We start from the raw sequence: 54,911 nt of genomic DNA, 5'->3' as shown, positions 1-54,911 counted from the left end.
TACGCTGCGCGCAGGGCTGATCCTCGCCCGTTCGCGCCAGCTTGCGATCCAGGCCGACAGCGGGATGACGGCAAAGGCGATCGAGAATGTCGAGCCGCGGACCTGCCAGGCGCTGACGATGAAGGCGCCGACCAGCAAGGCGCCGACGAGGCTGTCCTGGCGGCGCCATGGTCCGCGCAGGCGAAGCGCCATCAGCGCGATCGCCACCAGCGGCGTGACATAGCGCGCCGCCAGCGAGGCCGGCTCGCTGGCAGCAATACTGAACAGCGACTGCGCCTCGTCAATGTGATCGAGCCACAATTCCTTGAGGCGCGGATCGAGGTTTGCGTAGGGAGCCGCAAGGCATTGCGGAAACAGCGCCGCGACAACGGCGCCCAGCACAAGCGCGAGCAGGCCGAGCGAAATCAGGCGGCGGCTGGCCGTGCCATTGGACACCGTGAGCGACGTCACGGCGGCAAGCCCCAGTCCGGCGATTGCCGCGACGACGAATTGCACGGCCGAGAAGGCATCGCACTGCGGCTGGCCCATGGCCGATGGCGGGATGGTGGTGACGAAGACGAGGGCTGAAACCCCGGCAAAGCCGAGACCGAAATCCCTGGCGATCCGGCGTTCGCCGCCGGGATCGACGACGAACAGCAAAGCGATGCAGGCGCCGATGGTGGCGACATAGGGCGCGGTTTCCATGCCGACGGCCAGCGTCAGGGCCGCACACAGCCCGGAAATCAGCGCCGCCCAGCGACGCGCCGGCGCCTCGAGCAGCAGGCTGAGGCTGGCCATGGTCAGCGTCAGCTGGACATTGTGATGATCGAGCGCACCCGGCAAGAAAATGCCGATGAAATGCAGCGCCGCCGCGCCGATGACGATAGCGGGCAGCACGGCGCCGACGCCGGCGAAGCTGCGTGCCGCACGGGCTGTAAAAAACACCGCCAGGCAAAACAGCAGCGACGGCCACAGCACCTGTGCGATCGCTTCGGCCATGGCCATGCTGCCGGTCAGCGCCGAGGCGGCGAGGATGATGACGGCGAGCGGTGCGTCGACCAGCCGCGACCAGTGCATGACGAAACCGCCTTCCGGCCCCATCCTGTACTGATGCAGGTCGAACCAGCCCTGGCCGGCCAGCATGTCGCGAACCTCGACCAGCCGCAGCAGGCTGTCATTGTCGCCGCCGGCATTGCTCAATTCGCGAAAGCCCGTGGCGGCATTGACCGCCAGCACCACCAGCATGGCAAGCAGCGCCAGCGTCATATCGGACTTCCAGGAGGAAGCACCCGCCTTGACTGCGTTCATCATCATGACCTTCGTCGGAAAGACTGCGGCCTTAAACCTAGCCTTAACAGCTTCAATAAATAGTAAAGTCGCCTGAGCGAGTCCGCATATGGGCGCGGCCGGAGGCTCCGCCGGGTGTCGGGAGACGGAAATGCCGCACGAAGTCCGCCACGAGCCGGCCATTGCCGTGCTCCTGCCTTGCTACAATGAGGAACTGACCATCGCCGAGGTGGTGCGGCGCTTTCGCGAGACGCTGCCGACGGCCGAGATCTATGTCTATGACAACAATTCCAGGGATTTGACCGCGCTCAAGGCGCGCGCAGCGGGCGCCATCGTCGTCCGCGAGCCGCGCCAGGGCAAGGGCAATGTCGTGCGGCGCATGTTCGCCGACATCGATGCGGACATCTATCTGATGGCCGATGGCGACGGCACCTATGCGCCGGAAGATGCCTCGCTGCTGATCAACATCCTGCAGACCGAGCGCTGCGACATGGTGGTTGGCACCAGGCGCGGCGTCACCGACGATGCCGGCCGTTCCGGCCATGCCTTCGGCAACCGCATCTTCAACAGCCTCTACAAGCGGCTGTTCGGCGCCGACTTCACCGACATCTTCTCCGGCTACCGCGTCTTCTCGAGGCGTTTCGTCAAGAGCTTTCCCGCGGTTTCCGGCGGCTTCGAGATCGAGACCGAAATGTCGGTGCATGCCTCGCAGCTCAAACTGCCGGTGAGCGAGATCGCGCTCGATTATGGCCGCCGGCCTGAGGGATCGTCGTCGAAGCTGTCGACCTATCGCGACGGCGCCAGGATCCTGTGGATGTTCGCCATGCTGATGAAGGAAACGCAGCCGCTGCGCTTCTTCGGCGCCTTCGCGATTTTCTTCCTGGCGTCGAGCCTTGCCCTGATGACGCCGGTGCTGATCGAATTCGCCCAGACCGGCCTCGTGCCGCGCATGCCGACCTGGGTGCTGTCGGTCGGCCTGCTGCTCTTGTCGATGCTTGCGATGGTGACCGGACTGATCCTCGATTCGGTATCGCGCGGACGCGCCGAGCAGAAGCGCATTTTTTATCTCTCGGTGCCGTCGGGCCGGGTCGAACGGCGCGAACGCACTGGTGAAATCCCGAAGGCCGAACCGGGCAAGACGCCCCGGGCCGCCTGAGGCCGTGAGCCGGCTCGCCCGCTTCGTCCTGGCCGGCGGCGTTGGTTTCGTCGCCGATGCCGCGGTGCTCTGGCTGCTCTTGGCGGTGACGCCGCTCGGTCCCTTCGTCGCCCGTGTCCTGTCGATCGGCTTTGCGCTGTGCGTCACCTGGCAGATCAACCGGCACCTGACCTTTTCGCCGTCGAGCCGCGGCGTGGCGCAGGAGGGCGCGCGCTATGGCGGCGTCGGCATCGTCACCAGCATTGTCAACTATCTCGTCTACTGCGCCATCCTGTTCGCGCTGCCGGCAATGCCGCCGCTGGCGGCACTTGCCGTCGCCTCGCTGGTCGCCATGGCGCTGTCCTTCCTCGGTTACTCCCGGCTGGTCTTCGACCGGTAAAGGTCTGGGCCAAGCAAGCGCGATTGGCAGAAGCCGCCAAGTTCCGTATATCGGCGACAGAGCCCGCTGGAGACCAGAAGATGCCCCTGAAGATCGCCGTCCAGATGGACCATGTCTCCACCGTCTCGATCGCCGGCGACACGTCCTTTGCGCTGTCGCTGGAGGCGCAGCGGCGCGGCCACCAATTGTTCCACTACACGCCCGACCGGCTGTCGATGCTGGGCGGCAAGGTGTTTGCCCGCATCGAAGAGATGAAGCTCCGCGATGAGAAGGGCAATCATTATACGCTGGGCGACAAGGTGCGCACCGACCTGTCGGAGATGGATGTGATCCTGCTGCGCCAGGATCCGCCCTTCGACATGAATTACATCACCACCACGCACATTCTGGAGCGCATTCACCCGAAGACGTTGGTCGTCAACGACCCGGCCTGGGTGCGCAACAGCCCGGAAAAGATCTTCGTCACCGAATTCCCCGATCTGATGCCCGAAACGCTGATCACCAAGGATCCCCAGGAGGTCGCGGCCTTCCGCAAGGAATTCGGCGACATCATCGTCAAGCCGCTCTACGGCAATGGCGGCGCCGGCATCTTCCATCTCAAGGAGGGCGACCGCAACCTCGCCTCACTGCTCGAAATGTTCGCCCAACTGTCGCGCGAGCCCTATATCGTCCAGCGCTATCTCAAGGACGTGCGCAAGGGCGACAAGCGCATCATCCTGATCGACGGCGAAGCGGTCGGCGCCATCAACCGGGTACCGGCCGACCATGATTCGCGCTCCAACATGCATGTCGGCGGCCGTGCCGAAAAGACCGAGCTGACGACACGCGAACGCGAGATCTGCGCCCGCATCGGGCCGTCCCTGAAAGCACGCGGCTTCATCCTCGTCGGCATCGACGTTATCGGCGACTACATGACCGAGATCAACGTGACCTCGCCGACCGGCGTGCGCGAAGTGCAACGTTTTGGTGGCGCGGATATCGCCAACCTGTTCTGGGACGCGGTGGAGGCGAAGCGGCGCAATTCGGCCGCGTAGTGTGCGTTGCTACGGAGGACTTTGGTGGGTCCAGAGAAGCATCGAAAGATGCTCTTTATCGGGTAAGACTGCCGAGCAAGCGGCTCATCAAATCAAACTATGTCCCGGAAGCGCCGAGGCCTCAGTTTCGGAGGAAGGAGACCGATAAGTCTGGTCTGCAATTTTAGCTGTGGTGTTGCCCAGTCTTTCAGCAGAAAACCCGCATCGGCGTTCTTTTCCAGCAATGCAAAAGCCGCAGACAGTCCGATCAGGTCGACCAAGGTCCTGCGCATTGAGTGGCGGGAGATTAAATGCTCCAGTCCCGGCGCCACTTCGCACCAACGATTGGCCAGTGCCCGCCGTATCGCTATTTCAGTATCAGGCGACATCCTGCCGAGGCCAACTCCGGTACCCAGGATGCGCCCGTCCGCCCAGCCATTGCCGCCGTGAAGCCGATAACTGCCAAGAGCCCGCCCAATCCTCACGGTTCCGCCGATCATATGGGCGGCACGAGCCATATAACCATCGGCACATATCTTTATTTCGTCCGGATCGGATGGACGCATGATTTCAAGCGGAGCTCGACGAAACATCATCCCCGATGTGGTTGACCAAAACCAACCCACGGTGCCCCGATCAATAAATAATAATGTCGGGTCAGCTTCGGTGTCGACATGCAGGTAGCCGCTCATTTTCGGCATCGATCGCGGGTCATTCAGGTGGAATACGGGATGACCGCCCGCAAGCAGTTTGCCGGCCGTATCTATCACCACCTCATCGGAGCTCGACATCGCCGCGATACGGGTGTGGCTGAGATGCGCTCTCACATGGCATTCTATGAAGTCAGGGTGCCAAGCATCGTCACCGTCAACAAACGAGATCAGGGGCCCGGCTGTCGCGTCAAGCCCGGTCATCATTGTTGCCATCTGCCCGCCATTTTGCAGTCGGGGCAGAAAGCGGAAACGACTGTCACCAAGCTGGGACAGACACTCTTCAATCCTTCGGCGGGAAGCGTCGGTCGAAAAATCATCGACCACCACGCACTCGAACGCAGTGTATGTCTGCGCCGCCACGGATCGGATCGCAGTGTCGATGAATGCCTCTTGATTGAAACAGCCTACGCAAACGGATACGGTTGGTAGCGCGATGTGAGAACCAGCCCCGCTTGGGACGATGTTTTCTTTCAAGAGGCGCTTCTCCGTACACCAGATTTGATCGCCTGAGATATTCCGTCGATCAACTGGCGATGTTTCTTTGCCAAATTTCTCTCTGTCGAAGCGAGTTTTGCCCCGCACTCAAGATCGCAATTGCCGCATGTTGACCCTACAGCACGGGTATCGCCCTCCTACCAAATTCGAGATTGTCAGAGCCATGCTGCGTCATGGCCACAAACTCAGAAAAGGGCACCCTTCCGCGAAGTCGCAACCTGCTCTTCAGGCCAGTTTGCTGTCTGACGATCCGTTCATATCCTATTCGGGAATGTCCGGTACGCCGCTCGGATTAGCAAGTCATATGCCTTTCCTTCCACGCGGCCACCGCGCCTGGTTTCTCATCTCGCCAACCTGGTCCATCGAAAACAGTGCTAGCGTCAAAACCATCCGGACCTATGCCGTTCTGCATAGACTCAAGAACCCCCGTCACTCGCTAATCTTCCTATCCAACACTCAGGCCGAGGCTGATCTGTTGAATCAGTCCGGCGAGGCCGCCGTCCTGCACAACAAGACGTCAACAACCTCCGAACACATATTCAGGCCTCTCGATGACGTCCCTGTAGAATTTGATGCAATCTACAATGCGCAACTGGCTCCGTGGAAGCGCCATGACTTGTCGCTTGGCATCCAGCGTTGCGCATTTGTCTTCTATCGAGATTCAAGCGGGTCCTCCACGACGGAGTCGGAAAGAGCGCGAATAAATCGGCATAGGGAGCTCGCGCCGCATCACGTCTTTATCAACGAGTTTGACGGCACCGGCAAGCCGGTCCGATTGGCACCGGCTCAGGTGAACACGCATCTAAATCGTGCAGCCGTGGGAATCTGTCTCTCTCACCTGGAAGGACCAATGTTCGCCAGCACGGAATATCTTCTCGCGGGCCTTCCAGTGGTCACGACGCCGAACCATGGCGGCCGAGACCTTTATCTCGATGACGGCTATTCGCTTACAGTTCCACCCGATCCTCGATCCATCGCGGAGGCTGTCTTAGCGCTGAAGGAGCGACGAATTCCCCGGGATTACATTCGTTCGCAAACTTTGAAACGAATCGAACGAGACCGCGGGCGGTTCATAGACCTTGTAAACGAGATTTTTCTGGAGAGCGACTCTTCGCGCCGGATCGCCCTGCCTTGGCCTTTCAGATATCCTGTCATGGAGTGGCTTCCACCGCAGGTCGCGATCGATCGATCGCTTTCAGGTTCGGTCGATGCCTTCATCCCCGCTTAGAAGCAACACCCTCAGATTGCCGAAGGGCCTAGTCGCCCTTTGTTAAACGCGGTCGAGGAGGCGGAGCAGCCGTTCCATTTTGCTTAACCATCTTCCGTTTTTGCAACCGGCACAGCGCGCTGCAACCACCACGAATGCATGTTCCTGTAATGTTCTTGCCTTGGCCTGAAATCTATGGTTGTCTTGTCCTGACGTCGCTCGCGGTCTGAACCACAAGGCCGAGGCGAGCCGATATCCGGGGGCAGAGCAAGATGGTGGCGCGGGTTCGCACGGTTGCTTTCCAGGGCATCGAGGCCGTACCGGTCGATGTCCAGGTGATGATCGCGCCGGGCAAGGTCGGCATGCAGATCGTCGGGCTGGCCGACAAGGCGGTGGCCGAAAGCCGCGAGCGCGTGCAGGCGGCACTGCATGCGTCGGGGCTGTCGATGCCGTCGAAGAAGGTGACGGTCAACCTGGCGCCTGCCGATCTTCCCAAGGAAGGCAGCCATTACGACCTGCCGATCGCGCTCGGCCTGATGGCTGCACTCGGCGCCATTCCGGGCGACATGCTGGCCTCCTATGTCGTGCTCGGAGAATTGTCGCTCGACGGCACCATTGCCACGGTCGCCGGTGCGCTGCCGGCGGCGATCGGCGCCAATGCCGAGGGAAAGGGCCTGATCTGCCCGTTCGGCTGCGGGCCGGAAGCGGCCTGGGCGGGCAAGGATTTCGACATATTGGCGCCGCGCAGCCTGATTGCCATCGCCAATCATTTTCGCGGCACGCAGGTGCTGTCGCGGCCCGAGCCCGGCATCCATGTCTCGGCCCGCGACCTGCCCGACCTTTCAGACATCAAGGGCCAGGAAAGCGCCAAGCGGGCGCTGGAAGTGGCGGCGGCCGGCGGCCACAATCTCTTGATGGTAGGGCCTCCCGGCTCGGGAAAATCGATGCTGGCGCAAAGGCTGCCTTCGATCCTGCCGCCACTGGCGCCGAAGGAACTCCTGGAAGTCTCGATGGTCGCCTCGGTGGCGGGCGAACTCGGCGAAGGCAAGCTCACCGACCGGCGGCCGTTCCGCGCCCCGCACCACTCGGCTTCGATGGCGGCGATGGTCGGCGGCGGCATAAGGGCACGGCCGGGCGAAGTGTCGCTTGCCCACAACGGCGTGCTGTTCCTCGACGAGTTTCCCGAATTCACGCCGCAGACGCTGGATGCCCTGCGCCAACCGCTGGAGACCGGCGACTGCATGATCGCGCGCGCCAACCACCGCATCACCTATCCGGCCCGCATTCAGCTGGTGGCGGCGATGAACCCGTGCCGCTGCGGCATGGCCGGCGAGCCGGGCTATCGCTGCCTGCGCGGCGAGCGATGCCGCACGGATTACCAGGCGCGCATTTCCGGCCCGCTGCTCGACCGCATCGATCTCAGGATCGAGGTGCCCGCGGTCTCGGCCGCCGACCTGATCCGGCCGGACCGGGCGGAAAAAAGTGCTGCTGTTGCGTTGCGCGTGGCGCGCGCCCGCACCATCCAGCGCGAACGCTTCGAGCGGCTCGGCGTCACCAGCGCGACCACCAACGCGCATTGTTCGCCATCCGTTATCGAGGACATCGCGATGCCGGATGCCGCCGGCCTGTCGCTGTTGAAGGACGCCAGCGAAAAGCTCGGCTTTTCGGCACGCGCCTATCATCGGGTGCTGAAAGTGGCGCGCACGCTGGCCGATCTCGAAGCGAGAGAAACCGTCGGCCGCATTCACCTGGCCGAGGCGATTTCCTACCGCATGATGTCGGAGCGGGTGGCGCAGGCGGCGTAACGCTCCTCCTTGAGGGGAAGGTGGCCCCGAAGCGGCAGGGTGGGGGTCGCCGAAGAATGGTCGATCTTTTTGGAGCCGAGCCGAGAAAGGGCCTCTGCAATGACATTGCTTGTAGTGTCGTCCGAAGGGAGTCGCCGCACTTCACGCAGGACCCCACCCGGCCCTTCGGGCCACCCTCCCCTCAAGGGGGAGGGAAATGCAGGCGCTAATTCGCCCGCTCTTTCGCCTTCAGCTCCAGCCGCCGTGCGTGCAGCACCGGTTCCGTATAGCCATTCGGCTGTTCGCGGCCTCTAAACACCAGGTCGCAGGCGGCGTGGAAGGCGATGGAATTGTCGAAATCGGTGGCCATCGGGCGGTAGAGCGGGTCGCCGACATTTTGGAGGTCGACGATCGCTGCCATGCGCCGCAGCGAATCCATCACCTGGATCTGCGAGCACACCTTGTGGTGCAGCCAGTTGGCGATGTGCTGCGAGGAGATGCGCAGCGTGGCGCGGTCTTCCATCAGGCCGACATCGTTGATGTCGGGCACTTTCGAGCAGCCGACGCCCTGGTCGATCCAGCGCACGACATAGCCAAGAATACCTTGCGCATTGTTGTCGAGTTCGCGCTGGATCTCGTCGGGGGTCCAGTTCGGCCGCACCGCCACCGGCACCGACAATATATCATCGAGCTTCGCCTTCGGCCGGCTCTTGAGCGCCGCCTGGACGGCATGGACATCGACCTTGTGATAGTGCGTGGCGTGCAACGTCGCCGCCGTCGGCGACGGCACCCAGGCGGTGTTGGCGCCGGCCTTGGGATGCGCGATCTTCTGTTCCAGCATCGCCGCCATCAGATCCGGCATCGCCCACATGCCCTTGCCGATCTGGGCGTGGCCGGCCAGACCGCATTCCAGCCCGGTGTCGACATTCCACGCCTCATAGGCGGAAATCCAGGCGGCCTGCTTCATGTCGTCCTTGCGGATCATCGGCCCGGCTTCCATCGAGGTGTGGATCTCGTCGCCTGTGCGGTCGAGGAAGCCGGTGTTGATGAACACGACGCGTTCCTTCGCGGCGCGGATCGCCTCCTTGAGGTTGACGGTGGTGCGCCGCTCCTCGTCCATGATGCCCATCTTGATGGTGTTTGCCGCCATACCGAGCAGCGCTTCGACGCGGTCGAAAATCTCGACTGCGAAGGCGACTTCCTCCGGCCCATGCATCTTCGGCTTCACCACATACATCGAGCCCGCGCGGGAATTCATCCGACGCCCGTTGGCGCCGACATCGTGCAGCGCGATCAGCGCCGTCAGCGCCGCATCCATGATGCCTTCCGGCACCTCGTTGCCATCGCGGTCGAGGATGGCCGGATTGGTCATCAGGTGCCCGACGTTTCTCACCAGCATCAGCGAGCGGCCGGGCAAGCTCAGCGCGCCACCACTGGGCGCGGTCCAGGCGCGGTCCGGATTGAGCTTGCGCGTGAAGGTTTTGCCGCCCTTGCTGATTTCCTCCGCCAGATCGCCCTTCATCAGGCCGAGCCAGTTGCGGTAGACGATGACCTTGTCCTCGGCATCCACCGCCGCGACCGAATCCTCGCAGTCCTGGATGGTGGTCAGCGCCGATTCCAGGATCACGTCGGCAATGCCGGCCGGGTCGGTGCGGCCGATCTGGTTGGTGCGGTCGATGAGGATCTCGATGTGCAGGCCGTTCTGTACCAGCAGGATGGCTTCCGGGTTGGCGCCGTCGCCGCGATAGCCGGCAAATTGTTTCGGGTTGGCCAGCGTGGTGCCGCCGGCGCCGGCGCCGAGCCGCAAGGTGCCACCCGAAACCGTCAGCCCGTTCACGCCGGCCCATTTGCCCGAGGTGAGCGGCACGGACTCGTCTAGAAAACTCTTCGCCCAGGCAACCACCTTGGCACCGCGCACGGGGTTGAAGCTTTTGCCCTTCTCGGCGCCACCGGTCTCGGCAATGGCGTCGGTGCCGTAGAGCGCATCGTAGAGCGAGCCCCAGCGAGCATTGGCGGCGTTGATCGCATAACGCGCATTCATCACCGGCACCACCAGCTGCGGCCCGGCAACGCTGGCGATCTCGGGGTCGACATTGTCGGTCGACACGGAGAAGGCCGGCCCTTCGGGCACGAGATAGCCGATCTCACGCAAGAAGCTTTTGTAGGCCTCCATATCGATGGGCGCGCCATTGGCGCGGTGCCAGGCGTCGATCTGTTCCTGCATGGCGTCGCGTTTGGCCAACAGCGCTCGGTTCTTCGGCGCCAGATCATGCACGATGGCCGAAAAGCCGTTCCAGAAAACGTCCGCGGCAATACCGGTACCCGGCAGCGCTTCGCCGACAAAGTCATGCAGTTCGCGGGCAATCCGCAATCCGGCGATCTCGACGCGATCGGTCATCAGGGCTTCTCCAGATGAAAGGCTTTGCGGCCTTTGGCATGTCAGGGGTGAAGGGTCAATTCAGCTTAGGGTGAAGCCGGGGATTTTGAAGCTGCGGATCTCCCCCCTCGTGGGGGAGATTACCCTAAACCGCAATCCTCGGCCGACCCGATGCAACCGCCACCACATGCGCTTCGATAAACATCCGTTGGGCCTCAACCGTAGACACCTTGAACTCGGTCGAAACGTCGATCTCGGCATTATCCGTGCCGGCATCCTTCGCGCGCGCGGCTACGATCGCCCGCACATCAGCCTCCGCTGCCGCGATCGCCTCGGCCTCGTCCGTGAAGTCGCGCACCGTTTGCCCCGACGCCAAACGAAACAAACCTTCCTTAGGCTGGCTGACGCGGGCTTCGGCGGAGACGCGGACCTGGCCGACGACGGCGCCGAGCGCGTTGGCGACATCGGTATCCTCCGGCACCACGCACTCATTACCGACCAGCTCGGCCAAGCCGGCATAGTGCAGCGGCGCCGAGGCGCCGAGGCCAATGACCGGACGATCGAGCGCGACGCTGAGCCTTGCGATGCCGGGATGGGAATCGACGGCGCGCTGCACCAGCGCATGCGCGACGGTGGCGGCGCCATCCAGCCCATCCTCGGCAAAGGCTGTCTCCAGAATGTATTCGGCCGACCAGCGCGTGAGCGTCAGTAGCACGCGTTCGGAAATCACCTCCGGAGACGGCGCGATGTACTGGCCTCGCCCATCACGCTTGCGGGCAAACAGTTCGGCGGCGAGCCGGGCCGCAAGCGGGTCCCAGTTGGCCTGCTTGCCGAGCACATGGGCGGCGTCCGAGGGGGTGAAGCCCGAGATATGCACAAGACCGCGCGAGACCAGCCGGTTCAGCGTGGCGTTCTGGGCGTTCGAGGTGAGCAGCCTGTCGATGGCGAGCGGCACGGCACCAATCAGTTCATACAGTTTCGCCTCGGGCGCGGTCAGGCCGGCGGCGAGCCTGTCCGGCACGCCGGTGCGCAACGCAAAGCGGCCGTCCATGCGGCCGGGGTTGGGCGCCCTGAGCTGGCGCTCGAGCTCCGATGTCACGGAAACACCATGCATCATGCCGGCCAGCGCCAGTGGCACCAGGCGGCGCGGCCCGAGCAGGATTTTCGGGTTGAGCGCGCCATCTTCCAGCGCCACTTCGGAATCGCCGCCGAGGCCGAAGGTGCGCATGGCGACCGCCTCGACCATGGTGCGGAAGCCGCCGACAGTGGCGCCTTCGGGATCGAGCCGAGGACGGCCGCCGTCGAGCACGGCGACATCGGTGGTGGTGCCGCCAATGTCGGACACCATGGCGTTGTCCAGGCCCGTCATGTGGCGGGCGCCGACCAGGCTGGCGGCCGGGCCGGAGAGGATGGTCTCGATCGGCCGCTGGCGGGCAAACGCCGCCGAAACCAGCGCGCCATCGCCGCGCACCACCATCAGGGGCGCTGCGATGTTGCGGGCTTCCAAAAATCCTTCGGTTGCCGCCACCAGCCGGTCGATCATCGAGATCAGCCTGGCGTTGAGCAAGGTGGTGAGCGCGCGGCGCGGGCCGCCGAGCTTGGCCGACAATTCGTGGCTGGCGGTGACCGGCAGGCCGGTCTTTTCGCGGATGAAGTCGCGCGCGGCGAGTTCATGCGCCGGGTTGCGGGTGGCGAAATAGGCGCAGACGGCAAAGCCCGACACCGAGGCGCCGAGTTCAGGGATCGCCGCTTCCAGATCCGACAGATCGAGCTTGGCCGCATTGCCGTGCACGTCATGGCCGCCCGGACAAAACACCACCGGATCGGTGCCGAGCGCGGTCTTCAGCCCGTCGCGCGCAAGGTCGGCCCCGGTAAAGCCGATCATGATGAGCGCCACACGCCCACCCTGGCCCTCGACCAGCGCATTGGTGGCGAGCGTCGTCGACATCGACACGAGTTTGATGGCGGCCGGATCAGTGGCCGATTTTTCCAGCACCGCATCGACCGCGCCGGAAATGCCGACGGCAAGATCGTGCCGCGTCGTCAGCGCCTTGGCCTTGGCCAGCACATTGCCTTTTGGCCCGCCTTGTTCCGACCACAGCACGGCATCGGTATAGGTGCCACCGGTGTCAATACCGAGGAACAGGGGTTTTGGCTTGGCGGTCATTTCTGGCGGTCCGGAATTCTGCTCCCCCGCCCTTAGCCGATACGGCCCGGCTGATAAAGGCGGGAGAGGTGGGCCAGTTTGACCTCGTCGCCGCTCATGCCCGCCAAACTTTGTAACGGTCACATTTTTTCATTGGTGCGTGGCCTGCCTTTGCGTGCACCATGCGCCGATCTCATCCCTTTCAGGACTTCGCCATGACCACGCTTCCCGGCATCGCCGACATCCATGCCGCCGCCGCGCGGCTCTCCGGCCTGATCGCCGAAACGACCTTGATCGAATCGCTGGAACTCAACAAACGCTTCGGCGGCCGCATCCTGTTCAAGCCGGAGACGCTGCAGCGCACCGGCTCGTTCAAGTTCCGCGGCGCCTACAACAAACTGTCTTCGCTGAGCGAAGAAGAGCGCAGCCGCGGCGTCGTCGCCTTCTCCTCCGGCAACCATGCTCAGGGCGTCGCCGCGGCGGCTGCCATGTTCGGCGTCAAGGCGGTCATTGCCATGCCGGCCGACGCGCCGGCGATGAAGATCGCCAATGTCCGCAAGATGGGCGCCGAAGTGGTGCCGTTCGACCGCTTTCGCGACGACCGCATGACGGTGGTGCGACCCTACATGGACAAGGGCATGGTGCTGGTGCCTCCTTTCGACGATCCGGCCATCATCGCCGGCCAGGGCACGATCGGTCTCGAACTGATGCGCCAGGCAAAAGCGCTCGGCGTCAGCCTCGATGCGGTCGTCATTCCCTGTGGAGGCGGCGGCCTGACGAGCGGCATTTCGATCGCCGTCAAGGATGCCTCGCCGGCCACGGCAGTCTGGGCCGTTGAGCCCGAGCATTTCGACGACACCCGCCGCTCGCTGATCGAGGGAAAAAGGGTCTCCAACGAGACTGGCCACAGCTCGATCTGCGATGCCATCCTCACCGCAGAGCCCGGTGCCATCACCTTCGAGATCAACCGCAAGAACCTCGCCGGCGCCATCGCCGTCTCCGACAAGGCGGCCGCACAGGCGGTGCGCGACGCCATGGCCCATCTCAAGCTGGTGGTCGAACCCGGCGGCTGCGTTGCGCTGGCGGCGCTCTCGTCAGGCGAGATCGAACTGTCGGGCAAATGCGTCGCCGTCGTGCTGTCAGGCGGCAATGTCGATTTCACCACCTATGCCGAGATCATGGCCGCGGCCTGAGAACCGATATGGCAGACGCTGAGATAAGGGCGGCTCTCGATCGCCATTGGGCTGCCTCCGATGCCAATGATCTTGAGACGGAGCATCAGATCTATCGCGAGGACGCGGTGCTCGATTATCCGCAATCAGGCGAGCGCATCAGCGGACGGCACAACATCCAGTCGTCGCGCGCCACGCAGCCCAACCGGAAGCGCTTTGCCGTGCGGCGGATCACCGGGTCAGGCGACCTCTGGATCACCGAATATGTCCTGACCTATGACGGGATTCCGTCCTATACGGTGAGCATCATGGAGTTCGTCGATGGCAAGGTGGTTCGCGAGACCCAGTATTTCGGCGATCCGTTCGAGCCGGGGCAGTCGCGCGCGCAATGGGTCGAACGGATACCTTGAAACACGGCGGCGGTAGCATGACCGGCCACCATCCGCTCGATCGTGCCGAACTGCCTGATGATACGGCCGATCTCGCCCGCTATCTCATCGGCAAGCTCGTGGTGCGGGAGCTGCCGGAAGGCATCGTCAGCGGCCGTATCGTCGAGACCGAGGCCTATGTCACCGGCGACGCCGCCGGGCACGGCTATCGCGGCATGACGCCGCGCAACCGTTCGATGTTTCTTGAGGCCGGGCACGCCTATGTCTATCTCGCCTATGGCGTCTCCTGGATGCTCAATGTTTCGAGCGAGGGGCCAGGGACCGGCACCGGTGTGCTGATCCGGGCGCTCGAACCGCTCGAAGGCATTGCCATCATGCGGCAGAACCGGGGCGTCGAACGCCTGCGCGACGTGGCGCGCGGGCCGGGACGGCTCGCCCAGGCATTGCGGATCGACCGTTCGCTGGACGGCCTCGATCTGTGCCGCCAAGGCCCGCTATGGCTGGCAGCCGACGAGCACGAGCCCGGCGACATCGGCCAAGGCATCCGCATCGGCATCACGAAGGATGCGGATCGCCCGCTGCGGTTCTATGTCAGGGGCAGTCCGTTCGTCAGCGGTCCGCGATCGCTCAATTCCTGAACGCTCAGTCGAGCGTGCGCCTGAACCGCACCAATGCGACGCCGGCAAACAAGGCCACGAACCCGACCAGCCAGGCGATCTCGCCCGCAACCGCCGGCAGTTCGGCGCCCTTCAGCATCACCGCGCGGGTGATGCGCAGAAAATGCGTCAGCGGAAAAATCTCGCCGAAGGTCTGCGCCCAGCCCGGCATGCCGCGATAGGGGAACATGAAGCCGGACAGCAGGATCGACGGCAGGAAAAAGAAGAAGGTCAGCTGCAGCGCCTGCATCTGCGTGCGGGCGATGGTCGAGATGGTGTAGCCAAGCAGCACCAGCGCCAGCACGAACACCAATACGGCTGTAAGCAGCAGCGACATGGAACCGGTGAAGGGGATGGCGAACAAGAGCTTCGACGCCGCCAGCACCACCACCACCTGGACGCCACCGACCACAAGATAGGGCAGCACCTTGCCCAGCATGATCTCGAACGGGCTGGACGGCATGGCGAGCAGGTTTTCCATCGTGCCGCGCTCGGTCTCGCGGGTCAGCGCGATCGAGGTCATCATCACCAGGGTCATCTGCAGGATGACGCCGAGCAGGCCGGGCACGATGTTGTATTGCGAGATGCCTTCCGGATTGTAGCGCTGGTGCACCACCACATCGAGCTGGCCCCTGGCGGCCTCACTCGCCGCCTCCTGCATGCCTTGCGCCCGAAGCAGCGCCTGGCTGGCCACTTTGCTTAGCGTCGAGATGGCGCCGCTGGCGGCGGCCGGGTCGGTGGCGTCGGCCTCGATGAGTATCTGCGGATTGTCGCCGCGCTCCACCCGGCGGCCGAAATCGGCCGGGATGGTGACGACGAAGGCGACATCGCCGCGCGCCATCAGGAATTCGGCAGCCTCGGCACTTTGCGCAACATGGTCGAAGCGGTAGTAGCCGGTCGTCTGCAGGGCCGCGACAATGGCGCGGGTGTAGGGGTCATTGCTGGTCGCCACCAGTGCGGCAGGCAGGCTTTTGGGATCGTTGTTGATGGCGTAGCCGAACAGCACCAGCTGCAAAAGCGGCACGCCCAGCATCATGGCGAAGGTGATGCGGTCGCGCCGCATCTGGATGAATTCCTTGATCAGCAGCGCACCGAGCCTGGCGAAGGAGAAGACGCTGTTCATGCCATATTGTCCTTCGAGCCGGACATGAACTGAATGAAGACGTCCTCGAGGCTGGTCTCGCCGGGTTTTACGCTGACGCCCTTGTGCTCCTTCTCGACATCGGCGAGCGCCTTTTCGAGCTTTGCCTTGTCGGAGCCGACGACATGCAGCGTCGCGCCGAACGGCGCCACCTGGTCGACGCCGGGCCGGTCCCTGAGTGCATCGGCGACCTGGTCGAGGCGCGGTCCCTGCAGCACGAAGGTGGTCAGACCGGCATTCGTCACCACCTCGTCCACCGTGCCGGTGGCCAGCATCTTGCCGTAGGAGATGTAGCTGATGCGGTGGCAGCGCTCGGCTTCGTCCATGTAGTGGGTGGACACCAGCACGGTCAGACCGCCGCTCGCCAGCCGGTGGATCTCGTCCCAGAATTCGCGCCGCGCCTTCGGATCGACGCCGGCGGTCGGCTCGTCGAGCAGCAGCAGCTTCGGCTTGTGCATGATGCAGGCGGCCAGTGCCAGCCGCTGCTTCCAGCCGCCCGACAGCGTGCCGGCGAGCTGGTTGCGGCGGCTCGTCAGGCCAAGCTCTTCCAGCGTTTTCGACACATGCTCCTCGACCGACTTCAGCCGGTAGAGCCGCGCCACGAATTCGAGATTCTCGCCGATCGTCAAATCCTCGTAGAACGAGAATTTCTGCGTCATGTAGCCGACTTCGCGCTTGATGCGGAGCGACTCGGTGCGGATGTTGAAACCCAGCACCCTACCTTCGCCCTCGTCGGGCGTCAGCAGGCCGCACATGATGCGGATGGTCGTCGTCTTGCCGGACCCGTTGGGCCCGAGAAAGCCGACGATCTCGCCCTCGGCCACCGTCATCGTCACATGGTCGACGACAGTCTTGTCGCCGAAACGCTTGACCAGGCCATGAACGTCGATGGCGTTCATTTTGCGGAGGCCGCCAGCTCGACATCGACGATCTGTCCCGGCTGCAGCGCTTGCGCCTTGCCCTCAGGCCGCGCCTCGACGAGGTAGACCAGCTTCTGCCGGTTCTCGAGCGAGTAGATCACCGGCGGGGTGAATTCCGGGTCGGGCGAGACATAGCTGACGCGCGCCTTCACCTCCGGCCCGCAGCCGTCGCAATGGACGACAAGCAGCGTGCCGACCTTGATCGACGAGAACGCACTTTCCGGGACATAGACGCTGAGCTTCACCGCACCGTCCGGCAACATCGAAATGACAGGCGCGGTCGGACCGGCGGTGTCGCCGGAATTGCGGATGACGTCATTGATGCGGCCGGGCGAAGGTGCCGCCAGCACGCGCTTCGACAACCGCCACTCAGCCTGTTCCAACGCCGACTGCGCCTGTTTGACCTGATTGTCTGCCGCCTTGATCGTTTCGGGACGCGCAGGCAGACCGCCGACGGCGAGGTTGGCCTGCGCCTGGCCGACCTGCGCATTGGCGGTCTCCAGCGTCGCGGCGGCCGTGTCGTAGTCGGCCTGCGTGCCGGCACCGCGCTTGAACAGGTCGGCGGCGCGGTCGTATTTGCGCTTGGCATCCGTGGCCTGGGCCTTGGCCATGTCGACCTCGGCCTTCAGCACCGCGATCTCCTCCGGCCGCTTGCCGATCTGCAGGTCGGCAAGCTGCGCCTGCGCCTGGGCGAGCGCGGCCTCTGCCTGGGCGACGGCGATTTTTGCGTCGGCGCTTTCGAGAGTCACCACCGGCGTGCCTGATACAACACGGTCGCCGCGCTTGACCGCGACGGTCTCGACCTGCGCCACTTCGATCGGCGCCAGCAAGACATAGTCGCCCTCGACATAGCCGACGGCAAGCGGCGCTGCCGGCGCGCAGGCGCCGAACAGCTGGGCCGCGAGCGGCAGGGAACAGAGAAAACTCATCGCTTGCCCTCCTTGCGGGCGACCGGATTTCGGGCCGCCAGTATGGCGCCAAGATTGCTTGTGACCGCCGCCACCACCTTGGCGGCTTCGGCGTTACCGATCTCGCGCCAGCCCATACGACGCATCACTGCTTCGCGGCCGATGCGGAAATAGATGACCTGGCCGATCAGCGTGAAGACCACGAGCTTGGTGGCCTCGCTTTCGGCCGGCTCGCCCGTCGCCTGTTCCCAGATCTGGCAGAGGCGGCGATGCGTCGGTTCGAACACCCCGTCATAGATGCGGTCGAGGGCGGCCGTCGGATGCGACAACTCTCTAAGTACGAATTGTACGATATCGCCCGCCTCCGGCCGGGCGACGATAAATCCTACCATCCGCTCCAATGCGGTCGAGAGCTGCGCCCGCGCCGTCTCTGAACTGGCTTGACCTTGCAGCTGCATGCCGCCGAGCGCCTGGCCAGCAACCGCCTGGATGGTCTCGACGATGTGGTCGGCGGCGGCCCCGCGGAGCCCTTCCTTGCCGCCGAAATGATAGGCGATGGAGCCGATGTTGGCCTTCGCCTCCGCCGCGATCTCGCGCGTCGAGGTGCCGTCGAAGCCCTGCCGCCCGAACAGTTTGAGCGCGGCCAGCACCAGTGCGGCGCGCGTCTGCTCGGCGGGCGATGTCTCCTGGCGGGGCATTTTGTCGGGCGCGGATTTGATCATGTCGGCCTCTTTAATCAATCGATTGATTAAAGTCAAATTGATTATCTACGGCCGCTTGCCATGTCGAGCCGCAGACGCTTTAGTGCGCGGCCATGGGCAAGGAAGTCGAACGCAAGTTCCTGGTCTCCAGCGCCGAATGGCTAGAAATGGCCGAGGCGAATATACGCATTCGCCAGTTCTACCTTGCCGCAGCACCTGGCCGCACCGTGCGCGTACGCATCAGCGACGGCAGTTCGGCGAAGCTGACGCTTAAATTCGGCAGCAAGATCCGCGAGCGCGACGAATACGAATATGAAATTCCTCTGACTGATGCCGAGGAGATGCTGGCCTTCGCCATCGGACATGTCATCGAGAAGACACGCCACCATGTTAGGCATCGCGGCTATCTCTACGAAGTCGATGTTTTCGGCGGGATCCTAGCCGGCCTTGTGGTGGCCGAACTGGAGACGCCGGAGGATGTACCTGACGAAATGCTGCCTGATTGGCTCGGCCGCGAAGTGACCGGCGAGCAGAGATTTTACAACGCGTCGCTCGCCCTAGAGCCGGATGATTTTAGGTCGGGTCGACCTAAAATCGGAATCCGGCTCTAAATCAAAAGAGATGGAGCATGATGTCGTCCGAAAACCGCTTCACCTTTTCGGCATCATGCTCTAGGGGGATTCCGGAGATCGCCGCATGAGCTTTCGCATCGATCCGCGCCTGCCGCTGACCGGCGAGGTCAGGCGTATCCTTGGCGAGGAGATCGGCAAGGCGCTTGCCCATCTGGCCGTCGCGCGCGACCAGCCGGAGCAGGCATTGCACAAATGCCGCAAGCGGCTGAAGAGCGCGCGCGCCTTGCTGCGGCTGGTCCGTTCCGGAAATGAAACATTCTGTCGGACTGAGAACCAATGCTACCGTCAGGTGGCGGCGCTGCTTGCCGGGCCGCGCGAGGCGACCGCGCTGGTCGAGACCGTCGACCGGCTGGCAGCCGCCTTTCCCGAGCAGGTTGCCGGCGGCGGCCTCGACAGCGTGCGCGACCGGCTTATCGCTCGCCAGCATGAAATGCATGCCGGGGCTGGTCTCGACGCCGCCATAGGCGCGGCCACGGCCGCCTGCGAGGAAGGCCTGATCCGGATCGAGCGGCTGCTGCTCCCCGATCTGCCTGAGCATGCAGCCGATGTGCTTGCGGAAGGCGCTCGCAAGACCTTGCGCCGGGCCAGGAAGGCGCTGGACCGGGCGGGATCGCGCGGCGAAGCAGAGGATTTCCACGATCTGCGCAAGGCTGCCAAGACCCACTCGATGCATTTGTCGCTGCTCGGCCGGCTGTGGCCGACGCCGATCAAGGTGCGGTGCAAGGCAGTTGATGAACTTGGCGAAAAACTCGGCGAACTGCACGACGTCTTCGTCATGCGCGTGTTGCTCGAGGCCGACGGTGAGCCGCTCGGCGATGCGCAGGACACAAGGCTTCTTGGCAAGCTTTTGAAGCGCTCGGAAAAAAGCCTGAAGAAGAGCTGCCTTGCCGGAGCGGCCGAGCTGTTCGGCGACAGCCCCAAGCGCTCGACGAAGAAACTCGCGCGCAATGCGCGCGACGACCTCGCCGGCCCGGCATCGTCGGAAGAGGTCCCGGTCGGTTGATCATGGCCGAGGACGTCACCTCGTGCTAGTCACACTTTGCCATGACCGCGCCGCGCGACACGCTTCTCGACCGCCTTGGCCGCTGGCTTGCCGGCCGGCTGCAGGACGAATCCTCCGGCTATGAGCCCTACACGCCGTCCGACGCCGAGACGTTGCGGCGCACGCTCGAGCCCGGCGACATCCTGCTCATCGAAGGCAACCAGAAGATCTCGGCGGCAATCAAATACCTGACACAGTCGACCTGGTCGCATGCGGCTTTCTATACCGGCGATGCCTTGTCCGAGCCGGAGGACGGATCGGAACGGCGTCGGCTGATCGAAGTCACGCTCGGCGAAGGCTGTGTCGCCGTGCCGCTGTCGCGCTACCGCACCTACAATACCCGTATCTGCCGGGCGAGCGGGCTGACCCCGGAAGACCGCGACCATGTCGTCGCCTTCATGATCGGCAAGCTCGGCCTGAAATACGATCTCAAGAACATTTTCGACATGCTGCGCTTTTTCCTGCCGACGCCACCGGTGCCGGTGCGCTGGCGCCGCCGCATGCTGGCTTTCGGTTCCGGCGATCCGACCCGCGCCATCTGCTCGACGCTGATCGCCGAAGCCTATGGCGAGATCCGCTACCCGATCCTGCCCGAGATCACCCGCGCGCCCGGCCGCGCCTCGGCGCAGTCGAACTATTCGCGCCGCGAAATCCTGCACATCCGCCACCACTCGCTCTACACGCCGCGCGACTTCGACCTGTCACCCTTCTTCCGCATCGTCAAACCGACGCTGGAATATGGTTTCGACTACCGGGCGGTGACCTGGGAGGACAAGGCAGGCACCGACGCCGCAGCCGCGAAGGCTGGCGCAATCGCCTCAGACACGTGATGGCTTCGGCCTGAGTCATGAGGTTCAGGCGTCTCACATGGCGGCCTGCATCACGCCGAAACCGCAATGGCGCCCTGGTTTTCGGCTCTGTGTTCGACCCAGATATGGACCGGTTCGTCCCGGCCGCGGATGCTCACCGGCCCATGATCGCGCGCATTCAACCGTGTCGTTGGCGATTCCGCCTTCGCGGCCTCGATCAGTCGTGACCCAAAGCAAATATTCGCCTGAAGCTCACGGCAGAGCGCCTGCAAACGGCTGGCGACGTTGACGGTGTCGCCCACCACCGCGAAGGACAGGTTGCGCTCGCTGCCGACCGCGCCGAGGACGACGGCGCCATATTGTGCACCGATCCGAACGTCCAGCGGCGGATATCCTCTGGACACACGCTGGACATTCCAGTCTTCGATAGCGGCGATCATCGCTTCAGCGCACCGGATGGCCCGGGTTGCGTCGTCATGGCTGGCTTGCGGAACCCCGAAGGTCGCCATGATGCAATCGCCGATATAGTTGTCGACGGTGCCATGGTGGTCGAAAACGACCTGCTCCATGCGACGGTGGAACTGACGCAGTAGTTCGAACACTGCTTCGGCCGGATGATCCTCGGAATAGTGTGTGAAGCCGACGATGTCGGCGAACAGCACCGCGATATCCTGCCGGCGGACCGGGCCGAAGGGCTCGTCATCCGTGGCGAGCTGGTCGACGACATTGGGCGAAAAATGCCGGGCGAGATTGGCGCGGGCGCGCTCCGCCTTGACATAGTCTTCCGACAGATGTCGGGAACGAGAGACGACCAGCGCCATGATCGCGCCGATAATCAGCACAACCAACACATTGGTCGCCTGCGCGAACGTATCGACGAAATTGGGGTTGAGATAGAGATTCAGTCGCTCTGTCAGCGGCAGCGAATAGAGGTTCGTTGCCGGAATGACGGTTCCCGCATGAAAAACCACCCATCCCACCCCGATCGTCCACGTCAAGGCCGCGAGCGCGCCGAGATAGAGCGCCAATCGTGTCGAAAGGGTCAGCGCGCCAAGGCATACGAAAATCAGCAGGAATTTGAAGCTGCCCTCGCGCAGTTGCATCGCGGCCGGCGCGACCTCGAGGGAAAACGGGTTGGGCGTTACCAGCAGAACGGTCAACAGAATGATGTCCAGCGTACCGACGAGGTAACCGATCCACCATGGCGCGTTGCGACGGCGCGCAAAGCGAAACTGGATCAGGCCGACGAGTTGGAACAGCGCGAGGCCCGCCAGCACGAAGAGCAGCGAGGCATCCCAGCGGCTGATCAAGGAAAAGAAGCAGGAGATCACGGCGAGCGATGCCGTGCGCGCCCAGAACTGCAATGCAGCACCCTGGCGTTCTGCCCGCTCCCGCAAATTTTTCAGGCGCGAATAGCGGCGAAGTTCAAGTGTTGGCGCGGTCGGCATAGGATCACTTCGATTTTGCGGGGACGGTCACGCATTCGGCAAACCCGCCCCGTACAGTCTGGCAAATCAGCGCGCGAACTCTATCATGAATGTGGCTTCATTTTTGAAGCACCTCCGGACTGGAGCGCGACAAGCTCAGCCGCCAGATGCAATCCTGCTCGGATGATGGCCCAGTCAGGCCGGCAACGGGCGGCGTCCCTTTGCCGGAGCGGTGGGCCGGTCGGACGCACCGGCATCCCTGGGGTGCGGGCCGATCGGCATGATCGCCGGAAACGGGGTTGCGCCAAAAGCAAACGTCCATTTGTAGCCGGTCAGCCCGTCTTCCGGCGTCGTGTGCTGGTCGTGATGGGCGAGCAGTTTGGCGCGCTCGGCCAGTTCCTCCGCCTCGCGCTTCACCATCTCCGCCGTCTCCGGCCGCATCCGCCTGGAGAAAGAGACGAAGGTCGCTTCCCGCTCCAGATGGGTGATCGCCCAGCCGATGAAATTCTTGTTTGTCATCTCGAACAGCGGCCTGAGCGGCCCTTCGAAATTCCACTGGATCGGTGTGTCGACCAGCAGCCGTGCCGACAGCCCGCCGCCCAATGCGATCAGGCCGAGCGCTTCGAGATCGCGCAGATAAAGGAACATCGAGGCTTCGCTCAAGCCTTGCGAGCGCATGACGCCTTCGGGCGTGAACTTCTCCGACAGCATGACGAAGATGAACAGCAGCGCCGGCCGTCCCGCGAGCTTGCGCTCGATCTCCGGCGCGATGCGATTGACCGGTCCCGGCCCCCGGTTCATCGACCCCAGCACGTTTTCCAGCTCGACGCCGGCGGCAGCGCAGATCCCGATGAGACGGTCGAGCTTGCAGTTGCGCTCGTGGAAGATGCGCTTCACCGTCGGCTCGGAAACGCCCATCCGCCCGGCAAGCTCACGATAGGTGACGCCCTTGGCCTTCAGCGTCCGCTTCAGCGCCTCGAAAATCAAGCCGTTCATGGAATGCACCTCTTTTGCGCCATTTCGTATCGGTTTCCGATACTAGCTCGAATCTTCCTTCCGGAAAAGTATCGAAACTCCTACCTCTCCGCCATCCATCACAGGAGACCTGGCCATGAAAACCCTCATCCCCTCTATTTGTCTCGCCGCCTTCGGTATCGCGCTCGTGCCTGCGGCCGAGGCCGCCGAACTCTGGCGCGCCTCGGGCTTCGAGCAACCCGAATCGGCGCTGTTCGATGCCGCCAACAATCGCATTATCGTCTCCAACATCGTCGGCAATCCCGGGGAGGCCGACGGCAACGGCTATCTCTCGGTGCTGTCGCTGGACGGCAAGGTCGTTAGCCGGCACTGGACCGCCGGCATGGATGCACCGAAGGGCTCGGCGATCTCTGGCGGCAAGCTCTACGTCGCCGACATCACCAAGGTGCGCATCGTCGATCTCGCCAGCGGCAAGCTCATCTCGACGATCGATGTGCCCGGCGCCGTTTTCCTCAATGACGTGACATCGGACAGTTCGGGCAAGGTTTATGTCACCGACATGCTGGCCGATGCGATCTACCGCATTGACGGCGACAAGCCGGAACTGTTCGTGAAGGATGCGAAGCTCGCCGCACCCAACGGCATCTTTGCCGATCGCGATCGGCTGATCGTGGCGTCCTGGGGCAAGGGCATCAAGCCGGACTTCAGCACTGCCGCGCCCGGGGGCCTGCTGTCGGTCGATCTCGCGACGAAAGCCGTGACGCCGCTGCCTGGCGCACAAAACTTTGCCGACCTCGACGGCGTCGTCGCCATCGGCGACAGCATCTACGCCACCGCCTTCATGACCGGCACGCTCTATCGGTACAAAGTCGGCGAGGCGCCGGAGGCTGTAGAGCAGTTCAAGCCGGGCAGCGCCGATATCGGCACAGACGGCACGCGGATTTTCGTGCCGCTGATGAACGAGGGCGAGATCGCGGTGCTGAGCCTGGACTGACGGCGCACATTTGCCGGCTCAGCCAACGGGCACGGCTTTGAGTTGCGCCCGCGCATCCTTGATCGAAGCGGCAAAGGTCACCAGCGGCCGCTTGACGCCGTGGTTGATCAGCATGCGCCGTGTCTGCGGCGAGGCGCCGGCGATGATGAAACGCACGCCGGCGCGTTTCGCCTTGTGCGCCGCGCCCTCGATGACATTGGCCGCGGTGGAATCGAAGAAGGGCACCGCCGAACAATCGAGGATGAAGTTCTTGCGCTGGTCGGCGATGCGGTCGAGCACCGTGCCGACAGTAGAGGCGGCGCCGAAGAAGAAGGCGCCGGAGATGCGATAGACGACGGTGTCGGCGTCGCTTGCCTCGCTTGCATCGTAGGCGCGGCCGCTGCTGTCGGCGACATCGTCCTGCACCAGCGGCAAATCCGCCTCCACGGCGATCGACTTGGCCATGCGGTCGATGAACAGGATCGAGCCTAGCGCGAAGCCGACGACGATGCCTTCGGTGAGGTCGCGGAAGACGACGATCAGGAAGGTTGCCATCAGCACCAGGGCATCGCCGCGCGAAGCGCGCAGCAACGTGGCGAAGGCCTGCTTCTCGAACATGTTCCAGCAGACAACCGCCAGCACCCCGGCAAGGGCGGCAAGCGGGATGTAGCTGGCCAGCGGTGCGGCCACCAGCATGAAGACCAGCAGAAAAAGCGAATGCAGCATGCCGGAAACCGGCCCATGCGCGCCGGCCCGCACATTGGTGGCGGTGCGGGCGATGGTGCCGGTGGTGCAGATGCCGCCGAACAGGGCAGACGCGATGTTGGCAAAGCCTTGCGCCACCAGTTCGCAATTGGAACGGTGACGCCGCCCGGTCATGCCATCGGCGACCACGGCCGAGAGCAGCGATTCGATGGCGCCGAGCAGCGCAAAAGCCACCGCATCCGGCAGCACCGCAATCGCCTTGTCGAGGTTGAGTCCCGGCAGTGCCGGCAACGGCAGGCTGCGCGGAATGCCGCCATAGCGGGTGCCGATCGTTTCCGCCGGCAGCGAAAGCAGCGCCACGACAAGGGAGGCCAGTCCGACGGCGATCAGCATGCCCGGCCAGCCGGGCCGCCAGCGCTTCACCCCGACGATGGTGGCGATGGTCAGCGCCGCCACCAGCGTTGCCGAGATATTGAGCGTGCCGGCCGCGTGGCCGATCGCCATCAGCTTCGGCAGCAGCGGCCCGGGCTCCGGCCCGGCAAGCCTCAGCCCGAACAGTTCCACGATCTGGCCGGAGAAGATGATGATCGAGATGCCGGCGGTGAAGCCGACCGTCACCGGGTAAGGGATGAATTTGATATAGGTTCCGAGCCGGAGATAGCCGATGGCGAGCAGGAAGATGCCGGCCATCATCGTCGCCAGCAGCAGTCCGTCGACGCCTTCGCGCTGCACCGTCGCCGCCACCAGCACGATGAAGGCGCCGGCCGGGCCGCCGATCTGGAAGCGGCTGCCGCCGAGCGCCGAGACGATGAAGCCGCCGACAATGGCGGTGAACAGGCCGCGCTCCGGCGTCACGCCCGAAGCAATCGCAATCGCCATCGACAGCGGCAACGCGACAATAGCGACGGTCAGCCCGGCCATGAAGTCGGCCTTGAACTGCGGCAGGCGGTAACCTTCGCGCCAGACCGTCACCAGCTTGGGCGTGAACAGCTCTGAAAATGTCGGCTTTGCCGACTTCTGGGCCGGTTGATGCACTGCCCGCCGGATCTGATCCATGGACTGCCTTCCGCTTGCGTGAAGGCGGCGGGATCGTCGGCAGGACTGTCGGCGGTCGCCGTCGCGACTATATGCCGGCTCAGCCTTGCGGGTTCGGCGGCGCGACCGGCTTGAGGCGCACGCCCCGGCCGCCGCGCTCGCTGGTCTGGTTCTCGCCGATGAGCTCCACCCCGGCCTCGTCGAGAGCCTGGATAACCTTCATCAGCGTATCGACCACACCCCTGACCACGCCGTCACTCGCTTCCATGCGCTGGATTGTCGGAAGCGAAACGCCGGCACGCTCGGCGAGTGTCTTCTGATCGATGCCGGCCAGCGCCCTCGCGGCGCGCATCTGGGCGGCAGTGATCATCGGTCGGAACCCCCGTCTGAGTCTGCGGAGACGACGTGTAATACAATCATAGTGATGTTTCAACCATCATAAAGCATACATGAAACATGATCTCCTCACAAAGCCGGATGCCGGGATACGGGATGAGCATGCTACGTTAACCGCCTTGGCTCTTATTGGCGGGGAAATATCAGTTGAAGATTTTCAGGACCTTGACGACGTCGGCAGCCTTGCTGTCGGCGGTTTTTCTGCTGGCAGGCTGCGGACACGGGCTGATCAACCGGCTGATTTGAATGTCGCTCCGGATCGTCAGTCTTCGGGCTCGTTGCCACCGGCCACCGCCTTGTTCCGCTGCAGCATTCGCGCCGCCAGCCAGCACAGCGTCGCCCAGGTGAAGCCGGCGCACCATCCCGCCAGCACGTCGGAAGGCCAGTGGACGCCGAGATAGACGCGGCTGACGCCGACCAGCAGCGTTACCAGCACCGCCAGGCTGAGGACATAGATTTTCGTCGTTCGTCCCGGCAGGAAGCGCGCTGCCAGCGAGCCCAGCGTGAGATAGGTCACCGCCGACAGCATGGCGTGGCCGCTGGGAAACGACAGCGACGTCTCGTTGGCCAGGTGCGAGACAAGATCGGGGCGCGGCCGGTCGATGCCGGCCTTGAGCAAGGTCGACAGCAGCTGCCCGCCAGCCACCGCGACAAAGATCAGCAGCGCCGTCCTCGGCCTACGGATCAGCAGGAGGTAGACGATCACCGCCGTTACGATCAGCACCAGCACGCTGGAGCTGCCGAGGCTGGTGATGTCGCGCATCGCGCCTTCCAGCCATGCCGGGCCGACGGGAACATCCGGCTGACCCACTTTTCGGAAAGCAAGCAGGATCTCAGTATCGAAAGCGTGCGGCGTGGTGGCCCGCGCCACCTCCATCAGTTCCTCGAAGCCCCACAGCCCGGCGGCTATCACCAGCCCGGCCAGCAGCACCGGAAATTCAAGCCAGTTGGTGAACGCACGCGGGGTCTTCATCGGATTACAGTCGCCCCTGCAGGTAAGGCCCGAGCGAGATCAGCACCACCGCCGCGATGGCCAGCACGATGCCGGTCGCCTGCAAGGCATTGACGCGTTCGCCGAAGAACACCAGCGCCACCACATTGACCGCCACCAGCTGGATCACCGCCGACAGGCTGAACGACACCGACATGCCGAACTCACGAACCAGCCGCAGCATCATCAGATTGCCCGCCGTATAGAGCGCCAGTGTCAGCACGATCTTGCCAAGGCTTGGCGCCAGCCCCCATTGCTTGGCCGCGATGGCCGCCAGCAGGAAGATCACCGTCGAAATGACGAGCTGCGCCAGTCCCCAGAAACTCACTTTTGTGCCTCGCTGTCCTTTGTGGCAGCTCTTGTTTCGCAAGCGTGGCGGCACGTCAAGCAGACTGCGGCGGAACAGGCCACGGCCGAGGTGCTGAATGAATGGCAGCGCGATCGCGGTCTGACTGCCACGCTCGGTCGGATTCGTGCAAACCCAGGCAGCTGCGCTCAAGCATTGGAAAAGAATGGACTTTTAAACATGGCGTCCTACGTCTTCTGGAGGAGAGTGCCATGCCAAAGTCCGTCTATGACCGTGGCCTGCTGAAACCCGACGACATCGCCAGGCTGCAACGCGTGTTCGACGAAGCCTGCCGCAGGCGCGACGTGCATCCCGATTCGGCGGAGGCGCGGGAGATCGCGCTGAACCTGCTTGCGCTGCACAATGCCGGCATGGTCGAGGAAGATATGCTTATGGAAACCGTGGGTTTCCGCCGGTTGGAGCCGAAATCAGCCTGAGGACCGCAAGGCGGCCTGGAGCAATTCCAGGAAAAGTGTGAAGCGGTTTTCCGTCCGGAATTGCGTAAAAATAAAGGCCTAGGAGCGGTTCGCCGTTTCCGTGAAACGGTGAAACGCTTTAGCCGGCGCGCTGCACGACGGCCACATTCATCTCTGCCCTCAGCCTGAAGCCGATGGACTCGTACAACCGGACCGCGCCGGCATTGCTGGCATAGGCATGCAGGTAGGGAACTTCGCCGCGCGCAAAAATTCGGTTGGCCACGAACACCGACAGCAGCCGGCCGAGGCCGCTGCCGCGAAATTCGGGATGCGAGCAGACGCCGCTGAGTTCGCTGTAGCCGGGCTGCTTCATGCGCTCGCCGGCCATCGCCGCCAGCCGGCCGTCGATCTTCACGCCCCAGAACTCGCCGAGGCTCAGCGCCTTGAGGGTGAACGGGCCGGGCTTGGTCAGTGACGCCAAAGCAAGCATCTCGGCCGCGTCGTCCTGCGTCAGCTGCTGCACACGCTCGTCCGACACGGAAGGCAATGGCGCCTCGGCAACCATCTGAACGCCGAAGGCGGTCACGGTCGCGGTCAGTTCCGGCGGCAGGGCAATGGGGTCCGCCTGGAGCATGAACACGCTCTCACCTGCAGGAATGAGGCTTGCGAGCGCCTGCAGGCTCTCAGCGTCGTCTGCCCCGGAAGCCGCGAAGGGGACGATCGAGGAGGGATAGCGCCTGGCGAGCCTGTCGCCATACGCAAAGATCCGATGCCGCGTGTCGAGCGCGCTCCAGACCGGACGATCGAGGACATGGCTCATGGCGCGACATCCTGTTTCACACGACGGTCGAGTGGGGCCGCCGCCAGGCCGTCCTCTATTGCCGAGAGTTGTTCGAGAAGCGGCCCTGCAAGGTCTTTGCACAAGTCGGCAACGGCGTTCTCGATGCGCGGCCAAACGTCCCGCTTCGCCACATCGACCAGGCGCTGGCCGTTCGCGGTCAGCGAGATCATCCTGCGGCGCTGGTCGTCGTTCGATGGCGCGGCCTCGACCAGCCCCAACTCGGCCAGCAGCGCCACGCTGCGCGTCACCCCCGGCTGGGTGATCCCCATTGACTGCGCCAGTTCGCCGACAGGCAGCGGCCCAAGCCGGTCGAGCGCGGCCAGCAGAGGATACTGGCTGGACTGCACCGGCACCTCCAGCCCATTGAGCATGCGCTGCGTATCGGCCTGCAACTGCTCGCCGATGCGCTTCAGCCTGCTGCCGAGGGTGAGATAGCCAAGGGATCGAATGATGTCTTCCATGGGTGGTCCGTCTCCTGGATAAGTATAACATGTTATATAATGATGCAATGAACGAGTTCAAGCGCCTGCTTTGGAGGTTGGCCGCAAGCATCTCAACTTCGTCGTCCTTGGGCGAAGCAGGAGCGAAGCTCCGTCGCGGAGACCCAGGGATCATGCCTTGGCCGTGGAAGCAGCGGAGCAGAACCTGCAACGCAGCGTAGTTCAGAAGTCACGGCATGGATCCTCGGGTCTGCGCCGTCGCTACGCTCCTTGCTTCGCCCGTGGATGACGACGGGATCGGCGTTTCAGCCAATCGCCAGGATATTCGATCCGTCTTGCAGATGCGTTGAACCACTAGTCCGCGCCATAGCAGCAGCCCGAAGTGCGCGGTGTTTCTCCGTCCAGAAGCGCTCGTCTACAACCCCTTGGCGATCTGACGGGCAATCGCTTCGGCCTGCAGGCCGGCGCTGTGAAAATAGCTGGTCAGACTTGGCCGCATGCCGATGAACCACAGGCCGGGCTGGCCGCTCGGGGTGCCGCCATTGGCCTTCGGCACGCCCTTGGCGTCGAGCACGCCGAGATCGCCCAGCATGGCCTCCAGGCCGGTGCGATAGCCGGTTGCCGCGATCACTACATCCGGCTCGAGCACCGTGCCGTCGTTCAGCCGCACGCCGGCGCCTTCGAAAGCCGCCACCGGCGCCACCACCGAAATCCGTCCGGCCTTCAGCGCTGCGACGGCGCCGTCGTCAATGGCAATAGCGATCTGCTCGACGCCGAGCCGGCTGGCGCCGCCCTTCGGCGCCGGCGGCAGGCCGAAGCGGGTGAGGTCGCCGAACACCAGCCGCTGCGTCGCGGCAATCGCGGCATCGGCAATCCACGTCGGCAGCATCGCCATGAAACCGCCGAAGCGCGCCACGGCGACCTTGCCGATCCGTTTCGGCATCAGCGACGGACCCTGCCTGGCTGACAAGCAGATGGCCTTTGTGTCGGCACGGGCGAGGTGGTTGAGCACGTCGAAGCCGGAATTTCCGGCCCCGACCACCAGCACGCTTTTGCCCACATAGTCCTGCGCTGTGCCGAAATCGGCGGCGTGGACAAGTTTGCCGGTGAAAGTCGCCTTGCCTTGCCAGTCCGGCGTCCATGGCAAGCGGTCGCGGCCGGTGGCGACGATGACATTGCGGGCGCTCAGCGTTTCCCGGCCCGTATGGACGAGCCAGCCATTGCCTCTGCGTCCGATCCGCTCGGCGGCGGTGCCGAATTCGACCCTTACGCCGCGCGCGCGGGCAAAATCCTCGAGATAACCGACGATGGCATCCTTGTTCGGAAAGGCGGCGGTGCGTGGCGGATAGGCAAGGCCGGGCAGGGCCGACAGCGCGCGATGCGTGTTGAGGGTCAGCTTCTCGTGCCGCCCTCGCCACGGTTCGGCGATCCGCGGCTCCTTTTCAAGCACGACGACCCGCACGCCGCGCCGGCCAAGCGCGTCGGCGGCCGCCAGCCCCGCCGCTCCGGCGCCGATGACGATAACCGTATAGTCGAGTCCTTTCGGCCCCGGGACGATAGGCATCGTTTCGCTTGTCGTAGCCGCCATTCGGTCGAGATTTCCTTTCAGGTGCGCCATGGGGACCCGTCCAATATGGCACGTCCCATATGGCACAGGGGCGATATGATCGATAATGAGGTCGCGTCAATGCGACTGATTCGAGGCCTTGGGGGCAAGCCTCTGTTTATCATCGGCACGCGGAAGCTCGACCATGCCCTCCTTGCGCATCTTTCTCGACAGACTGCTGGAGGGCGCCGCAGCCAAGGTGCCGCGCCAGGATTTTTCGCATGTCGAGCGGCTGGCGCTTGTCCGCCAGCACGGCGACTTCTCGCTGGCCTATTCGACCGCCGTGCAGCAAAAACTGTCCTATTTCGGCGACGCCGACGGCTACATCGCCTTCGGCACCAAGATGAAGCACCATTTCGCGCTAGGTGACCCGGTGGCCCATCCGGCCGATCGGTCCGACTATATCAGGCGCTTTGTCGAAGCCGCCGACAGCCCGTGGTTCGTGCAGATCGGCGAACCGACGGCGCGCGTGCTGTCCGGGCTCGGCTACCAGGTCAACCGTCTCGGCGTCGACACGCGGCTGGAACTGCCGGCTCACGATTTTTCCGGCAAGCGCAACGAAACCGTGCGCTATTCCGAACGCTGGCTCTTGAAGAAGGGGTTTTCCTTTGGCGAAGGAGCGGTCTATCTCGACGAGGTCCAGCGCCTGTCGCAGAACTGGCGGGCAGACCGCATCGTCAAGCGCTGGGAGATGGCGTTCCTCAACAGGCCCTTTGCCGATCATCTCGGCATCGATATGCGCCGTTTCGTGCTCTACAGCCCGGAAGGCGAGCTCGTCGCCCTGCTCGATTTCGATCCGATGTTCAGTGGCGGCAAGGTGATCGGCTACACCACCTCGTTCAAGCGCAAGCACATCGATGCCTCGCCGCATGCCGAAATCGGGCTGACCAAATTCGCCGTCGACCGGTTTCGCAATGAGGGCATTTCTGTCGTCACGCTCGGCCTGTCGCCGATGCTCGACGTCGGAGCCAACGGCTTTGCCGAATCGAGCTTCTGGCGCAACGCCTTCGAGCGGGCCTATGAGTCGCCCTGGGTCAACCGCAGCAAGTTCAACCTCAAGGGCCAGGCGGCGTTCAAGCGCCGCTTCCACGGCGTCGAGGAACCCACCTACATCGCCTTCCGCCAAGGCAGGCTGATCGAGATGCTGGGGTTGCTGCGCCTCATCAAGGCGATCTAGCAAGAAAACGCGACGCGCTTTAGAGCGGCAGGGTCAGTTGCGCAGCCGGTAGCCGGTGCGGAAGATCCAGGCGACGATGGCGATGCAGATGGCGAGGAACACCATCGTCATGCCCAGGCTGACGGCGACCGAGACATCGGACTTGCCGTAAAAGCTCCAGCGGAAACCGCTGATCAGGTAGACGACCGGGTTGAACAGCGTCACCGTGCGCCAGGTCTCGGGCAGCATGTTGATCGAATAGAAGCTGCCGCCGAGGAAGGTCAGCGGCGTGATGATCAACAGCGGCACCAGCTGCAATTGCTCGAAGCTTTTCGCCCATATGCCGATGATGAAGCCGAACAGGCTGAAGGTCACCGCCGTCAAGACAAGGAAGGCCAGCATCCAGAACGGATGCTGGATGGTGAGCGGCACGAACAGCGAGGCCGTCGCCAGGATGATCAAGCCGAGGATGATCGACTTGGTCGCGGCGCCGCCGACATAGGCGATGACGATCTCCAGATACGACACCGGCGCCGACAAGAGCTCGTAGATGGAGCCGACGAATTTCGGGAAATAGATGGCAAAGGAGGCGTTGGAGATCGACTGCGTCAACAGTGAGAGCATGATCAGGCCGGGCACGATGAAGGCGCCGTAGCTGATGCCGTCAATCTCGGTGATGCGCGAGCCGATGGCCGAGCCGAAGACGACGAAATAAAGCGATGTCGAGATCACCGGCGAGACGATGCTCTGCAGCACGGTGCGGAACGCACGCGCCATCTCGACCCGGTAGATCGCCCATACTGCTCGCCAATTCATGGCTCTTGCCTCAACAGATTGACGAAGATCTCCTCGAGCGAGCTGTTTTGCGTGTCCATGTCGCGAAACTGGATGCCGGCCGTCTCGAGTTCGCGCAGCAGCGATGCGACGCCGGGGCGTTCGCTCTGATTGTCATAGGTGTAGGTCAGCTGTGTGCCATCGCCCGACAGCTCCAAGGCGTAGTGCGAGAATGCATCGGGAATGGCGGTGAGCGGGTTGCGCAATTCCACGATCAGGCGCTTGCGGCCGAGCTTGCGCATCAGTTCGGCCTTGCCCTCGACCAGGATGATCTCGCCGCGGTTGATGACACCGACACGGTCGGCCATCGCCTCGGCCTCTTCGATATAGTGCGTTGTGAGGATGATGGTGACGCCATCGTCGCGCAGCCGCCGCACCATCGCCCACATGTCCTGGCGCAGTTCGACGTCGACGCCGGCCGTGGGTTCGTCGAGGAACAGGATGCGCGGCTCATGTGACAGCGCCTTTGCAATCATCAGCCGCCGCTTCATGCCGCCCGACAGCGTGATCGCCTTGGCGTCCTTCTTGTCCCACAACGACAGGTCGCGCAGCACCTTTTCGACGAAGCCCGGATTGGGCGCCTTGCCAAACAGGCCGCGGCTGTAGGTGACGGTTGCCCAGACGCTCTCGAACGCATCGATGGTCAACTCCTGCGGCACCAGCCCGATCAGGCTGCGCGCGGCGCGGTAGTCTCGGTTGATGTCGTGGCCGTCGACGGTCACCGTTCCCGACGAACGGTTGACGATGCCGCAGACGATCGAGATCAGCGTCGTCTTGCCGGCGCCGTTCGGCCCCAGCAGCGCGAAAATCTCGCCGCGTTCGATGTCGAGGTTGATTTCCTTCAGCGCCTTGAAGCCGGTGGCGTAGGTCTTGGTGACCCCGGCAATCGAAATGATGGAAGGCAAATTCGTGGAAGACATGAGGCCGAAAACGACTGTTTGAAAGAGGCGGGGATTATTATTGCGCTGAATGTCGGTGTGCAGGCTCGGAAGTCAATGCCGCTGCTGACAATTGTGGACAAACGTTCCCCTTTTGCCGTTTCGTATGGGGGTATCGGGGCACTGACGGATTGATCCCATCTGCTGCGACAACGCGCCCCGCGTGACGCCAAGCCGCTTTGACCGGACCGCATCCGCCGCCTATTCTGCGCCAACAAACAGCAGCCGGAGCCCGCATGGACCCGCTCATCCTGTCGCGAATGCAGTTCGGGGCGAATATCTCGTTCCACATCCTGTTTCCGACCATCACGATTGCGCTTGGCTGGGTGCTGCTGTTCTTCAAGCTCCGCTACAACGCCACCGGCGATTCCGCCTGGATGCGCGCTTATTTCACCTGGGTAAAGGTGTTCGCGCTGTCCTTCGCCATGGGCGTGGTCTCGGGCGTCACCATGAGCTTCCAGTTCGGCACCAACTGGCCGGGCTATATGGAGCATGTAGGCAACATCGCCGGGCCGCTGCTTGCCTACGAGATCCTCACCGCCTTCTTCCTCGAAGCGGCCTTCCTCGGCATCATGCTGTTCGGCTTCCGCCGCGTCTCCAACCGCGTCCACACGCTGGCGACGGTGTTGGTCGCCGGCGGCACCACGCTGTCGGCCTTCTGGATCATCGCGCTGAACTCCTGGATGCAGACGCCGGCCGGCTTCGAGATGATCGATGGCAAGGCGCATCCCGTCGACTGGTGGGCGATCGTCTTCAACCCGTCCATGCCCTACCGTCTGACGCATATGCTGCTTGCCTCCGGCCTGACGGTGTCGTTCCTGATCGCCGGCCTGTCGGCGCTGCGCTATCTCACCGGCGACCGGTCGGAATCGATGTGGAAGGCGCTGCGCACCGGCGTCTTCACCGCCGCCATCCTGATCCCGATCCAGATCTTCGCCGGCGACCAGCACGGGCTGAACACGCTGGAGCACCAGCCGCAGAAGATCGCCGCCATGGAGGCGAACTGGAACACCGGCCCCAACGTGCCGCTGGTGCTGTTTGCGCTGCCCGACGAGGCGGCGAAGGAAAACAAATTCGAGATCGCCATTCCCGACGGCGCCAGCCTGGTGCTGCGCCATTCCACCAGCGGTATCGTGCCGGGGCTCAACGACTATCCCGGCCTGCATCCGCCGGTCTTCCCGGTGTTCTGGGGCTTCCGCATCATGGTCGGCACCGGCATTTTGATGCTCATCGTCTCGTGGTCGGCGACCTTCTTCCTCAAGCGCCGCCACAGCCTGCCGAGGCCGCTGGCCATGCTGATGGTGCCGATGGCGCTGTCGGGCTGGCTGGCGACGCTGGCCGGCTGGTACACCACCGAAATCGGCCGCCAGCCCTGGCTGGTCACCGGCGTGCTGAAAACCGCCGACGCTATCGGCCCGGTCGCCGGCAGCCATGTCGCGCTGACGCTCGCCATCTATCTCATCCTCTATGTGCTTTTGCTGATCGCCTATCTCGGCGTGCTGGTGCACCTGGCGCTGAAGGCGGCCAAGGACGGCGACACCTCGCCGCTGCCGGGCGTGATGAAGACGGCGATGTCGCAACCGGCCGCAGCGGAGTGAGAATGGTCCGCGTAGCGGACGAAAAGCCAACGATTTGGTTTTTCGAATGACGAACGCCCGGAGCCATAGCGAAGGGCAGAACCGTTGATGAGAGGGATGACAGACCGATGACCTTCGACTGGCCAACCGCGCTGCCCCTGATCTTCGCCGGCCTGATGGGCCTCGCCATCCTGATCTACGTCATTCTCGACGGTTTCGATCTCGGCATCGGCATCCTGTTCTCGGTCGCCGAAGATGCCGAGCAGGACACGATGATCGCGGCAATAGGCCCGTTCTGGGATGCCAACGAGACCTGGCTGGTGCTGGCCGTCGGCCTGCTCCTGGTCGCCTTTCCGCTGGCGCATGGCGTCATCCTCACCGCGCTCTACATTCCGGTCTTCGTGCTTTTGGTTGGCCTCATCCTGCGCGGCGTCGCCTTCGATTTCCGCGCCAAGGTGCCCGCCGGCAAGAAGCATCGCTGGAACCGCATTTTCTTCCTCGGTTCCGTCATCGCCTCGGTGGCGCAAGGCTATATGCTCGGCGTCTATGTGCTTGGCCTCGATGTCGGTTTTGGTGGCATCGCTTTCGGCGCGCTGGTGGCGCTCTGCCTGTCGGCGGCCTATGCAGCGATGGGCGCGGCCTGGGTCATCTACAAGACCGAGGGCGAATTGCAGAGGAAGGCGGTGGCCTGGCTGCGCACGGCCCTTGTGCTGACCGCGCTCGGCATGGCGGCGGTGTCGCTGGCGACCCCATTCGCCAGCCCGCGCATCTTCGCCAAATGGTTCGTCTGGCCCGAAATGCTCTATCTGTCGCCGCTGCCGATCCTGTCGGCGCTGCTGTTCATGTGGCTATGGCGGCAGACCTTCCACCTGCCCAAGCCCGACGACCGCCATGCGCTGCGGCCGTTCCTGACGCTCGCCACCATCTTCGCGCTCGGCTTTGCCGGGCTTGCCTGGTCGTTCTACCCCTTCGTGGTGCCCGACAGGCTGACCATCTGGCAGGCGGCGTCGGCGACGGAAAGCCTGGCCATCATCCTCGCCGGCACCGTGGTCGTGCTGCCGGTGATCATCTTCTATTCGTTCTATGCGTATCGGGTGTTCGGCGGGAAGGCGACGGATCTGACGTATGATTGAAGGGCTCGCTAATCGCGGTTTGCGCGAGGCACCCCCCTCTGGCCTGCCGGCCATCTCCCCCTCAAGGGGGGAGATCAGCTCTCACTGCGGCCTTCGCCAACCTTGCAAGATGAGCACCGTCAGCGACGCTGCCAATCTCCCCCCTTGAGGGGGAGATGCCCGGAAGGGCAGAGGGGGGTGCTGTCCCGCTGGCGTCTCAGGTAGGGCGTCGCCGCTCTCTGCGTCCGGCCAAGTCCTATCGCCCCTCAGCTCTTCCCCGCCAGCACCAGCACCGGTTTCTCGCTGTACAACCCCGGGAACAGCGACTTCAAATTCGCCACCTTGGGCAGGTCGTTGTAGACGATGTAGGGGTAGGTCGGGTTCAGCGTCAAAAAGTCCTGGTGATATTCCTCGGCCGGATAGAAGGTTTTGCCCGTCTCCAGCGTGGTGACGATGGGCTTGGCAAACACTTTCGCCTGGTCGAGCTGGGCGATGTAGCTCTGGGCGATCTTCTGCTGCTCGCCATTCTCGGCAAAGATGGTCGAGCGGTACTGGGTGCCCGAGTCCGGGCCCTGGAAGTTCAACTGCGTCGGGTTGTGGGCGACCGAGAAATAGACCTGCAGCAGCTGGCCGTAGGTCACCTTGGACGGATCGTAGGTGATCTCGACCGATTCGGCGTGGCCGGTGCGGCCGCTGCCCACCGTTTCGTAGACGGCGTCATCCTTGGCGCCGCCGGTGTAGCCGGAGACGGCCTTGGTCACGCCCTTGACGTGCTGGAACACGCCCTGAACGCCCCAGAAGCAGCCGCCGGCGAAGATAGCCTTCTCGCTGCCGCTGGCGGCCTTTTCGTCCACTGCCGGCGGCGGGATCACCACCGCGTCCTCGGCCGAACGCGCCGGGCTCTGCCAGAAGGCAGCCGCCGCGGCGGCGACGATGAGCGCGGCAAGCGCGCTCTTGAAGATCGGCGTTCTCGTCCTTGCAATGCCGGTCATGTCTGATCTCCTTGATGGTGGCGAAGACTATACGACAGAACGTCCCGCCAGGTTTCTCAAATTGCCGTGCGCCGGCCCGGCCACTGTGCGGCCGGGCCATGGGATCAAGCCTTATTGCGCGGGCGCCATGGCGTCCGCCGGCTTCATCGCATCCGTTGCGGGTTTCATGGCGTCGGCCGGTTTCATGGCGTCGGTGGCGGGTTTCATCGCATTCGTCGCCATTGGGTCGGCTGGCTTCATGGCATCGGTCGCCGGCGCCATGGCATCGGTCGCGGGCTTCATCGCATCGGTTGCCATCGCCGGCTTCATGGCGTTGGTCGCTTCGTCGGCACGGGCGCCGGCGGCGAAGCCGATCATCGAAAGCGCAAAAGCGAGCACGGTAAGGGTCTTGGTCATGATGGTATTTCCTCCTTGAAGAGGGCGCGCGGATGCGGGCCCGGTTATGCCGCGCTAGCGGCGTTGCGTAGAAAAAGAAGATCAGTCGGCGGCTGCAGCCAGGATCGGCCCACCGCCGGGCGACTGCACCAGCACCGCGGTGCTCAAGCCGCCGGAGGCTGCCGGCAGCGGCAGTGTGGTGGCGTCGCCGCTCCAGCTGCCGAGTTTCTCCAGCGAGTGCACGACATTGGCATGCGGCAGCGTGCGCCCGGTATTCTCGCCGCGCGCCACCGGCACTTCGATGACGCCCTTGTTGTAGCGGACCAGCCAGACATCGGCGCGGCCGGCCGGCGCGGAACCGGCGCCGATGCTGATCTTGCCACCGTCGAGCGACAGCATCGGCCCCTTCGTGTGACCGCTCGCGGAAATCAGCTGCTCGATCTCGCCTGATGCCGCGCCCACCGCGTCGGCACCGCCATTGACCACGACCTGCGGCGTGAACGGGCCGGAGCGGCCGAGCGACGGCTCATAGCGCACCTGGCGCTGGGTGAACTCCTCGCGGCCGAAAATGTCTTTCCAGCCGAGATAGTCCCAGTAGGTGACGTTGAACGACAGCGCCAGAACGCCCGGCTCGTCCTTGACCTTGATCAGATTGGCATTGGCCGGCGGGCAGGACGAACAGCCCTGGCTGGTGAACAATTCGACCACGGTGAGCGGCTGGGCGAAGGCGGTGCCGCCAAGCATCATCAGCGCCGCACCTACGGCAGCCAGCATGCCGGCGCGTTTTGGGTTAAGTCCAGTCATCGGGGGTCTCCGTTGCGGCGGGTTCATCCCACACTTCGTCGCTGCCCGAGGCTTCGTTACATGGTTCACCGCTTCGTGATTGGGGGCGGACGCGTCGTTGCCTTCTCCCCTTGTGGGAGAAGGTGGATCGGCGCGAAGCGCCGAGACGGATGAGGGGTGTTCCAGCGGAGTGAGACGTTGGTTAATCTAACGTCATGCCACATCAGCCCGTCGCTCCTGCCAAACGAAACTTTGCCCGTTCGCTCCGACGTGAAGTGACGGAGGCGGAAGACAAACTGTGGCACGAACTACGTGACCGCAGGCTCGATCGGATCAAATTTCGGCGCCAAGTTCCTGTTGGAAAATACGTCGCCGATTTCGCTTGTCTTGAATCACTCCTCATCATCGAGATCGATGGGAGTCAGCATGCGGACTCAGAGTCAGACCAGGCCCGTAGAACGGAACTGGAGGCGAGAGGCTTTCGTGTGTTGCGCTTTTGGAACGACGATGTCCTGAAAGACATGGACAGCGTCTGCACCACGATAATCGCTTATGTAAGGGATGTCAGTTTGCAGCCATGGCGGTGAAAGAACGTCGGCGTCAAGCTGGAACACCCCTCATCCGTCTCGGCGCTGCGCGCCGATCCACCTTCTCCCACAAGGGGAGAAGGCAAGGGCACCACCGCCCGCTTGCCCCTGCAACCCGCCCCTGCTAAAGCGCGCGCCATGAGCACGCCTCTCGACCACATCCGCAATTTCTCCATCGTCGCCCATATCGACCATGGCAAATCCACGCTTGCCGACCGGCTGATCCAGTCCACCGGCGGGCTGGAGCTGCGCGACATGAAGGAGCAGGTGCTGGACTCGATGGACATCGAGCGCGAGCGCGGCATCACCATCAAGGCGCAGACGGTGCGGCTGAAATACCGCGCCAACAATGGCGAGGACTATATCCTCAACCTCATCGACACGCCCGGCCATGTCGACTTCGCCTATGAAGTGTCGCGCTCGCTCGCCGCCTGCGAGGGCTCGCTGCTGGTCGTCGACGCCTCGCAGGGTGTCGAGGCGCAGACGCTGGCCAATGTCTACCAGGCCATCGACAACAACCACGAGATCGTCGTGGTGCTGAACAAGGTCGACCTGCCGGCCGCCGAGCCCGAGCGCATCCGCGAGCAGGTCGAGGAAGTCATCGGCATCGACGCCTCCAACGCCGTGCTGATCTCGGCCAAGACCGGCCTCGGCATTCCCGATGTGCTGGAGGCAATCGTCCACCAATTGCCGCCGCCGCGCGAAGGCGATGCGTCAGCACCGCTGAAAGCCATGCTGGTCGACAGCTGGTACGACGTCTATCTCGGCGTCATCGTGCTGGTGCGCATCATCGACGGCGTGCTGAAGAAGGGCGCGACCATCCGCATGATGGGCACCGGCGCAAAGCATCTGGTCGAGCGCACCGGCGTGTTCACGCCCGCCCGCATCAATGTCGACGAGCTCGGCCCCGGCGAGTTCGGCTTCTTCACCGGCTCGATCAAGGAAGTGGCCGACACCCGCGTCGGCGACACCATCACCGAGGACAAGCGCCAGACCGCGCATGCTTTGCCCGGCTTCAAGCCGGCGCAGCCGGTGGTGTTTTGCGGCCTGTTCCCGGTCGACGCCGCCGATTTCGAGGATCTGCGCGCCGCCGTCGGCAAATTGCGCCTCAACGACGCCAGCTTCTCCTACGAAATGGAGACCAGTGCCGCGCTCGGCTTCGGCTATCGCTGCGGCTTCCTTGGCCTTTTGCATCTGGAGATCATCCAGGAGCGGCTGGAGCGCGAGTTCAACCTCGACCTCATTGCCACGGCGCCGAGCGTCGTCTACCGGCTGCTGCTCAATGACGGCTCGGTTAAGGAGTTGCACAACCCCGCCGACATGCCCGACGTGGTGAAAATCTCGGCCATCGAGGAGCCGTGGATTCGCGCCACCATCCTGACCCCCGACGACTATCTCGGCGGCATCCTGAAGCTCTGCCAGGACCGGCGCGGCATCCAGGCCGACCTGTCCTATGTCGGCAAGCGCGCCATGCTGATCTACGATCTGCCGCTCAACGAAGTCGTCTTCGATTTCTACGACCGGCTGAAGTCGATCTCCAAGGGCTACGCCTCCTTCGACTATCATCTGACCGACTACAAGGAAGGCGACCTGGTGAAGATGTCGATCCTGGTCAATGAGGAGCCGGTCGACGCGCTGTCCATGCTGGTCCACCGCACCGCGGCGGAAAAGCGCGGCCGGCAGATGTGCGAGAAGCTCAAGGAGCTGATCCCGAACCACCTGTTCAAGATTCCGATCCAGGCCGCCATCGGCGGCAAGGTCATCGCCCGCGAAACCATCTCGGCGCTGCGCAAGGACGTCACCGCGAAGTGCTACGGCGGCGACGTGTCCCGCAAGCGCAAGCTGCTGGACAAGCAGAAAGAGGGCAAGAAGCGGATGCGCCAGTTCGGGAAGGTGGATATCCCGCAGGAGGCGTTTATTCAGGCCTTGAAGATGGGGGATTGAGAAGCTTGCGTCGCTTGGGAGCGCATGATTATAATAAGGAGCTCACTGTCCGGAGAGTTTTGTGGAAACGAAGTCCAGCCTGACACTATTACTACGTCACTAAGAAAAACGACATCCGAGCGATGAGTGTTTGATAATAGTTTTTGTAGCATTTCATTGTAGGCCGGCTTCCAGTGCGTCTCCTTTTTTTCTGACAGATACATGCTGTCTCGCCGAGAACGCCTGTCTGTCGGAAAAAATCCATAGATACTGGTTGGCGAAATCTCTGCAATCCTGCTACGGAATGCCGCGTTGGATACACCAAACAAAGTCGGTCCGCAGCCCACAGCGTCAAGCAAACCTTTTAGCTTGGCGGACCGAAGATAATCTAAGAGCGCGTCTCTAGGCATTATCAATGAGGCAGCGAACCTATTGCACCAGCGCTCGATCTCGACATTTCGAGATACTTTTTTAGGCTTCTGCGACCGTGCATAGACGGCTGCCTGCTCACGCACAAAGAAATGGCCAATTTCGTGCGCCAAAGTGAATTTCTTTCTAAGTGGATGGGCTCCTCGTCTCAACATAATTTGGGCCCCGCGGATGCCCAAATCAAAGAATAGCCCCTCCCCATCTAGGTCGTCCTCGACAACCTCTAATCCAGATATGCGCGACGCAACCAAATTAACATCTATGGGCAAGCCTCGAATGCCAGATGTTCTCAGGACATCATCCGCTGTATAATCGGGATCTGGTAGGTCAATCATTTAATATTATCTGCAATCCTATGGAGAAGCGCTCTAAGAAGTTTTTTATGGTCATCCTCCGACACGGTGGTTCGGGCAGCCTCCCGCCCCTCCGTCCATGCCTTTAGTTGAATGTAAACCTGCTGAACAAAGTTTGGCTCAACGATTTCCGAAACCGTCGTTTTCAATATCGTGGCGATTTCTCTGAGCTCAACCAAGCTCGGGTTGCTCTCTAGGTCACTTTTGGACTCGATTTCTGCAATCCGTCTCTCGGTCATTTTGTGAGAAGCCTTTGCTACCTCTGCTCTCGTGAGATTCTGCGTCTGCCGTATCTCCAAGATCTTTTGCCCAACCACGTTAACCTTATAATTTGTAAATGAAAGCTTTCTCTCCTCAAGCAGAGGGCGTATGTCGAATAATACGTTCTCCAATTTACTCTGAAGATCGTCGAATGATCTATAGTTAACCTCCATCAAAAGCGACGGGATGCCGAGAACCATCCTGCTTACCTTCACCTTGTCGGGCGCGACAAGTATTATGGGAAGTAATGCTGAGCGAGCAAATTCCAGCTCTTCGCCGGAGCCTGTGCTTGGATGATGACAGAGATGGATCAGCAGGTCTGATTCCAGTACATGTGATTTGTCGTTGGTGTAAACATCGCTTGAAAGAACATTGGAATGAAGAACGGGATCGGTAGACTTCCGTGGCTCAAAAAGCGCGATGTCCTGCTTCGAGCAGATCTCCGATATTAGTTCGGAGATTGAAAAGATGTTCTCTCGCTCCTGCTCGTTTAAACCGGTCAGTGCGCTAGCCAAATATGCGCTCAGAGGAAGCGGGGAGGGAGAGGACTGAAAAAGGCTTAGTTGGGTTTGATCGGTATCGGGCGCCCGTAGCTCTCTATCTGACATGGGGAATCCTGTCGTGTCAGCCTGAGAAGCCTTCAGATCTCTTGAAGAGATCGGCACTTTGGTGTCTTTGCTGGCGGCCAGAGCGTTTCGAGCACTTTTAAGGGTCAGTCGACGGTCTGCCATGTCTCACCTCATTAAGGAAATATGATACGGGCTTTTTTAATGGCCGCCAAATCACGAACGGCGATCTGAACGTGGCTCCTGTTGAAAAGTGCAGAGTTGGGGAATATCGCCGAACCTTCAGTAAATGCCCCGCGGATCCCAGCGATCTCAATCCCCGAGGCCTTCAGCACGTCGACAGCATAATTTAGCACAGCGCGGTCAAGCCTATGAGCCCCCCCTTTTTGAGTAGGTAGAGCAGTGCCCTCTGCTTTCAGTTTGGCCACATACTGATCGTGAACCTCTGCCAACCAATTCGTCCATTCGATATCCAGTAAGTCTAGAAAGTTGGTCAAATCGATGCTCGCTTCGACGACTGCGGCGTCATCGTTGTATCGTGAAATTGCCCATTCTCGAGCACGTTGAGGAGCATCTTGGAAGAAGTAGACACCGTCTCCGAGCCAATCTTCAGGCTTTGAACTTGGGTGGAAACCATCGCGTATTATGCTCCCGGCCGCCGCGAGGCTTGTCCCGTGTTGACCTATCGCTGTAACTGCCATCGATACGTTCGATTCTTATTCGGAACGAAAATATTCTATAACCATGGCCTCCGCTCGAAATAAAAGCAATTGCTTAAGCATCTCTATGAGAAAGCCGTCGCGTCTTCCAAGGGTGCTACGACTTTGCGATCGACAGCATTGCGCTTGTGGTCGCCACGGCGGGGCTAGAGGCCCCCCTATGTCGGCGGCATCTCGCTGTGGGCGGCAACGCTCGTCCTGATCGGCGCGGCGAACACGTTTGCGCTGTGGATGCGGCTCACCGGCGCGCCATCCTGTTTGTCGTGACGGTGGGCATGGTGGGGCGCGCCCTTGCTGCCCACCTCGGCGCCGCTGCCCGCCGCCGGCTATCCGTTCCTGGTGCTGACGTTTGCCGGCTGGATCTGGACGTTGCTGAAGTCGCCGAGGTGATTGACGCGATCCGGCGGCTGGCTCCGCATGTGAAGGTGGGGCGCTGACTTTTCCTTCCCCCCTTGTGGGGGAAGGTGGATCGGCGCGATAGCGCCGAGCCGGATGAGGGGTGTTCCAGCGGAGTGAGACGCTTGCGTTCCCTGGAACACCCCTCATCCGACCTCGCTTCGCGAGGCCACCTTCTCCCACAGGGGGAGAAGGGAAGATGGCGCTTCTTCCCCGACCATGCGAGCGTGCGTCTCCGATTCGGAAACCCGCCGCCATGCTCCGCCTCACCCTTGCCGCCCTTCTCATCGCCACCCCGGCGCATGCCGCCGATATGGCGTTCTTCGTCAAGAATTTGCGCAAGCAGGCGGTGGCGGTGGAGCTGTTCAGCCGTGACCGCAAGATGTCGTGGCCGGGCGGCGACCAGGTGTTTCTGATCGAGCCGAACTCGCAGAAATCGGTGCCGATCTCGTGCAATCCGGGCGAGAACATCTGCTACGGCGCCTGGGTGAATGGCAATGATGCGATTTCGGCCGGGGTGGGGCCGGATAATGACCAGCCTTGCGATACATGCTGTTTCATCTGCGTGGAGAAGACGACGGAGACGATCGATCTGGTTGAGTGAGGGGCGGGGCGCCGAAGCTGCTGATCTCCCCCCTCGTGGGGGAGATGTCCGGCAGGACAGAGGGNCCCCCCTCTGCCTTGCCAGGCATCTCCCCCACGAGGGGGGAGATCAGCAGCTCCACCAACCTCTCCCAATCCCCAAAATCAGTCACGCCCCGCCCTTCAATCTCCGCCGCCATCATGCGATGCTGATTCCCTCGGCCGGGGGGCCGATTTGCCTCGGGGGTTTCAATGTCTTTCACCATCACGCGCCGCGTCGTCGTCGCGCTCTCGCTTGCCGCGCTGTTTGCGCCGGCCGCTCACGCCGCCGACATCACCTTCGCCGTCAAGAACAGCCATCCCAACGCCATGCGCCTCGAGCTCTACAGCCAGGACCGCGACTATGTCTGGCCGGGCAATGACAAGGATTTCTATCTCGACGATGGCGAGACCAAGCAGATCCCGGTGTCCTGCGACGAAGGCGAGTCCATCTGCTACGGCGCCTGGGTCGATGGCGACGAGGGAACCTATTGGGGCGTCGGCCCCAACAACAAGGAAAGATGCGAGGATTGCTGCTACACCTGCAATGGCGGCGAGACGGAAGAGATTGAACTGACGCCGTAGGGCGGGCGAAGCTGCTAATCTCCCCCCTCGAGGGGGAGATGTCGCCGAAGGCGACAGAGGGGGTCGCCGCGCGTGAAGCGCTAGCCCTCCATCTGCCGCGCAGGACGTCGAGCCCGGTCGGACCGACCCCCTCTGCCTTGCCAGGCATCTCCCCCTCAAGGGGGGAGATCAGATGTCGCTTCGGCTTTCGCCAATTATCCCAGCAACGCCCTCTGCCGCTTCGGCCCGCCCGCCTTGCGCCAGGAATTGAACCGGTGCGTCGCGGCGGCAAACGAGATCTTCATCTGCTGGGCGACCGAGTAGCGCGACTTGCCTTCGTCGAACAGGCGGTAGCAGCACTCGACGCCCTCCTCGGTCAGCTTGCCGTCGGGCGCCTTGTTGTGCGGATTGGCGGGGTCGAATTTCTCGACCTGCTGTTCGACCAGGCCTTTCAGCCGCTGCAAATCGGCCTCGATGCTGGCGATAAGATCAAGGACGGGTTTCGGATCGAAGTGGTCGTGCGGCTTTGCCGTCATCTTGCTCATGCCTTTCGCTTGCGTATCGCGACCGATATAGGCGAACATTTGCCGATAATGAAGGGCGCGTTGCAATCCGGCGCTTCAACATTTCTTGACTGGTGATTGACCGCGGAGACTGCAGCGCCTAGTTTAGAATTGTTCTAAACTGGGGTGAATTTCTCATGCTTTCCCGTGTCTTCGGTTTCGGCCGCCGTCCTTTCGAAACGCTGTCGGAACAGGAGATCCTGGCCCTGGCAATTTCGTCCGAAGAGGATGACGGGCGCATCTACCGCGCCTATGCCGACGGGCTGGCGGACAGTTTTCCGCAATCGGCGAAAGTGTTCGAGGCGATGGCGGCGGAGGAGGACGGCCATCGCGATTCCCTGATCGAGCTCTACCGCAAGCGTTTCGGCGAGCGCATTCCGCTGCTGCGCCGCGAGCACGTGAAAGGCTATTACGAGCGCAAGCCCGACTGGCTGGTGCGGCCGCTCGGCATCGAGCATGTGCGGCGTCAAGCCGAAGCGATGGAGCAGCAGGCCTATCGCTTCTATGTCGAGGCGGCCAAGCGCACCAGCGATGCCTCGACGCGGAAACTGCTCGGCGACCTGGCCGCGGCCGAGCAAAGCCATGAGAATTCGGCGCACCGGCTGGAGCAGAAACTTGTGCCGGGCGAGGTCAAGGACGAGGAAGCCAGCGCCGAGCAGCGCCAGTTCATCCTGACCTATGTGCAGCCGGGACTGGCCGGGCTGATGGATGGCTCGGTGTCGACACTGGCGCCGATCTTTGCCGCCGCGTTTGCCACGCACGACACCTGGCAGACGCTGCTGGTCGGCCTCGCCGCCTCGATCGGCGCCGGCATCTCGATGGGCTTTACCGAAGTCGCTTCCGACGATGGCAAATTGTCAGGGCGTGGCTCGCCGATCAAGCGCGGCCTGACTGTCGGCATCATGACGACGCTGGGTGGGCTGGGCCACGCGCTGCCTTACATCATCCCGCATTTCTGGACGGCGACGGCGGTGGCGGCCGTCGTGGTGTTCTTCGAATTGTGGGCGATCGCCTTCGTGCAGAACCGCTACATGCAGACCCCGTTCCTGCGCGCGGCGTTTCAGGTGGTGCTGGGTGGGGCGCTGGTGTTTGCGGCCGGGGTGCTGATCGGGAATGCGTGAGCGCCAAGCGCCCCCTCACCCAGCCTCCGCTTCGCTCGGCTGACCTCTCCCCGAGGGGAGAGGAGATTTTCGAAGCCTGCGCCAGTCTCTTCTCCCCAGCGGGGAGAAGGTGGCCGCGAAGCGGCCGGATGAGGGGGCCTGGCGCGACGCCGATACCTAGTCACCCATTCACCGCCCTGCTATCCTCTGGCGCCTCGTCCCTCTCCGTCAGCCCGTAATCCCGCACCACATGCGCAATGCGCAGCCGGTAGCCGGCAAATATTCCGCCGCGGCCCGCATGCTGCGCCTGCCGGTGCTCTTCCGTGTTGCGCCAGGCTTTCACCGCTTCCTCGTCGCGCCAGAAGGACAGTGACAGGACCCGGTTGGGATCGCCCAGGCTCTGGAAGCGCTCGATCGAGATGAAACCGTCTATGCCGTCGAGCAGCGGCCGCAGTTCGGCAGCGATGCCGAGATAGGCATCGCGCTTTCCCTCAGCCGGTTGCACCTCGAAGATGACAGCGATCATATCTCCTCCTTGACCGCGGTCTGGAACAGCTGCCGCGGTCCATGCGGCCCCGACACCAGCTTCAGGAAGATGCGGTCCTCTTTCAAGATGAACTTTTCGCGGCGGGCGAATTCGTAATTGGCCTTGCCCGCCGGATCCGCGGCGAGACGGGCGCGATATGCTTCGTAGGCGGCGAGGCTGTCGATGCTGTAGGCGGCGTAGGCGGTGGTGGCCGAGCCCTCATGCGGGGCGTAGTAGCCGATCAGATCGGCGCCGCAGCGCGGGATCGCCTGGCCCCAGGCCTTGGCATATTGCTCGAAGGCCGGCTTGCCGAACGGGTCGATCTCATAGCGGATGAAGCAGGTGATGGTCATCGTGATCTCCTTGGGTTTCGCATCGATAGTTCGAGCGGCGTTGAAACGTTGTGCCGCAGGGTCTGCTAAGCAAAAGCGCTGGCGGTCAGGCCTGCCAGAAGGATTTTGCGCATTCGCGGCGCACATCCTCACGGGTCAGGCCGAGATCGCGCAGCAGATGGTCGTCGATCTCCGCGAGGCCGAGCCGCTGCAGGTGGCGGTCGTACCAGCGGGCGAGCAGCCGCCGTTGCAGCCAGGTGACGAATGGAAAAGGCCGGCGGCTGGCGAGTGGGGCGGAAGCGGTTGGCATCGGCGTTCTCCTTGATCCCGCCCGACAATAATGCTTACCTGACGAGAATGCTTCGATGGAGACCTAACCATGCGTGAAGGACCCGACATTGCCCGCATCGCCAGCCTGGTCGGCGATCCGGCGCGGGCAAACATGCTGAATGCGCTGATGGGCGGCACGGCTTTGACGGCCAGCGAACTGGCGCTGGAGGCCGGCGTCTCGCTGCCGACGGCGTCCTCGCATCTGTCGAAACTGATGGAGGGCGGGCTTTTAACTTTGGCCAGCCAGGGACGGCATCGCTATTACGGCCTCGCAGGGCCGCAGGTGGCCGGCATGATCGAGGCGATCACCGGGGTGGCCGAAGCGGTCGGCCCCAAGCGGGTGCGGCCCGGCCCGCGCGACGGCGCCATGCGCGTCGCCCGTGTCTGCTACGACCACCTCGCCGGCGAACATGCGGTGGCGATGCTCGACCGCCTCGTCGCGCGCGGCATCCTGTTGCGCGACGACAATGAGATGAGGCTGGGGCCAGCAGCAGCCTCGCATTTTTCGGCCATCGGCATCGACGTCGGCGCCAAGCCGCGCCGGCCGGTCTGCCGCGCCTGCCTCGACTGGAGCGTGCGCCGCTCGCACCTCGCGGGAACGCTGGGCGCGGCGATCCTCGACAAGATCCTGTCGGAAAAATGGGCGCGGCGGGAGAAGGATAGCCGCGCGGTGGTGTTTTCACCGCCGGGGAAGCAGGCGTTCGAGCGGGTGTTTTTGGCCTAGAGGTTCGGCGGCGCTAATTGGGCGACGCTGGCGGGACAGCACCCCCCTCTGGCCTGCCGGCCAGAGGGGGGTGTGACGGAACGCTTGCGTAGCAGGTGAGGCGCGCGACGCTCACCCCCGCTTCAGCACCTTCCCCTGCTTGAAAAAGTCCACCCACGGATCGGCCTCCGCTAGTTCCTTCAGCGTCGTCTTGCCCCCGATCGGGAAGGAATTCGGCGCCAACCCTTTTTCAACCTCCGCCCAGGTCACCGGGATCGACACCGTCGCGCCCTTCTTGGCGCGGGAAGAGTAAGGCGCGACGGTGGTCGAGCCCCTGCCGTTGCGGAGATAGTCGACGAAGATTTTTCCCGTGCGCGCCTTTTTCGACAGCGTCGCCGTGTAGCGGTCGGGCGCGGCCTGCTCCAGCGCCTTGGCGAAATCATGGGAGAAGGTTTTGACTTCCTCCCAATCCGCCGAGGGTTTCAGCGGCACCAGCACGTGATAGCCTTTGCCGCCTGACGGCTTGACGAAGTTCGGCAGCGACAGGTCGTCAAGCTTGCCTCTGATGTCGAGTGCGGCCTCGCGCACCGCCTTGACGTCGACGCCTTCATCGGGATCGAGATCGAAGATGATCTGATCCGGCTTTTCCAGCTCCTCGATCTTGCAGCCCCAGATGTGGACCTCGACCACGCCATACTGGACCAAGGCGGCAAGGCCGTCGAACTCGCGGATGAACAGGATTTCCTCGCCATCGGTTGGATCCTTCATCCGGGCGATCTTGTCGCTCATGCCGGCCGAAGCATGTTTCTGGAAGAAGCGCGGACCGCCGATGCCGTCCGGCGCCCTGACCAGGCTGAGCGGCCGGTTGACGACGAACTGCTCCATGCGCGGCCAGACCAGCGCATAGTGCTCAAGCAAAGCCTGCTTGGATATTTTTTCCTCGGGCCACAGCAGCTTGTCGGGATGGGATAGTTTTACGCTGGTCGTGATCGTCGCGGGCGCCTTAGCCCCGGCGGCCTTGCCGGCGCCGCTTGCCGCCGGCTTTGCCTTGTTCGCAGCCTTCGATGGCTTTTCCTGCACGACTTCCTCCGCCGGCTTGTCCTCGCGCAGTCCCTGGAACGACGCGTGGCGTATTATACGGTCCGAGGTCCAGCTGCGGAACTCCACTTCGCCGACAAGTTCGGGCCTGACCCAGACCAGACCCTTGCCCTTCGGCACCGCGGCGGCAAACGGCGAGGCGTCTGCCTTCAGCGCATCGAGTTTTTTCTTCAAATCGGTGGCGCTCCTGGCTGTGAAGCCCGTGCCGACGCGGCCGGCGTAGTGGAGCTTGCCGCCCTCGTGGTAGCCGACCAGCAGCGAACGCAGGCCGCGGCCGGTCTTGTCCGAGGGCAGATACCCGCCGATGACGAATTCCTGGCGGGCCGTGCATTTCGATTTCACCCAGCCTGGGCCACGGCCGCTGCGGTAGGGCGCATCGGCGCGCTTGGAGACGATGCCTTCGAGGCCCATGCGGCAGGCGTGCTGCAGCATGATCTTGCCGGGCTCGGCGAAATGGTCGCTGAAGCGAACAGCGGCATTTTCGGCCGTCTCGCCGAGCAGCTCCTGCAGCGCCTGCTTGCGCTCGACCAGCGGCTCGCGGCGCAAATCCTTGCCGTCAAGCCGCATCAGGTCGAACACATAGTAGGTGAAGCGGTCGGTTCGATTGGCGGAGAGATCCTGCTGCAGCAGCGAGAAAGACGAAACGCCGCTGTCGGCGAGCACGACGATCTCGCCGTCGATGATGGCGTCGCTGCATTTCAGCTGGGCCAGTTCCGCGACGATCTCGGGGCCGAATTTCTCCGTCCAGTCGAGGCCGGTGCGGGTCAGCAGCCGTACCTCCGTGCCGGCGATCTGCGCCTGCATGCGGTAACCGTCGAATTTGACCTCATGCAGCCAGTCCTCGCCGGGTGGCGCCTCGCGCTCCAGCATCGCCAGCTGCGGCTCGACGAAGTCGAGGCGCTTGCCGGCTTTCGCCTTGCTGGATGCCGCGGGCTTGTTGGAGTGCCAGACCTTCGGCTTCTTGCCGTCGGCGGTCTTGCCTTCCGCGACCTCTTCGATGGTCAGGCCGGACTTCACCGATTTCGGTGCGTCCTTCAGGATATCCTCGCCGGGGCGGGCGGCGGCATCGTCGGATTTGATCAGCAGCCAGTTGTCGCGCTTTTCGCCCGGGCGGGGTCTTAACCTGACCAGATGCCACCGCCCATTCAGCTTCTGGCCGTTGAGTTCGAAGTCGATATGGCCCTTCTTCATCGCCTTGGCCGGGTCGATCTCCGGCGTCCATGTGCCTTCGTCCCAGACGATGACGGTGCCGCCGCCATACTCGCCCTTGGGAATGGTGCCCTCGAAGCCGGCATAGTCGATCGGGTGGTCCTCGACATGCACGGCCAGCCGCTTCTCGTGCGGGTCGAGGCTCGGGCCCCGCGTCACCGCCCAGCTCCACAACACGCCCTCATGCTCGAGGCGGAAATCATAGTGCAGCCTGGTCGCGTCGTGCTTCTGGACGACGAAGATGCCGCCGGGCTGCTTGCCGCGCGCGACCTTGCCCGCCGGCTCGGCCGTCTTCTTGAAATCGCGCTTGGACTGATATTGTTCGAGGCTGGCCACGGCGCCGACCCTCAAGCCGACTTGCGCTTGGGCGCAGAAGCTTTCGCCTTGCCGCTTTTTGCCGCCGGCTTGGCCTTCTTCGCCGAGACTTCCGCCTGGCCGCCATCGGACAGGCTCTTCTTCAGCGCGTCGAACAGATTGACGACATTGGACGGCTTGGGCGCGGCCTGCGCTTTCGGAGCCTTCTTTCCGGCCTTCTTGGCGCGGATCAGTTCGAGCAGCGCGTCCTCAAACTTGTCCTCGAATGTCGACGGATCGAACTTCCCCTTCTTCTTGTCGATGATGCGTTCGGCCATATCGGTCATCTCCTGGTCGGTCTTCACCGCCTTGATGTCGCCGAAGATGCTCTCCGGCTCCCGCACCGTGTTGCCGTAGCGCAAGGTGGTCAGCACCATGCCTTTGCCGCGCGGCTCGATGACCACGGGCCGCTCGCGGCTATAGAGCACGACGCGCGCCAGCCCGGCCATCTTCTTGTCCGCCATGGCATCGCGGATGACGGCAAAGGCCTCCTCCGACACCTTGTCGGCGGGCGTGACATAATAGGGCGTGTCGAGATAGATCTGCTCTATCGAGGCTTTGTCGACGAAGCCATCCAGCGCCATCGTGTGCGAGGACTCGATCTGCACCGCTTCGATCTCTTCGTCCTCGACATAGACGAACTCACCGGGGCTCACCTCATAGCCCCTGATCTCGTCGCCATCGCCCAGCGGCTTGCCGGTTTCAGAATCGACATAGATGCGCTTGACCGTGTTGCCGGTCTTGCGGTTGAGCACCCGGAACGAAACTTTTTCGGCGTGGGTGACGACGTTGGTCAGTTCGACAGCGCAGGTGACCAGCGACAGTTTCAGATAGCCCTTCCAGGCGGGGCGAGGTGCCATGGCGAACTCCTGCGCGATGCGGTTCAAGCGAGAACGGGCAAGGCCCGTTCCGGTTCCGGGCGCGCAGCCAGGGGCATTTCGGCAGCGAGCATGGAAATTTCGAGAGGCTCGCCAAATCTGAAACAGAACCGCGCTCAAGCGACATCCATACGAAACATATGTGATGCAAAAGTCACAATGCCGGAAATGGCGACGAACCACACCGAAAGACCCCCAAACAGCCGCATTCCGGCCACGAAGCATGGGGTTTTCGACCAAAGATTAACATCGTGTTCACCGACTATTCACGCCTCGACGCTATGATCCCCGCAATCGGACGGGACATCCGAAAATCGGGACAGGGACTTGAGTAAAATGAAATTCTGGGGCCACATCGCCGGCTATGCCGCCGCCATCCGTGAGTTCATCGCGCCGACCTATCGGCCGGAGCGCTACTACATGCGCGGCCCGGGTCCGGCCTGCGCCCGTCGCGGCAGCTCGCTCGGCGCGCATTGATCATGACATTCGAAACGCGTCACGACAGCCGGATCTGCAGACCGGAGGCCGATCCCCGCGCAACCACCTATCGCGCCGAGCGCCCCGCGCTGGCCGCGAGAAGCCGTGCGACAACGCCGCGGCTTTGATCCCGCTGCCGGCGGGCTTAGTGTCTGAAGACACAAGCTGCCGGACGTCCCGTGACTTCTTCTCCTGAACCCTTCGATGCCAGCCAACCATTGATCGTTTTCGACGGCGTCTGCGTGCTGTGCTCGGGCTTCGTACGCACGGTGGTCGGGCTCGACCGCAAAAACCGCTTCCGCTTCGCCACGGCGCAGTCGCCCTTCGGCGAGGCGCTGTTCCAGAGATACGGGCTGCGCACCGACAGCTACGAGACCAATCTGGTCCTTGTCGGCGGCGCTCCCTTCATGCGGCTGGACAGTTTCATCGCGGTGATGGCCGAACTCGGCTGGCCGTGGCGGGCGGCGAAGGCCCTGCTGCTCATCCCGCGCCCCTTGCGTGACTGGCTCTACGAACGCATCGCCAAAAACCGCTACGCCATGTTCGGCCGCAAGGACAGTTGCGAGATCCTGTCCGCCGCAATACGTGCGCGCGTGATCGGCTAATCGCCTGTCACCCAAAAGTGACCTCGGTTCCGGGAAAACGACATACGCAAAAAGAGCGGCGCCATGAGGCTTCTGGTCGTTGGCGGCTATGGCATTTTCGGCGGCCGCATCGTGCAATTGCTGGAGAGCGAGCCACGCCTGATCCTGCTCGTCGCCGGGCGCTCACTGGCCAAAGCCGAGGCCTGGTGCAAAACCCGCACCGGCGCGGCGCCGCCGCTCGTGCCGACGCGCTTCGATCGCAACGGCGACGTCGCGCAAGGCCGGCCTGTTCGTTCGCGCCTCAGTCCGGCAGCGCCGCGACGGCGACGATCTCGATGACGATGTCTGCCTGGGCAAGCGCTGCGACGCCGATTACCTCCGAAGGCGGCGGATTGTTGTCGCTGCAATGCTTCGGACAATGCTCGGCGAAAAACGCGTCCAGCACGTCGAGACGAAAATTAGGCGAGCTGAGGACGCCGCCGTCGGGAAATGGCCCTTTGACGAAAAAGGTCAGCCTGATGAGATGGTCGAGCCCGCTGCCAAGTTCTTCCAGATCCGATTTGATGTTGCCGAGAACTTCCCGCCACTGCGCCGCGGCATCGCCGGCGAAGCCGCCACCCTTCTTGCCGGCCGGATCGTAGTCAGCCGATGTCGCGGTGTTGCCGCAGAGATAGACGGTGCCTTTCGCACCGCTGACGACCGTGCCTTTGCCCCATGGCATCAACCGGCCGTTCTTGAATTTCTTGTGGGTCACGAGTTCCATTCTCTTCTCCCACGCCTCGTGTGACGTGCCCGCCAACGACAGAGGATAGTGCTGTGCGGAGCCACGGCCAGTCCGCTGCCGGTCATCCGCCAGCAGACGAAGAAACATCTGGTCCTTGCGAAATCTCCTGGCGGAGGCGAAAGTTTTTTCTGAAGCCTGTCGAAATCGGCCGCCGCCGCGCGACATACGTCTGGCCCCGCTAGGACGCGGCCTGCGAAACCACGGGAGAAGACCCATGCGATACATGCTTTTGATCAACAGCGACGAAGCCGCGCAGGCGAACACGCCAATCGAGAAGGCTCAGCAGATGAGCGCAGCATATGCCGCCTATACCGAAGCGTTGAAGAAATCCGGCGCATGGCTCGCCGGCGAACGGTTGCGCCCGACCCAGGCGACCACCTCGGTGCGGATCACAGACGGCAAGACCAACGTGATCGACGGCCCCTATGCCGACACCAAGGAGCAGCTTGCCGGCTTCTACATGATCGAGGCGGCCGATATCGATACCGCCATCGAGTGGGCGGCGCGCTGTCCGGCGGCGAGCGCCGGCACGGTCGAGTTGCGGCCGATCTGGGAAATGGCCGACTACATGCCCAAGAAATGAAACCGTGATGGACAATCGCCCGGAGATCGCGCGGGCGGCGGCCGAAGCGGCCGCCCGGCAGAGTTACGGCAAGCTGGTCGCCTGGCTAGCGGCGCGCACCCGCGACGTGGCCGGCGCCGAGGACGCGCTGGCCGAGGCCTTCGCCGC

General features: G+C 63.1%; 58 protein-coding genes and 1 pseudogene (1 of these 59 running past the window's edge). 27 read left to right on the top strand and 32 right to left on the bottom strand.

Annotation, left to right across the window (positions count from 1 at the left end; all coding sequences use genetic code 11):
- Positions 1-1,293 carry the 5' portion of a hypothetical protein gene (locus X751_RS149510; protein ID WP_023744881.1) on the bottom strand. It extends 507 nt beyond the left edge of the window, so the window shows 1,293 of its 1,800 coding nt (coding positions 1-1,293); it begins with the start codon at positions 1,291-1,293; its stop codon lies off the left edge, out of view.
- A 124-nt stretch (positions 1,294-1,417) separates the two neighbouring features.
- On the opposite strand from X751_RS149510, the gene X751_RS149515 reads away from it, so the two are divergent.
- The 3 genes from X751_RS149515 to gshB all read left to right on the top strand — a co-directional run bounded on the left by X751_RS149515 (position 1,418) and on the right by gshB (position 3,835).
- Positions 1,418-2,422 (top strand): glycosyltransferase, encoded by a 1,005-nt coding sequence (locus tag X751_RS149515; RefSeq protein ID WP_023744880.1) that lies wholly within the window; start codon positions 1,418-1,420, stop codon positions 2,420-2,422.
- A gap of 4 nt (positions 2,423-2,426) precedes the next feature.
- Positions 2,427-2,801 carry a GtrA family protein gene (locus X751_RS149520; protein WP_023744879.1) on the top strand — a complete coding sequence of 125 codons (375 nt, stop codon included), beginning with the start codon at positions 2,427-2,429 and terminating at the stop codon, positions 2,799-2,801.
- An 80-nt stretch (positions 2,802-2,881) separates the two neighbouring features.
- Complete coding sequence (gene gshB, locus X751_RS149525) at positions 2,882-3,835, top strand: glutathione synthase (protein WP_023744878.1); 954 nt, start codon at positions 2,882-2,884, stop codon at positions 3,833-3,835.
- A gap of 92 nt (positions 3,836-3,927) precedes the next feature.
- On the opposite strand, the gene X751_RS149530 is transcribed toward gshB, so the two are convergent.
- Positions 3,928-5,001 carry a glycosyltransferase gene (locus X751_RS149530; RefSeq protein ID WP_198022446.1) on the bottom strand — a complete coding sequence of 358 codons (1,074 nt, stop codon included), beginning with the start codon at positions 4,999-5,001 and terminating at the stop codon, positions 3,928-3,930.
- Between the two features lie 184 nt (positions 5,002-5,185).
- On the opposite strand from X751_RS149530, the gene X751_RS0133420 reads away from it, so the two are divergent.
- Positions 5,186-6,250 (top strand): glycosyltransferase, encoded by a 1,065-nt coding sequence (locus tag X751_RS0133420; protein WP_156936380.1) that lies wholly within the window; start codon positions 5,186-5,188, stop codon positions 6,248-6,250.
- 251 nt (positions 6,251-6,501) lie between these two features.
- Positions 6,502-8,034 (top strand): YifB family Mg chelatase-like AAA ATPase, encoded by a 1,533-nt coding sequence (locus tag X751_RS149535; RefSeq protein ID WP_023744875.1) that lies wholly within the window; start codon positions 6,502-6,504, stop codon positions 8,032-8,034.
- A 205-nt stretch (positions 8,035-8,239) separates the two neighbouring features.
- On the opposite strand, the gene X751_RS149540 is transcribed toward X751_RS149535, so the two are convergent.
- The gene (locus X751_RS149540; protein WP_023744874.1) at positions 8,240-10,411 is read right to left on the bottom strand and encodes a malate synthase G; all 2,172 of its coding nucleotides are present in this window, start codon (positions 10,409-10,411) and stop codon (positions 8,240-8,242) included.
- A 124-nt stretch (positions 10,412-10,535) separates the two neighbouring features.
- Entirely contained in the window at positions 10,536-12,557 is a 2,022-nt protein-coding gene (locus X751_RS149545; protein ID WP_023741340.1) for a hydantoinase/oxoprolinase family protein, read from the bottom strand.
- Between the two features lie 194 nt (positions 12,558-12,751).
- On the opposite strand from X751_RS149545, the gene X751_RS149550 reads away from it, so the two are divergent.
- From X751_RS149550 to X751_RS149560, 3 genes are read left to right on the top strand one after another with little or no spacing between them, the layout of a single operon-like run.
- The gene (locus X751_RS149550) at positions 12,752-13,729 is read left to right on the top strand and encodes a threonine/serine dehydratase (RefSeq protein ID WP_023744873.1); all 978 of its coding nucleotides are present in this window, start codon (positions 12,752-12,754) and stop codon (positions 13,727-13,729) included.
- A gap of 8 nt (positions 13,730-13,737) precedes the next feature.
- Entirely contained in the window at positions 13,738-14,118 is a 381-nt protein-coding gene (locus X751_RS149555; RefSeq protein ID WP_023681284.1) for a nuclear transport factor 2 family protein, read from the top strand.
- A 17-nt stretch (positions 14,119-14,135) separates the two neighbouring features.
- Positions 14,136-14,735, top strand: coding sequence for a DNA-3-methyladenine glycosylase (locus X751_RS149560; RefSeq protein WP_023744872.1), 600 nt, complete (start codon positions 14,136-14,138; stop codon positions 14,733-14,735).
- Between the two features lie 4 nt (positions 14,736-14,739).
- Here X751_RS149560 and X751_RS149565 read toward each other — a convergent pair whose 3' ends face one another.
- Genes X751_RS149565 through X751_RS149580 form a run of 4 tightly spaced genes read right to left on the bottom strand, consistent with a single transcriptional unit; the run spans position 14,740 to position 18,444 of the window.
- Positions 14,740-15,876 carry an ABC transporter permease gene (locus X751_RS149565; protein WP_023681282.1) on the bottom strand — a complete coding sequence of 379 codons (1,137 nt, stop codon included), beginning with the start codon at positions 15,874-15,876 and terminating at the stop codon, positions 14,740-14,742.
- Positions 15,873-16,793, bottom strand: coding sequence for an ABC transporter ATP-binding protein (locus X751_RS149570; RefSeq protein WP_023681281.1), 921 nt, complete (start codon positions 16,791-16,793; stop codon positions 15,873-15,875). The genes X751_RS149565 and X751_RS149570 overlap by 4 nt, the downstream gene beginning before the upstream one ends.
- Positions 16,790-17,743 carry an HlyD family efflux transporter periplasmic adaptor subunit gene (locus X751_RS149575; protein ID WP_023681280.1) on the bottom strand — a complete coding sequence of 318 codons (954 nt, stop codon included), beginning with the start codon at positions 17,741-17,743 and terminating at the stop codon, positions 16,790-16,792. The genes X751_RS149570 and X751_RS149575 overlap by 4 nt, the downstream gene beginning before the upstream one ends.
- Positions 17,740-18,444, bottom strand: a complete 705-nt coding sequence (locus X751_RS149580; RefSeq protein ID WP_023681279.1) for a CerR family C-terminal domain-containing protein — start codon at positions 18,442-18,444, stop codon at positions 17,740-17,742. The genes X751_RS149575 and X751_RS149580 overlap by 4 nt, the downstream gene beginning before the upstream one ends.
- 92 nt (positions 18,445-18,536) lie before the next feature.
- Here X751_RS149580 and X751_RS149585 point away from each other — a divergent pair, with 92 nt between their 5' ends.
- From X751_RS149585 to X751_RS149595, 3 genes are all read left to right on the top strand, one after another.
- On the top strand, positions 18,537-19,034 hold the full coding sequence (locus X751_RS149585; RefSeq protein ID WP_023681278.1) for a CYTH domain-containing protein: 498 nt from the start codon (positions 18,537-18,539) through the stop codon (positions 19,032-19,034).
- Between the two features lie 85 nt (positions 19,035-19,119).
- Positions 19,120-20,058, top strand: coding sequence for a CHAD domain-containing protein (locus tag X751_RS149590; RefSeq protein ID WP_023692978.1), 939 nt, complete (start codon positions 19,120-19,122; stop codon positions 20,056-20,058).
- A gap of 41 nt (positions 20,059-20,099) precedes the next feature.
- Positions 20,100-20,927 carry a hypothetical protein gene (locus tag X751_RS149595; RefSeq protein WP_023692977.1) on the top strand — a complete coding sequence of 276 codons (828 nt, stop codon included), beginning with the start codon at positions 20,100-20,102 and terminating at the stop codon, positions 20,925-20,927.
- Positions 20,928-20,977: 50 nt separating this feature from the next.
- On the opposite strand, the gene X751_RS149600 is transcribed toward X751_RS149595, so the two are convergent.
- Positions 20,978-22,354, bottom strand: a complete 1,377-nt coding sequence (locus X751_RS149600) for an adenylate/guanylate cyclase domain-containing protein (RefSeq protein ID WP_023744871.1) — start codon at positions 22,352-22,354, stop codon at positions 20,978-20,980.
- A 174-nt stretch (positions 22,355-22,528) separates the two neighbouring features.
- Entirely contained in the window at positions 22,529-23,329 is an 801-nt protein-coding gene (locus X751_RS149605; protein ID WP_023710374.1) for a helix-turn-helix transcriptional regulator, read from the bottom strand.
- Positions 23,330-23,444: 115 nt separating this feature from the next.
- Between X751_RS149605 and X751_RS149610 the strand changes: the two genes are divergently transcribed.
- A complete protein-coding gene (locus tag X751_RS149610) occupies positions 23,445-24,302 on the top strand; it encodes an ATP/GTP-binding protein (protein ID WP_023710373.1) in 858 nt (285 codons plus the stop codon).
- Between the two features lie 18 nt (positions 24,303-24,320).
- On the opposite strand, the gene X751_RS149615 is transcribed toward X751_RS149610, so the two are convergent.
- The 4 genes from X751_RS149615 to X751_RS149630 all read right to left on the bottom strand — a co-directional run bounded on the left by X751_RS149615 (position 24,321) and on the right by X751_RS149630 (position 27,736).
- Complete coding sequence (locus tag X751_RS149615; protein ID WP_023710372.1) at positions 24,321-26,042, bottom strand: SulP family inorganic anion transporter; 1,722 nt, start codon at positions 26,040-26,042, stop codon at positions 24,321-24,323.
- A 79-nt stretch (positions 26,043-26,121) separates the two neighbouring features.
- Positions 26,122-26,391: a helix-turn-helix transcriptional regulator gene (locus tag X751_RS149620; protein ID WP_023673276.1), complete on the bottom strand. Its 270-nt coding sequence runs from the start codon at positions 26,389-26,391 to the stop codon at positions 26,122-26,124.
- A gap of 288 nt (positions 26,392-26,679) precedes the next feature.
- The gene (locus tag X751_RS149625) at positions 26,680-27,390 is read right to left on the bottom strand and encodes a phosphatase PAP2 family protein (protein WP_023710371.1); all 711 of its coding nucleotides are present in this window, start codon (positions 27,388-27,390) and stop codon (positions 26,680-26,682) included.
- 4 nt (positions 27,391-27,394) lie between these two features.
- Entirely contained in the window at positions 27,395-27,736 is a 342-nt protein-coding gene (locus X751_RS149630; RefSeq protein ID WP_023681268.1) for a hypothetical protein, read from the bottom strand.
- A gap of 230 nt (positions 27,737-27,966) precedes the next feature.
- On the opposite strand from X751_RS149630, the gene X751_RS149635 reads away from it, so the two are divergent.
- Positions 27,967-28,191, top strand: a complete 225-nt coding sequence (locus X751_RS149635) for a hypothetical protein (RefSeq protein WP_023673272.1) — start codon at positions 27,967-27,969, stop codon at positions 28,189-28,191.
- A 118-nt stretch (positions 28,192-28,309) separates the two neighbouring features.
- On the opposite strand, the gene X751_RS149640 is transcribed toward X751_RS149635, so the two are convergent.
- The 3 genes from X751_RS149640 to X751_RS149650 form a co-directional block, all read right to left on the bottom strand.
- Positions 28,310-28,990 carry a GNAT family N-acetyltransferase gene (locus X751_RS149640; protein WP_023726768.1) on the bottom strand — a complete coding sequence of 227 codons (681 nt, stop codon included), beginning with the start codon at positions 28,988-28,990 and terminating at the stop codon, positions 28,310-28,312.
- A complete protein-coding gene (locus X751_RS149645) occupies positions 28,987-29,472 on the bottom strand; it encodes a MarR family transcriptional regulator (RefSeq protein ID WP_023726767.1) in 486 nt (161 codons plus the stop codon). Before X751_RS149645 ends, X751_RS149640 begins: the two co-directional genes overlap by 4 nt.
- 394 nt (positions 29,473-29,866) lie before the next feature.
- The gene (locus tag X751_RS149650) at positions 29,867-31,015 is read right to left on the bottom strand and encodes an NAD(P)/FAD-dependent oxidoreductase (RefSeq protein ID WP_156933273.1); all 1,149 of its coding nucleotides are present in this window, start codon (positions 31,013-31,015) and stop codon (positions 29,867-29,869) included.
- 187 nt (positions 31,016-31,202) lie between these two features.
- Between X751_RS149650 and X751_RS149655 the strand changes: the two genes are divergently transcribed.
- Positions 31,203-32,234, top strand: a complete 1,032-nt coding sequence (locus X751_RS149655; protein WP_023687523.1) for a phosphatidylglycerol lysyltransferase domain-containing protein — start codon at positions 31,203-31,205, stop codon at positions 32,232-32,234.
- A gap of 33 nt (positions 32,235-32,267) precedes the next feature.
- On the opposite strand, the gene X751_RS149660 is transcribed toward X751_RS149655, so the two are convergent.
- Both X751_RS149660 and X751_RS149665 read right to left on the bottom strand, forming a co-directional pair.
- Positions 32,268-33,029 (bottom strand): ABC transporter permease, encoded by a 762-nt coding sequence (locus X751_RS149660; RefSeq protein ID WP_023681263.1) that lies wholly within the window; start codon positions 33,027-33,029, stop codon positions 32,268-32,270.
- Positions 33,026-33,952 (bottom strand): ABC transporter ATP-binding protein, encoded by a 927-nt coding sequence (locus X751_RS149665; protein WP_023696074.1) that lies wholly within the window; start codon positions 33,950-33,952, stop codon positions 33,026-33,028. Before X751_RS149665 ends, X751_RS149660 begins: the two co-directional genes overlap by 4 nt.
- 269 nt (positions 33,953-34,221) lie before the next feature.
- Between X751_RS149665 and X751_RS149670 the strand changes: the two genes are divergently transcribed.
- Together X751_RS149670 and X751_RS149675 are read left to right on the top strand one after the other, a co-directional pair.
- The gene (locus X751_RS149670) at positions 34,222-35,583 is read left to right on the top strand and encodes a cytochrome ubiquinol oxidase subunit I (protein WP_023744870.1); all 1,362 of its coding nucleotides are present in this window, start codon (positions 34,222-34,224) and stop codon (positions 35,581-35,583) included.
- A gap of 107 nt (positions 35,584-35,690) precedes the next feature.
- Positions 35,691-36,695, top strand: a complete 1,005-nt coding sequence (locus X751_RS149675; RefSeq protein WP_023744869.1) for a cytochrome d ubiquinol oxidase subunit II — start codon at positions 35,691-35,693, stop codon at positions 36,693-36,695.
- A 245-nt stretch (positions 36,696-36,940) separates the two neighbouring features.
- Here the strand turns inward: X751_RS149675 and msrA are convergent, their stop codons facing one another.
- The 3 genes from msrA to X751_RS149690 all read right to left on the bottom strand — a co-directional run bounded on the left by msrA (position 36,941) and on the right by X751_RS149690 (position 38,845).
- A complete protein-coding gene (msrA, locus tag X751_RS149680; RefSeq protein ID WP_023736977.1) occupies positions 36,941-37,666 on the bottom strand; it encodes a peptide-methionine (S)-S-oxide reductase MsrA in 726 nt (241 codons plus the stop codon).
- Positions 37,667-37,777: 111 nt separating this feature from the next.
- Positions 37,778-38,062, bottom strand: coding sequence for a hypothetical protein (locus X751_RS149685; protein WP_023744868.1), 285 nt, complete (start codon positions 38,060-38,062; stop codon positions 37,778-37,780).
- Between the two features lie 81 nt (positions 38,063-38,143).
- Positions 38,144-38,845 (bottom strand): DUF1223 domain-containing protein, encoded by a 702-nt coding sequence (locus X751_RS149690; RefSeq protein ID WP_023744867.1) that lies wholly within the window; start codon positions 38,843-38,845, stop codon positions 38,144-38,146.
- Positions 38,846-39,039: 194 nt separating this feature from the next.
- Between X751_RS149690 and X751_RS149695 the strand changes: the two genes are divergently transcribed.
- Together X751_RS149695 and lepA are read left to right on the top strand one after the other, a co-directional pair.
- A complete protein-coding gene (locus X751_RS149695) occupies positions 39,040-39,411 on the top strand; it encodes an endonuclease domain-containing protein (protein WP_023744866.1) in 372 nt (123 codons plus the stop codon).
- Between the two features lie 138 nt (positions 39,412-39,549).
- On the top strand, positions 39,550-41,355 hold the full coding sequence (gene lepA, locus X751_RS149700) for a translation elongation factor 4 (protein WP_023744865.1): 1,806 nt from the start codon (positions 39,550-39,552) through the stop codon (positions 41,353-41,355).
- On the opposite strand, the gene X751_RS1000000165645 is transcribed toward lepA, so the two are convergent.
- From X751_RS1000000165645 to X751_RS149705, 3 genes are read right to left on the bottom strand one after another with little or no spacing between them, the layout of a single operon-like run.
- Positions 41,331-42,098, bottom strand: a complete 768-nt coding sequence (locus X751_RS1000000165645; protein ID WP_084558280.1) for an ImmA/IrrE family metallo-endopeptidase — start codon at positions 42,096-42,098, stop codon at positions 41,331-41,333. The genes lepA and X751_RS1000000165645 overlap by 25 nt on opposite strands.
- Positions 42,095-43,108 carry a helix-turn-helix transcriptional regulator gene (locus X751_RS0133415; protein WP_084558279.1) on the bottom strand — a complete coding sequence of 338 codons (1,014 nt, stop codon included), beginning with the start codon at positions 43,106-43,108 and terminating at the stop codon, positions 42,095-42,097. The genes X751_RS1000000165645 and X751_RS0133415 overlap by 4 nt, the downstream gene beginning before the upstream one ends.
- An 11-nt stretch (positions 43,109-43,119) precedes the next feature.
- Positions 43,120-43,644 (bottom strand): hypothetical protein, encoded by a 525-nt coding sequence (locus tag X751_RS149705; RefSeq protein ID WP_023744863.1) that lies wholly within the window; start codon positions 43,642-43,644, stop codon positions 43,120-43,122.
- A gap of 670 nt (positions 43,645-44,314) precedes the next feature.
- On the opposite strand from X751_RS149705, the gene X751_RS149710 reads away from it, so the two are divergent.
- Positions 44,315-44,662, top strand: coding sequence for a hypothetical protein (locus tag X751_RS149710; RefSeq protein ID WP_023744862.1), 348 nt, complete (start codon positions 44,315-44,317; stop codon positions 44,660-44,662).
- Positions 44,663-44,892: 230 nt separating this feature from the next.
- On the top strand, positions 44,893-45,264 hold the full coding sequence (locus X751_RS149715) for a hypothetical protein (protein ID WP_023744861.1): 372 nt from the start codon (positions 44,893-44,895) through the stop codon (positions 45,262-45,264).
- 194 nt (positions 45,265-45,458) lie between these two features.
- On the opposite strand, the gene X751_RS149720 is transcribed toward X751_RS149715, so the two are convergent.
- Positions 45,459-45,779 (bottom strand): hypothetical protein, encoded by a 321-nt coding sequence (locus tag X751_RS149720; protein WP_023681249.1) that lies wholly within the window; start codon positions 45,777-45,779, stop codon positions 45,459-45,461.
- A 164-nt stretch (positions 45,780-45,943) separates the two neighbouring features.
- Between X751_RS149720 and mbfA the strand changes: the two genes are divergently transcribed.
- Positions 45,944-46,927, top strand: a complete 984-nt coding sequence (mbfA, locus tag X751_RS149725; protein WP_023744860.1) for an iron exporter MbfA — start codon at positions 45,944-45,946, stop codon at positions 46,925-46,927.
- Between the two features lie 160 nt (positions 46,928-47,087).
- Here mbfA and X751_RS149730 read toward each other — a convergent pair whose 3' ends face one another.
- The 3 genes from X751_RS149730 to X751_RS149740 form a co-directional block, all read right to left on the bottom strand.
- Positions 47,088-47,432 (bottom strand): antibiotic biosynthesis monooxygenase, encoded by a 345-nt coding sequence (locus X751_RS149730; RefSeq protein WP_023692960.1) that lies wholly within the window; start codon positions 47,430-47,432, stop codon positions 47,088-47,090.
- Complete coding sequence (locus X751_RS149735; protein WP_023692959.1) at positions 47,429-47,785, bottom strand: NIPSNAP family protein; 357 nt, start codon at positions 47,783-47,785, stop codon at positions 47,429-47,431. The genes X751_RS149730 and X751_RS149735 overlap by 4 nt, the downstream gene beginning before the upstream one ends.
- A gap of 85 nt (positions 47,786-47,870) precedes the next feature.
- The gene (locus tag X751_RS149740; RefSeq protein ID WP_023687540.1) at positions 47,871-48,074 is read right to left on the bottom strand and encodes a DUF1127 domain-containing protein; all 204 of its coding nucleotides are present in this window, start codon (positions 48,072-48,074) and stop codon (positions 47,871-47,873) included.
- A 69-nt stretch (positions 48,075-48,143) separates the two neighbouring features.
- Here X751_RS149740 and X751_RS149745 point away from each other — a divergent pair, with 69 nt between their 5' ends.
- Positions 48,144-48,818 carry a winged helix-turn-helix domain-containing protein gene (locus X751_RS149745; RefSeq protein WP_023744859.1) on the top strand — a complete coding sequence of 225 codons (675 nt, stop codon included), beginning with the start codon at positions 48,144-48,146 and terminating at the stop codon, positions 48,816-48,818.
- 111 nt (positions 48,819-48,929) lie between these two features.
- Here X751_RS149745 and ligD read toward each other — a convergent pair whose 3' ends face one another.
- Complete coding sequence (gene ligD / locus X751_RS149750; RefSeq protein WP_023744858.1) at positions 48,930-51,440, bottom strand: DNA ligase D; 2,511 nt, start codon at positions 51,438-51,440, stop codon at positions 48,930-48,932.
- Between the two features lie 11 nt (positions 51,441-51,451).
- Positions 51,452-52,318, bottom strand: a complete 867-nt coding sequence (locus X751_RS149755; protein WP_023687543.1) for a Ku protein — start codon at positions 52,316-52,318, stop codon at positions 51,452-51,454.
- A 345-nt stretch (positions 52,319-52,663) separates the two neighbouring features.
- Between X751_RS149755 and X751_RS1000000165640 the strand changes: the two genes are divergently transcribed.
- The 3 genes from X751_RS1000000165640 (at position 52,664) to X751_RS149765 (ending at position 53,736) form a co-directional block, all read left to right on the top strand.
- Positions 52,664-52,813: a hypothetical protein gene (locus X751_RS1000000165640; protein WP_196813601.1), complete on the top strand. Its 150-nt coding sequence runs from the start codon at positions 52,664-52,666 to the stop codon at positions 52,811-52,813.
- Positions 52,814-52,992: 179 nt separating this feature from the next.
- The gene (locus X751_RS149760; RefSeq protein WP_031199395.1) at positions 52,993-53,418 is read left to right on the top strand and encodes a DCC1-like thiol-disulfide oxidoreductase family protein; all 426 of its coding nucleotides are present in this window, start codon (positions 52,993-52,995) and stop codon (positions 53,416-53,418) included.
- A gap of 63 nt (positions 53,419-53,481) precedes the next feature.
- Positions 53,482-53,736 (top strand): hypothetical protein, encoded by a 255-nt coding sequence (locus tag X751_RS149765; RefSeq protein ID WP_023744857.1) that lies wholly within the window; start codon positions 53,482-53,484, stop codon positions 53,734-53,736.
- Here the strand turns inward: X751_RS149765 and X751_RS149770 are convergent.
- Positions 53,699-54,160 carry a RidA family protein gene (locus X751_RS149770; protein WP_023687546.1) on the bottom strand — a complete coding sequence of 154 codons (462 nt, stop codon included), beginning with the start codon at positions 54,158-54,160 and terminating at the stop codon, positions 53,699-53,701. The two genes, X751_RS149765 and X751_RS149770, sit on opposite strands and share 38 nt — an antisense overlap.
- Before the next feature lie 235 nt (positions 54,161-54,395).
- Between X751_RS149770 and X751_RS149775 the strand changes: the two genes are divergently transcribed.
- Both X751_RS149775 and X751_RS1000000167955 read left to right on the top strand, forming a co-directional pair.
- A complete protein-coding gene (locus tag X751_RS149775) occupies positions 54,396-54,764 on the top strand; it encodes a YciI family protein (protein WP_023744856.1) in 369 nt (122 codons plus the stop codon).
- Between the two features lie 7 nt (positions 54,765-54,771).
- Positions 54,772-54,911: pseudogene (locus X751_RS1000000167955) on the top strand (RNA polymerase subunit sigma-70); the annotation flags it as partial.

Source organism: Mesorhizobium sp. LNJC394B00 (assembly GCF_000502555.1).
Lineage (GTDB): Bacteria > Pseudomonadota > Alphaproteobacteria > Rhizobiales > Rhizobiaceae > Mesorhizobium.
Note: the sequence above shows the minus strand (reverse complement) of the source record. Positions and strands in the feature narration are given on the sequence as shown.

Coding starts and splice junctions, on each gene's coding strand:
- X751_RS149515 (WP_023744880.1), top strand. CDS start 1,418: ATGCCGCACGAAGTCCGCCACGAGCCGGCCATTGCCGTGCTCCTGCCT.
- gshB (WP_023744878.1), top strand. CDS start 2,882: ATGCCCCTGAAGATCGCCGTCCAGATGGACCATGTCTCCACCGTCTCG.
- X751_RS0133420 (WP_156936380.1), top strand. CDS start 5,186: ATGCTGCGTCATGGCCACAAACTCAGAAAAGGGCACCCTTCCGCGAAG.
- X751_RS149535 (WP_023744875.1), top strand. CDS start 6,502: ATGGTGGCGCGGGTTCGCACGGTTGCTTTCCAGGGCATCGAGGCCGTA.
- X751_RS149540 (WP_023744874.1), bottom strand. CDS start 10,411: ATGACCGATCGCGTCGAGATCGCCGGATTGCGGATTGCCCGCGAACTG.
- X751_RS149545 (WP_023741340.1), bottom strand. CDS start 12,557: ATGACCGCCAAGCCAAAACCCCTGTTCCTCGGTATTGACACCGGTGGC.
- X751_RS149550 (WP_023744873.1), top strand. CDS start 12,752: ATGACCACGCTTCCCGGCATCGCCGACATCCATGCCGCCGCCGCGCGG.
- X751_RS149555 (WP_023681284.1), top strand. CDS start 13,738: ATGGCAGACGCTGAGATAAGGGCGGCTCTCGATCGCCATTGGGCTGCC.
- X751_RS149560 (WP_023744872.1), top strand. CDS start 14,136: ATGACCGGCCACCATCCGCTCGATCGTGCCGAACTGCCTGATGATACG.
- X751_RS149565 (WP_023681282.1), bottom strand. CDS start 15,876: ATGAACAGCGTCTTCTCCTTCGCCAGGCTCGGTGCGCTGCTGATCAAG.
- X751_RS149570 (WP_023681281.1), bottom strand. CDS start 16,793: ATGAACGCCATCGACGTTCATGGCCTGGTCAAGCGTTTCGGCGACAAG.
- X751_RS149575 (WP_023681280.1), bottom strand. CDS start 17,743: ATGAGTTTTCTCTGTTCCCTGCCGCTCGCGGCCCAGCTGTTCGGCGCC.
- X751_RS149580 (WP_023681279.1), bottom strand. CDS start 18,444: ATGATCAAATCCGCGCCCGACAAAATGCCCCGCCAGGAGACATCGCCC.
- X751_RS149585 (WP_023681278.1), top strand. CDS start 18,537: ATGGGCAAGGAAGTCGAACGCAAGTTCCTGGTCTCCAGCGCCGAATGG.
- X751_RS149590 (WP_023692978.1), top strand. CDS start 19,120: ATGAGCTTTCGCATCGATCCGCGCCTGCCGCTGACCGGCGAGGTCAGG.
- X751_RS149595 (WP_023692977.1), top strand. CDS start 20,100: ATGACCGCGCCGCGCGACACGCTTCTCGACCGCCTTGGCCGCTGGCTT.
- X751_RS149600 (WP_023744871.1), bottom strand. CDS start 22,354: ATGCCGACCGCGCCAACACTTGAACTTCGCCGCTATTCGCGCCTGAAA.
- X751_RS149605 (WP_023710374.1), bottom strand. CDS start 23,329: ATGAACGGCTTGATTTTCGAGGCGCTGAAGCGGACGCTGAAGGCCAAG.
- X751_RS149610 (WP_023710373.1), top strand. CDS start 23,445: ATGAAAACCCTCATCCCCTCTATTTGTCTCGCCGCCTTCGGTATCGCG.
- X751_RS149615 (WP_023710372.1), bottom strand. CDS start 26,042: ATGGATCAGATCCGGCGGGCAGTGCATCAACCGGCCCAGAAGTCGGCA.
- X751_RS149620 (WP_023673276.1), bottom strand. CDS start 26,391: ATGATCACTGCCGCCCAGATGCGCGCCGCGAGGGCGCTGGCCGGCATC.
- X751_RS149625 (WP_023710371.1), bottom strand. CDS start 27,390: ATGAAGACCCCGCGTGCGTTCACCAACTGGCTTGAATTTCCGGTGCTG.
- X751_RS149635 (WP_023673272.1), top strand. CDS start 27,967: ATGCCAAAGTCCGTCTATGACCGTGGCCTGCTGAAACCCGACGACATC.
- X751_RS149640 (WP_023726768.1), bottom strand. CDS start 28,990: ATGAGCCATGTCCTCGATCGTCCGGTCTGGAGCGCGCTCGACACGCGG.
- X751_RS149645 (WP_023726767.1), bottom strand. CDS start 29,472: ATGGAAGACATCATTCGATCCCTTGGCTATCTCACCCTCGGCAGCAGG.
- X751_RS149650 (WP_156933273.1), bottom strand. CDS start 31,015: ATGCCTATCGTCCCGGGGCCGAAAGGACTCGACTATACGGTTATCGTC.
- X751_RS149655 (WP_023687523.1), top strand. CDS start 31,203: ATGCCCTCCTTGCGCATCTTTCTCGACAGACTGCTGGAGGGCGCCGCA.
- X751_RS149660 (WP_023681263.1), bottom strand. CDS start 33,029: ATGAATTGGCGAGCAGTATGGGCGATCTACCGGGTCGAGATGGCGCGT.
- X751_RS149670 (WP_023744870.1), top strand. CDS start 34,222: ATGGACCCGCTCATCCTGTCGCGAATGCAGTTCGGGGCGAATATCTCG.
- X751_RS149675 (WP_023744869.1), top strand. CDS start 35,691: ATGACCTTCGACTGGCCAACCGCGCTGCCCCTGATCTTCGCCGGCCTG.
- msrA (WP_023736977.1), bottom strand. CDS start 37,666: ATGACCGGCATTGCAAGGACGAGAACGCCGATCTTCAAGAGCGCGCTT.
- X751_RS149685 (WP_023744868.1), bottom strand. CDS start 38,062: ATGACCAAGACCCTTACCGTGCTCGCTTTTGCGCTTTCGATGATCGGC.
- X751_RS149690 (WP_023744867.1), bottom strand. CDS start 38,845: ATGACTGGACTTAACCCAAAACGCGCCGGCATGCTGGCTGCCGTAGGT.
- X751_RS149695 (WP_023744866.1), top strand. CDS start 39,040: ATGCCACATCAGCCCGTCGCTCCTGCCAAACGAAACTTTGCCCGTTCG.
- lepA (WP_023744865.1), top strand. CDS start 39,550: ATGAGCACGCCTCTCGACCACATCCGCAATTTCTCCATCGTCGCCCAT.
- X751_RS1000000165645 (WP_084558280.1), bottom strand. CDS start 42,098: ATGATTGACCTACCAGATCCCGATTATACAGCGGATGATGTCCTGAGA.
- X751_RS0133415 (WP_084558279.1), bottom strand. CDS start 43,108: ATGGCAGACCGTCGACTGACCCTTAAAAGTGCTCGAAACGCTCTGGCC.
- X751_RS149705 (WP_023744863.1), bottom strand. CDS start 43,644: ATGGCAGTTACAGCGATAGGTCAACACGGGACAAGCCTCGCGGCGGCC.
- X751_RS149710 (WP_023744862.1), top strand. CDS start 44,315: ATGCTCCGCCTCACCCTTGCCGCCCTTCTCATCGCCACCCCGGCGCAT.
- X751_RS149715 (WP_023744861.1), top strand. CDS start 44,893: ATGTCTTTCACCATCACGCGCCGCGTCGTCGTCGCGCTCTCGCTTGCC.
- X751_RS149720 (WP_023681249.1), bottom strand. CDS start 45,779: ATGACGGCAAAGCCGCACGACCACTTCGATCCGAAACCCGTCCTTGAT.
- mbfA (WP_023744860.1), top strand. CDS start 45,944: ATGCTTTCCCGTGTCTTCGGTTTCGGCCGCCGTCCTTTCGAAACGCTG.
- X751_RS149730 (WP_023692960.1), bottom strand. CDS start 47,432: ATGATCGCTGTCATCTTCGAGGTGCAACCGGCTGAGGGAAAGCGCGAT.
- X751_RS149735 (WP_023692959.1), bottom strand. CDS start 47,785: ATGACCATCACCTGCTTCATCCGCTATGAGATCGACCCGTTCGGCAAG.
- X751_RS149740 (WP_023687540.1), bottom strand. CDS start 48,074: ATGCCAACCGCTTCCGCCCCACTCGCCAGCCGCCGGCCTTTTCCATTC.
- X751_RS149745 (WP_023744859.1), top strand. CDS start 48,144: ATGCGTGAAGGACCCGACATTGCCCGCATCGCCAGCCTGGTCGGCGAT.
- X751_RS149755 (WP_023687543.1), bottom strand. CDS start 52,318: ATGGCACCTCGCCCCGCCTGGAAGGGCTATCTGAAACTGTCGCTGGTC.
- X751_RS149765 (WP_023744857.1), top strand. CDS start 53,482: ATGAGGCTTCTGGTCGTTGGCGGCTATGGCATTTTCGGCGGCCGCATC.
- X751_RS149770 (WP_023687546.1), bottom strand. CDS start 54,160: ATGGAACTCGTGACCCACAAGAAATTCAAGAACGGCCGGTTGATGCCA.
- X751_RS149775 (WP_023744856.1), top strand. CDS start 54,396: ATGCGATACATGCTTTTGATCAACAGCGACGAAGCCGCGCAGGCGAAC.